Source organism: Pseudomonas sp. FW305-E2, from assembly GCF_058782925.1.
Window position 1 is genome coordinate 1 of the sequence record NZ_JBYSYE010000036.1, and the last position, 57,671, is coordinate 57,671.

The 57,671-nt window shown below is 63.7% G+C and carries 44 protein-coding genes and 1 pseudogene (1 of these 45 running past the window's edge); 21 read left to right on the forward strand and 24 right to left on the reverse strand.

The features are described 5' to 3' along the window. Window positions 1-271 precede the first annotated feature (271 nt). The 5 genes from AC3WLP_RS21475 to AC3WLP_RS21495 form a co-directional block, all read right to left on the reverse strand. Complete coding sequence (locus AC3WLP_RS21475; RefSeq protein ID WP_088512711.1) at window positions 272-1,807, reverse strand: DHA2 family efflux MFS transporter permease subunit; 1,536 nt, start codon at window positions 1,805-1,807, stop codon at window positions 272-274. Then, window positions 1,804-2,997, reverse strand: a complete 1,194-nt coding sequence (locus AC3WLP_RS21480) for an HlyD family secretion protein (RefSeq protein WP_003247813.1) — start codon at window positions 2,995-2,997, stop codon at window positions 1,804-1,806. The genes AC3WLP_RS21475 and AC3WLP_RS21480 overlap by 4 nt, the downstream gene beginning before the upstream one ends. A gap of 30 nt (window positions 2,998-3,027) precedes the next feature. Next, window positions 3,028-3,501 (reverse strand): MarR family winged helix-turn-helix transcriptional regulator, encoded by a 474-nt coding sequence (locus AC3WLP_RS21485; RefSeq protein WP_003247811.1) that lies wholly within the window; start codon window positions 3,499-3,501, stop codon window positions 3,028-3,030. Between the two features lie 180 nt (window positions 3,502-3,681). Next, the gene (locus tag AC3WLP_RS21490) at window positions 3,682-4,314 is read right to left on the reverse strand and encodes a response regulator transcription factor (RefSeq protein ID WP_014860281.1); all 633 of its coding nucleotides are present in this window, start codon (window positions 4,312-4,314) and stop codon (window positions 3,682-3,684) included. Between the two features lie 9 nt (window positions 4,315-4,323). Further along, window positions 4,324-5,730, reverse strand: a complete 1,407-nt coding sequence (locus AC3WLP_RS21495; RefSeq protein WP_088512712.1) for a sensor histidine kinase — start codon at window positions 5,728-5,730, stop codon at window positions 4,324-4,326. Between the two features lie 193 nt (window positions 5,731-5,923). Here AC3WLP_RS21495 and AC3WLP_RS21500 point away from each other — a divergent pair, with 193 nt between their 5' ends. The 3 genes from AC3WLP_RS21500 (at window position 5,924) to AC3WLP_RS21510 (ending at window position 10,689) form a co-directional block, all read left to right on the forward strand. Next, on the forward strand, window positions 5,924-7,546 hold the full coding sequence (locus tag AC3WLP_RS21500) for an acyl-CoA synthetase (protein ID WP_003247805.1): 1,623 nt from the start codon (window positions 5,924-5,926) through the stop codon (window positions 7,544-7,546). A gap of 92 nt (window positions 7,547-7,638) precedes the next feature. Beyond that, window positions 7,639-9,408 carry an acyl-CoA dehydrogenase C-terminal domain-containing protein gene (locus AC3WLP_RS21505; protein WP_003247803.1) on the forward strand — a complete coding sequence of 590 codons (1,770 nt, stop codon included), beginning with the start codon at window positions 7,639-7,641 and terminating at the stop codon, window positions 9,406-9,408. Between the two features lie 273 nt (window positions 9,409-9,681). Next, window positions 9,682-10,689 (forward strand): FecR family protein, encoded by a 1,008-nt coding sequence (locus tag AC3WLP_RS21510; RefSeq protein ID WP_014753407.1) that lies wholly within the window; start codon window positions 9,682-9,684, stop codon window positions 10,687-10,689. A 14-nt stretch (window positions 10,690-10,703) separates the two neighbouring features. Here AC3WLP_RS21510 and AC3WLP_RS21515 read toward each other — a convergent pair whose 3' ends face one another. Continuing rightward, entirely contained in the window at window positions 10,704-12,023 is a 1,320-nt protein-coding gene (locus AC3WLP_RS21515; RefSeq protein ID WP_004575306.1) for a Na+/H+ antiporter family protein, read from the reverse strand. A gap of 568 nt (window positions 12,024-12,591) precedes the next feature. On the opposite strand from AC3WLP_RS21515, the pseudogene AC3WLP_RS21520 reads away from it, so the two are divergent. The 8 genes and pseudogenes from AC3WLP_RS21520 to AC3WLP_RS21555 all read left to right on the forward strand — a co-directional run. Next, window positions 12,592-13,557: pseudogene (locus tag AC3WLP_RS21520) on the forward strand (methyl-accepting chemotaxis protein); the annotation flags it as partial. Between the two features lie 102 nt (window positions 13,558-13,659). After that, window positions 13,660-14,415 carry a methyl-accepting chemotaxis protein gene (locus tag AC3WLP_RS21525; RefSeq protein WP_241792063.1) on the forward strand — a complete coding sequence of 252 codons (756 nt, stop codon included), beginning with the start codon at window positions 13,660-13,662 and terminating at the stop codon, window positions 14,413-14,415. 95 nt (window positions 14,416-14,510) lie between these two features. Further along, window positions 14,511-15,527 carry an ABC transporter substrate-binding protein gene (locus AC3WLP_RS21530; protein WP_012052104.1) on the forward strand — a complete coding sequence of 339 codons (1,017 nt, stop codon included), beginning with the start codon at window positions 14,511-14,513 and terminating at the stop codon, window positions 15,525-15,527. After that, complete coding sequence (locus AC3WLP_RS21535) at window positions 15,524-16,372, forward strand: ABC transporter permease (protein WP_012052103.1); 849 nt, start codon at window positions 15,524-15,526, stop codon at window positions 16,370-16,372. Before AC3WLP_RS21530 ends, AC3WLP_RS21535 begins: the two co-directional genes overlap by 4 nt. A gap of 93 nt (window positions 16,373-16,465) precedes the next feature. Further along, window positions 16,466-17,329 carry a LysR family transcriptional regulator gene (locus AC3WLP_RS21540; protein ID WP_003247790.1) on the forward strand — a complete coding sequence of 288 codons (864 nt, stop codon included), beginning with the start codon at window positions 16,466-16,468 and terminating at the stop codon, window positions 17,327-17,329. Window positions 17,330-17,464: 135 nt separating this feature from the next. After that, window positions 17,465-18,382: an AEC family transporter gene (locus AC3WLP_RS21545; RefSeq protein WP_003247787.1), complete on the forward strand. Its 918-nt coding sequence runs from the start codon at window positions 17,465-17,467 to the stop codon at window positions 18,380-18,382. Window positions 18,383-18,416: 34 nt separating this feature from the next. After that, entirely contained in the window at window positions 18,417-19,028 is a 612-nt protein-coding gene (locus AC3WLP_RS21550) for a cell wall hydrolase (protein ID WP_012052101.1), read from the forward strand. A gap of 206 nt (window positions 19,029-19,234) precedes the next feature. Then, window positions 19,235-20,086 (forward strand): CAP domain-containing protein, encoded by an 852-nt coding sequence (locus tag AC3WLP_RS21555; protein ID WP_012052100.1) that lies wholly within the window; start codon window positions 19,235-19,237, stop codon window positions 20,084-20,086. Between the two features lies 1 nt (window position 20,087). Here AC3WLP_RS21555 and AC3WLP_RS21560 read toward each other — a convergent pair whose 3' ends face one another. Continuing rightward, on the reverse strand, window positions 20,088-21,065 hold the full coding sequence (locus AC3WLP_RS21560; protein ID WP_012052099.1) for a GlxA family transcriptional regulator: 978 nt from the start codon (window positions 21,063-21,065) through the stop codon (window positions 20,088-20,090). Window positions 21,066-21,169: 104 nt separating this feature from the next. Here AC3WLP_RS21560 and AC3WLP_RS21565 point away from each other — a divergent pair, with 104 nt between their 5' ends. After that, complete coding sequence (locus AC3WLP_RS21565) at window positions 21,170-21,781, forward strand: LysE family translocator (RefSeq protein ID WP_012052098.1); 612 nt, start codon at window positions 21,170-21,172, stop codon at window positions 21,779-21,781. Window positions 21,782-21,828: 47 nt separating this feature from the next. Here the strand turns inward: AC3WLP_RS21565 and AC3WLP_RS21570 are convergent, their stop codons facing one another. Together AC3WLP_RS21570 and AC3WLP_RS21575 are read right to left on the reverse strand one after the other, a co-directional pair. After that, window positions 21,829-23,028, reverse strand: a complete 1,200-nt coding sequence (locus AC3WLP_RS21570) for an MFS transporter (protein ID WP_012052097.1) — start codon at window positions 23,026-23,028, stop codon at window positions 21,829-21,831. Between the two features lie 106 nt (window positions 23,029-23,134). Beyond that, the gene (locus AC3WLP_RS21575; RefSeq protein WP_012052096.1) at window positions 23,135-24,040 is read right to left on the reverse strand and encodes a LysR family transcriptional regulator; all 906 of its coding nucleotides are present in this window, start codon (window positions 24,038-24,040) and stop codon (window positions 23,135-23,137) included. A gap of 117 nt (window positions 24,041-24,157) precedes the next feature. Here AC3WLP_RS21575 and AC3WLP_RS21580 point away from each other — a divergent pair, with 117 nt between their 5' ends. From AC3WLP_RS21580 to AC3WLP_RS21590, 3 genes are all read left to right on the forward strand, one after another. Beyond that, entirely contained in the window at window positions 24,158-24,508 is a 351-nt protein-coding gene (locus tag AC3WLP_RS21580; protein WP_003247774.1) for a cupin domain-containing protein, read from the forward strand. Window positions 24,509-24,770: 262 nt separating this feature from the next. Further along, window positions 24,771-27,188 (forward strand): glucose/quinate/shikimate family membrane-bound PQQ-dependent dehydrogenase, encoded by a 2,418-nt coding sequence (locus AC3WLP_RS21585; protein ID WP_014753417.1) that lies wholly within the window; start codon window positions 24,771-24,773, stop codon window positions 27,186-27,188. A 100-nt stretch (window positions 27,189-27,288) separates the two neighbouring features. Next, complete coding sequence (locus AC3WLP_RS21590; RefSeq protein WP_012052094.1) at window positions 27,289-28,557, forward strand: carbohydrate porin; 1,269 nt, start codon at window positions 27,289-27,291, stop codon at window positions 28,555-28,557. Between the two features lie 41 nt (window positions 28,558-28,598). On the opposite strand, the gene argE is transcribed toward AC3WLP_RS21590, so the two are convergent. Further along, window positions 28,599-29,759, reverse strand: coding sequence for an acetylornithine deacetylase (gene argE / locus AC3WLP_RS21595; RefSeq protein ID WP_088512713.1), 1,161 nt, complete (start codon window positions 29,757-29,759; stop codon window positions 28,599-28,601). Beyond that, on the reverse strand, window positions 29,752-30,429 hold the full coding sequence (locus AC3WLP_RS21600) for a DUF1028 domain-containing protein (RefSeq protein ID WP_010954425.1): 678 nt from the start codon (window positions 30,427-30,429) through the stop codon (window positions 29,752-29,754). Before AC3WLP_RS21600 ends, argE begins: the two co-directional genes overlap by 8 nt. A gap of 317 nt (window positions 30,430-30,746) precedes the next feature. Between AC3WLP_RS21600 and AC3WLP_RS21605 the strand changes: the two genes are divergently transcribed. Together AC3WLP_RS21605 and AC3WLP_RS21610 are read left to right on the forward strand one after the other, a co-directional pair. Continuing rightward, window positions 30,747-32,066, forward strand: coding sequence for a flavin-containing monooxygenase (locus AC3WLP_RS21605; protein ID WP_003247765.1), 1,320 nt, complete (start codon window positions 30,747-30,749; stop codon window positions 32,064-32,066). Next, entirely contained in the window at window positions 32,066-32,482 is a 417-nt protein-coding gene (locus AC3WLP_RS21610; protein ID WP_003247763.1) for a RidA family protein, read from the forward strand. The genes AC3WLP_RS21605 and AC3WLP_RS21610 overlap by 1 nt, the downstream gene beginning before the upstream one ends. A 202-nt stretch (window positions 32,483-32,684) precedes the next feature. Here the strand turns inward: AC3WLP_RS21610 and AC3WLP_RS21615 are convergent, their stop codons facing one another. Beyond that, the gene (locus AC3WLP_RS21615; protein WP_003247762.1) at window positions 32,685-33,425 is read right to left on the reverse strand and encodes an SDR family NAD(P)-dependent oxidoreductase; all 741 of its coding nucleotides are present in this window, start codon (window positions 33,423-33,425) and stop codon (window positions 32,685-32,687) included. Window positions 33,426-33,602: 177 nt separating this feature from the next. After that, window positions 33,603-34,430, reverse strand: coding sequence for an amidohydrolase family protein (locus tag AC3WLP_RS21620; protein WP_014753423.1), 828 nt, complete (start codon window positions 34,428-34,430; stop codon window positions 33,603-33,605). A 148-nt stretch (window positions 34,431-34,578) separates the two neighbouring features. On the opposite strand from AC3WLP_RS21620, the gene AC3WLP_RS21625 reads away from it, so the two are divergent. Next, the gene (locus AC3WLP_RS21625; protein WP_003247757.1) at window positions 34,579-35,517 is read left to right on the forward strand and encodes a LysR family transcriptional regulator; all 939 of its coding nucleotides are present in this window, start codon (window positions 34,579-34,581) and stop codon (window positions 35,515-35,517) included. A 125-nt stretch (window positions 35,518-35,642) separates the two neighbouring features. Here AC3WLP_RS21625 and AC3WLP_RS21630 read toward each other — a convergent pair whose 3' ends face one another. The 4 genes from AC3WLP_RS21630 to pgm all read right to left on the reverse strand — a co-directional run bounded on the left by AC3WLP_RS21630 (window position 35,643) and on the right by pgm (window position 41,285). Beyond that, window positions 35,643-38,048 carry a TonB-dependent receptor gene (locus AC3WLP_RS21630; RefSeq protein ID WP_088512714.1) on the reverse strand — a complete coding sequence of 802 codons (2,406 nt, stop codon included), beginning with the start codon at window positions 38,046-38,048 and terminating at the stop codon, window positions 35,643-35,645. A gap of 67 nt (window positions 38,049-38,115) precedes the next feature. Beyond that, on the reverse strand, window positions 38,116-39,060 hold the full coding sequence (locus AC3WLP_RS21635; RefSeq protein WP_088512715.1) for a FecR domain-containing protein: 945 nt from the start codon (window positions 39,058-39,060) through the stop codon (window positions 38,116-38,118). Continuing rightward, complete coding sequence (locus tag AC3WLP_RS21640) at window positions 39,057-39,569, reverse strand: sigma-70 family RNA polymerase sigma factor (protein WP_012052087.1); 513 nt, start codon at window positions 39,567-39,569, stop codon at window positions 39,057-39,059. The genes AC3WLP_RS21635 and AC3WLP_RS21640 overlap by 4 nt, the downstream gene beginning before the upstream one ends. Before the next feature lie 78 nt (window positions 39,570-39,647). Beyond that, the gene (pgm, locus tag AC3WLP_RS21645; protein ID WP_003247749.1) at window positions 39,648-41,285 is read right to left on the reverse strand and encodes a phosphoglucomutase (alpha-D-glucose-1,6-bisphosphate-dependent); all 1,638 of its coding nucleotides are present in this window, start codon (window positions 41,283-41,285) and stop codon (window positions 39,648-39,650) included. 173 nt (window positions 41,286-41,458) lie between these two features. Here pgm and AC3WLP_RS21650 point away from each other — a divergent pair, with 173 nt between their 5' ends. Beyond that, the gene (locus AC3WLP_RS21650) at window positions 41,459-42,106 is read left to right on the forward strand and encodes a DUF1345 domain-containing protein (protein WP_003247748.1); all 648 of its coding nucleotides are present in this window, start codon (window positions 41,459-41,461) and stop codon (window positions 42,104-42,106) included. A gap of 274 nt (window positions 42,107-42,380) precedes the next feature. Beyond that, the gene (locus tag AC3WLP_RS21655) at window positions 42,381-42,641 is read left to right on the forward strand and encodes a DUF1652 domain-containing protein (protein WP_088512716.1); all 261 of its coding nucleotides are present in this window, start codon (window positions 42,381-42,383) and stop codon (window positions 42,639-42,641) included. A 51-nt stretch (window positions 42,642-42,692) separates the two neighbouring features. Here the strand turns inward: AC3WLP_RS21655 and AC3WLP_RS21660 are convergent, their stop codons facing one another. The 6 genes from AC3WLP_RS21660 to tpx form a co-directional block, all read right to left on the reverse strand. Then, window positions 42,693-44,780 (reverse strand): putative bifunctional diguanylate cyclase/phosphodiesterase, encoded by a 2,088-nt coding sequence (locus AC3WLP_RS21660; protein ID WP_010954433.1) that lies wholly within the window; start codon window positions 44,778-44,780, stop codon window positions 42,693-42,695. Window positions 44,781-44,910: 130 nt separating this feature from the next. After that, window positions 44,911-46,401 carry an efflux transporter outer membrane subunit gene (locus AC3WLP_RS21665; protein WP_012052084.1) on the reverse strand — a complete coding sequence of 497 codons (1,491 nt, stop codon included), beginning with the start codon at window positions 46,399-46,401 and terminating at the stop codon, window positions 44,911-44,913. Further along, a complete protein-coding gene (locus tag AC3WLP_RS21670; protein WP_003247741.1) occupies window positions 46,398-49,505 on the reverse strand; it encodes an efflux RND transporter permease subunit in 3,108 nt (1,035 codons plus the stop codon). The genes AC3WLP_RS21665 and AC3WLP_RS21670 overlap by 4 nt, the downstream gene beginning before the upstream one ends. Beyond that, window positions 49,502-52,600 (reverse strand): MdtB/MuxB family multidrug efflux RND transporter permease subunit, encoded by a 3,099-nt coding sequence (locus tag AC3WLP_RS21675; protein ID WP_088512717.1) that lies wholly within the window; start codon window positions 52,598-52,600, stop codon window positions 49,502-49,504. The genes AC3WLP_RS21670 and AC3WLP_RS21675 overlap by 4 nt, the downstream gene beginning before the upstream one ends. Next, window positions 52,597-53,904, reverse strand: a complete 1,308-nt coding sequence (locus AC3WLP_RS21680) for an MdtA/MuxA family multidrug efflux RND transporter periplasmic adaptor subunit (protein ID WP_088512718.1) — start codon at window positions 53,902-53,904, stop codon at window positions 52,597-52,599. The genes AC3WLP_RS21675 and AC3WLP_RS21680 overlap by 4 nt, the downstream gene beginning before the upstream one ends. A 347-nt stretch (window positions 53,905-54,251) precedes the next feature. Continuing rightward, window positions 54,252-54,752, reverse strand: coding sequence for a thiol peroxidase (tpx, locus tag AC3WLP_RS21685; protein ID WP_012052082.1), 501 nt, complete (start codon window positions 54,750-54,752; stop codon window positions 54,252-54,254). A 425-nt stretch (window positions 54,753-55,177) separates the two neighbouring features. Between tpx and AC3WLP_RS21690 the strand changes: the two genes are divergently transcribed. Further along, a complete protein-coding gene (locus AC3WLP_RS21690) occupies window positions 55,178-56,365 on the forward strand; it encodes a Bcr/CflA family efflux MFS transporter (protein ID WP_017148288.1) in 1,188 nt (395 codons plus the stop codon). 71 nt (window positions 56,366-56,436) lie between these two features. Here AC3WLP_RS21690 and AC3WLP_RS21695 read toward each other — a convergent pair whose 3' ends face one another. Continuing rightward, window positions 56,437-57,671, reverse strand: partial view of a serine/threonine transporter gene (locus AC3WLP_RS21695; protein ID WP_003247731.1) — the 3' portion only. The gene runs 46 nt beyond the window's last position; 1,235 of the gene's 1,281 nt are visible here — the last part of the coding sequence; the start codon falls outside the window, past its right edge; the stop codon is at window positions 56,437-56,439.

Consider the following 57,671-nt stretch of genomic DNA (forward strand, 5'->3'; position numbering starts at 1 on the left):
TGCTCCCGGGAGGACCGCGCTGCAGGCCCCATCCTGGGGCCCAGCGCTTGACGGGCATCCATGCCCGTCACCTCCCTTCGCAAGCCCTGCGCTCGGCCTCCTGAAGTCGCAATCCGCGGCGCCTGGGCTATCGCGCGCTTAGAAGCAAAATCAAAATCAAAAGCCGAAGCGAGAGCGAGAGCGAGAGCGAGAGCGAGAGCGAGAGCGAGAGCGAGAGCGAGAGCGAGAGCGAGAGCGAGAGCGAGAGCATCGGGATCTTGCCTTGTTTAGCTCAATGCCCCGCCGATGCCGGGCCCGCCTTGGCGGTAAAGGGTGGCTTGGCGAACAACACCAGCAGAATCAACCCGGCAAACACCCAGCTCATCAAGGTGAAGTAATCCACCGTCGACATCATGTAAGCCTGCCCATTGAGTATCTGCTCCAACTGCGCATAACTCTGCGGACTGGCCCCGCCCAACTGCTCAAGGGTATGCCGCGTCGTCGGGTCGAACTGGCTGATGTGCTCGCTCAGGTAGGCATGGTGCTGATCCGCCCGACGAATCCAGATCCAGGTAGTCAACGAAGCCGCAAAACTCCCGCCCAAGGTTCGCAGAAAAGTCGCCAGCCCCGAACCGTCGGCAATCTGGTGCGGCGGCAAGTCAGACAGCAGAATGCTCAAGGTCGGCATGAAGAACAACGCCACGCCAATCCCCATGAACAACTGCACCAAGGCCACGTGCTGGAAGTCCACCTCGCTGGTGAAACCGGCCCGCATGTAGCAACTGGTGCCGATCGCCAGGAACGCCAACCCAGCCAGCACCCGCAGGTCGAAACGGTGCGCATATTTGCCCACGAACGGCGACATGATCACCGGCAGCAAACCGATCGGCGCCACTGCCAGGCCCGCCCAAGTCGCGGTATAGCCCATCTGCGTCTGCAACCACTGCGGCAGGATCAGGTTGATACCGAAGAACCCGGCATACCCCCCGACCAGCACAATGGTGCCAATGCGGAAGTTGCGGTGCACAAACAGGCGCAAGTTGACCACCGGGTGCCGGTCGGTCAGTTCCCAGATCACGAATACCGCCAGGAACACCACCGAAACCAGGCTGCCGACAATGATGAACGACGACTCGAACCAGTCCAGATCGTTGCCCTTGTCCAGCACTACCTGCAAGGCCCCAACGCCGATAATGAGGGTCAGCAGGCCAATGTAATCCATCGGCTGGCGGCTGGTGACCACCGGGCGCGTACGCATCTGCTGGCGCACCACGGCAGCAGCGAACAGGCCGATGGGCACGTTGATGAAGAAGATCCATGGCCAGCTGTAGCTATCGGTAATCCAGCCCCCAAGAATCGGCCCGGCAATCGGCGCCACCACCGTGACCATCGCCAGCAGCGCCAGTGCCATCCCCCGTTTTGCCGGGGGATAGACAGCAATCAGCAGGGTCTGCGTCATCGGGTAAAGCGGCCCGGCGACCACACCCTGCAAGACGCGAAACCCGACCAGCTCGGGCATCGACTGGGCAATACCGCACAGGAACGAAGCCAGCACGAACAGCAGCGTGGCCCAGATGAACAGTTTCACTTCACCAAAGCGCCGGCTCAGCCAGCCGGTCAGCGGCAAGGCGATAGCGTTGCTCACCGCGAACGAGGTGATGACCCAGGTGCCTTGCTCGTAGCTCACCCCCAGGTTGCCGGAAATGGTCGGCAGGGCCACATTGGCGATGGTGGTGTCCAGCACCTGCATGAACGTCGCGAGCGACAGGCCGATGGTGGTCAGCAGCAGACTTGGCGGCGTGAACTGGGCAGCGGCGTTGTTGCTCATCGTTGCGCCGTCTTGCCGGTTGCACTGTTCTCGTGAATCAGCCGGGCGATCAGGTTGTCGGCTTCGATCATCTGGTGGTCATACACCTGGGTGGTGTAGCTGGCCTTCTGCGGTGGCTGCTGGGCCAGGGTCGGGCCGCTCTGGTCATGCAGGTCGACTTCAACCACGGTGGACAGGCCAATACGTAGCGGGTGGTCCTTGAGCTGGTCGGGGCTGAGGTGGATGCGCACGGGTACTCGCTGGACAATCTTGATCCAGTTACCGGTGGCGTTCTGCGCCGGCAGCAAGGCAAAGGCGCTGCCGGTGCCCGCGCCAAGGCTGTCGACCGTGCCGCTGTACTTGACCTCGCTGCCGTACACATCAGCGGTGATTTCCACCGGCTGGCCGATGCGCATCTCTCGCAGCTGGGTTTCCTTGAAGTTGGCATCGATCCACACCTGATCCAGCGGGATGACCGCCATGGTCGCGGTGCCCGGCTGCAGGCGCTGGCCCAACTGGACGGTACGCTTGGCGACGTAGCCGGTGACCGGCGCGACCAATGTGGTGCGGGCGTGGTCGAGGTAGGCCTGGCGCAGGTCGGCAGCTGCAGCCATGACATCGGGGTGCGAGGACACCACGGTGTCGTCGACCAGCGCGCTGCTGGTGCTGAGCTGTTGCCGCGCGCTGTTGACGGCGGCCTGGGCAACGCTCAGGTCGTCGCGGGCATGGGACAGTTCTTCGGCGGCAATCGCACCGCTGTCAGCCAGCACCTTGCGCCGGTTGAAGTCCTGCTGCGCCTTGCGCAGTTCGGCTTGGCGCGTTTCCAGTTGAGCCTTCAGCGAGTCGACGTTGCTGTACAGCCCGCGCACCTGCCGCACGCTGCGTGCCAGCTTGGCTTCGGCGGACTGCAAGGCCACTTCGCTGTCGGCCGGGTCGAATTGCAGCAACACCTGGCCGGCGTGGACCAGGTCGCCGTCATCGGCCCCGATGCTGATAACGGTGCCAGCGACCAGCGGGGTGATCTCCACCACGTTGCCGTTGACATACGCATCGTCGGTGCTTTCGTGCCAACGCCCGACAATGCTGTACCAGGCCCAGGTGCCGACCCCTGCCAGGATCAGCAGCAACAGCAGGCCAAGCAACCAAGCCTTGCGCTTGCGCGACGGCTCGGGCGAGACGGAGGGAGTCGGGGTGTCTGCGGGAGTGGCCATGACAATACCTTGGATAATTCGTTACAGGGTTCAACGGTCGCCGAAGCGGCGGATCGTCAACGGGTCGCCAGCACCGAGCAGCACCTTGGCCAGCAGGCCTTCCAGGGTCTTGAGCTCCTCTGGTGCCAGCACGCCGCACAACTCGTTCATGGCGGCGGCGCCAATTTCCGGCAGGCGGTTGGCCAGGCGCTGGCCGTCGGCGGTGAGTGCCAGGCGCACCTGGCGACGGTCGTCGGCGCAGCGGTTGCGCACGATCAGCTCCTTCTGCTCGAGGCGGTCGAGCATGCGGGTCATCGATCCGCTGTCCAGGCCCAGGTAACGGCACAGTTCGGCCGGGGTATCCACCTGGTACTGGGTGACGATGATCAGCACTTTGAACTGCGCGGCGGTGACGCCCTCTGACTCCAGGTGCCAGTCAAGAATGCGGTCTTTGAGAATCGCAGCACGGCCAAGCAACATGCCGATGGCGCAGGTTTGGAAGTTCTCGGGAGAAAAATGGGCCATCGTTGGCTGCTCAGTTAAGTGTGTAGAAATATTACTGCCTAGGCAGTGAATGTCAAAGCTTTCATTAGCTAGCTATGAAATAGTGGGTGTTTTCTGGCTGTCACACCGCCCCCAGCAGTTGCGCATTGCGGCCCATTGCGACACACAACGCCGCCCCTGCCAGGGGCTACGTAAAGGCGGCTACCGCGCTCGCAGGCCCAGCGCCTCCACCGCCCCGCAAGCAATCGCCATCCCCACCAGCTCTGCGAGGCTGCCTGCCTGCAACCGCTTCATCACCCGGCCTCGGTACAGGTCCACGGTCTTGACGCTGATGCCCAACTGCTCGGCAATCTCGCGGTTGTTCAACCCTTGGGCCAACGGTACGAAGACGTCTCGCTCACGCGGCGTCAGGCCGTCGATGCGCGCCTGCACCAAGGCCAGCGCCTGATCGCCCTCTCGCGCCAGCCCGGCGTGCTCCAGCGCAGCCTGAACGCTGTCGAGCAGCAACTGGTCGTTGTAGGGTTTTTCGATGAAGTCGCAGGCGCCGGCCTTGAACGCCCGCACCACGATCGGTACATCGGCATGACCGCTGACGAAGATCACCGGCACCATCAGGCCACGCTCGCGCATCGCCTGCTGCACAGCCAACCCGCCCAGCCCCGGCATGCGCACATCCAACAGCACACACGCGGGCCCATCATCGACGCAGGCGTCGAGAAACGCCTGCCCGCTGGCGAATGGCAAGGCTTGCAGGCCCACCGACTGCAGCAGCCAGACCGTAGAGTCGCGCATACCCTGGTCGTCATCGACCACATACACTTTTGCTTGCAACACTGCCTCCCCTTATTCCCTGCTGACCGCCAGCCGGCAGCACAGTACCAGACCGCCGTTGTCACCCGCCCGCGCCCACAGGCTGCCACCGAAGCCTTCGATCAGGCTGCGGCTCATGCTCAAGCCCAAGCCCAGGCCGTCGGCCTTGCTGGTGGTAAACGGCGTAAAGATTTCATCCAGCCGCTCGGGTGCCACGCCCGGGCCCTGGTCGGCGACCTCGACCAGCACCCCATCGCCATCGCGCGCCGCGCAGAGCAGGATACGTGACGGCCGCTCACCCTGCTGCTCGCGATTGGCATCGATGGCATTGCGCAGCAGGTTGAGCAGCACCTGCTCCAGCAGCACCCGGTCGGCATACACCAAGGGCAGTTGAGCGCTCATGCGAAGTTCCACCTGCACCTGGTCCCGCGCGGCTTCCCAGGCGCACAGGCGCATGGCTTCGCCGGCCAGCTCGGCCACGTCCAGTGCCTGCAGGCGGCGCGGTTCCTTGCGCAGAAAGGCACGCAGACGGCGGATCACTTCGGCGGCATGGGTGGCCTGCTCGCTGATACGCTGCAGGCCCTGGCCAATCCGCTCGCGCGCCTGGGGATCACGTTCCAGGCCCTGCAGGTAACGCTGACTGGCGTTGGCATAGTTGACCACCGCGGCCAGTGGCTGATTGATCTCGTGGGCGATGCCCGAGGCCAGCTCGCCCAAGGTCGCGAGGCGGGCACTGTGCGCCAGGCTTTCCTGCGCTTCGATGCGCAAGGTGATGTCGCGGGACACGCTGACCACCTCCACCACCGCGCCGGTGTAGGTCTCGCGGATCGCCCGGCTGGCAATTTCGAACCAGCGGTAGTCACCTGTCGCCTGGCGTACCCGGCAGGTCATCGTGTGGTAGCCGTCCTGGTCCAGCGCGGCCGCGGCCTGGCGCAGTACCTGACGCCGCTCGCGCGGATGCAGCAGGGTATGTACAGGCATGCCACGCAGCTGCTCGGGCCACAGGCCGAGCAGGCGGTAGGCTGCCGGTGAGGCATCGAGAAAGCGGCCATCGGGGCTGTGCCGGGAAATCAGGTCGGTGGTGTTTTCGATGATCAGCCGATACAGGCGCCGGGCGCGGCTGGCTTCGCGTGCGCCATGGCGCTCTTCGCTGGCATCGCGGCAGCGGCCCAGCACCTGCTGGCCCTGGTTGTCCGGCATGAACGTCCACAGCACGATGCGTTCGCCGACCTGCACTTCGACATCGCTGATCGCCCGATGCTGGCGCAGACAGGCACGCACCAGGGCCGCGCAATTGGCCGGCAGCCAGCGAGCCAGCTCAGGCCCTTCGGCGACCCAGGCCTGCAGTGCCGGGTTGAGTGCCAGCGGGCTTGCATCACTGGCCAGTAACAGACTGGGTTGTGGGTCTTTGACGAGCAAGGGGTAAGCAGTGTCATCCACAGTAGGCGGCCTATTTTTATAGTAGTTTTACTATATTGCTATAGTCGATATTCCTAATACCATAGCGACTCGCGTAAAACTGCGACAGAGGGGGCGGCCCACCGTCCGCCCCCTGCACCCTGAACAGAGCTAACAATCAGCCATCGGGGGCCAGGTGCACAGGCTGCGTCTGCCTCCCTTACAGGATTACCGCATGTCGATCTATGCCCAGGGCCTGATGCCCGCTGCCGTCAACCATGTCGCCCTCACCCCGCTGAGCTTCATCGAACGCACCGCTGCCGTTTACGGCAACTACCCGGCCGTCATCCACGGCGCCATCCGCCGCAACTGGCAAGAAACCTACCAACGCTGTCGGCGCCTGGCCAGCGCCCTGGCCGGCCGTGGCATTGGCCGTGGCGACACCGTGGCAGTGATGCTGCCCAACACCCCGACCATGCTCGAGGCGCACTTCGGCGTACCCATGACCGGTGCCGTGCTCAATACCCTGAACGTGCGCCTGGATGCCGAGGCCATCGCCTTCATGCTGCAGCATGGCGAGGCCAAGGTGCTGATCACCGACCGCGAGTTCCATGCGGTCATCGAAGGCGCTCTGGCACTGCTTGAACACCCGCCGCTGGTGGTTGATGTGGATGACCCAGAGTACGGCGAAGGCCGCGCGGTCAGCCAGCTGGACTATGAGGCCCTGCTCAACGAAGGCGACCCGGAATTTGCCTGGGAATGGCCCGATGACGAGTGGCAAGCCATTTCGCTGAACTACACCTCCGGCACCACCGGCAACCCCAAGGGCGTGGTCTACCACCACCGCGGTGCCTACCTGAACGCACTGGGCAACCAGATGACCTGGGCCATGGGCCACCGCCCCGTGTACTTGTGGACGTTGCCAATGTTCCACTGCAACGGCTGGTGCTACCCCTGGACCATCACCGCCCTGGCCGGCACCCATGTGTTCCTGCGCCGGGTCGACCCGCAGAAGATCCTGACCCTGATCCGCGAGCACAAAGTCAGCCACCTGTGCGGTGCGCCGATCGTGCTCAACGCGCTGGTCAACATGCCCGAGGCGGCCAAGGCAGCCATCGAGCACCCGGTGCAGGCCATGGTCGCCGGCGCCGCTCCACCGGCCAAGGTCATCGGCGCCGTGGAAGAAATGGGCATCAAGGTCACCCACACCTACGGCCTGACCGAGGTTTATGGCCCGGTGACCGTGTGTGCCTGGCATGACGAATGGGACGCGCTTTCGCTGGAGGAGCGTGCACGCATCAAGTCTCGCCAAGGCGTGCGCTACCCGACCCTCGATGGCCTGATGGTCGCCGACCCGCAAACCCTTCAGCCAGTACCCCGCGACGGCAATACCCTGGGCGAAATCTTCATGCGCGGCAACACGGTGATGAAGGGTTACCTGAAAAACCCTGAAGCCACCGCCGAAGCCTTCCGTGGCGGCTGGTTCCACACCGGCGACCTGGCCGTGTGGCATGCCGACGGCTATATCGAGATCAAGGACCGGCTCAAGGACATCATCATTTCCGGTGGCGAAAACATCTCCACCATCGAGGTCGAAGACGCCCTGTACAAGCACCCGGCAGTGCTGGAAGCCGCCGTGGTGGCACGCCCGGATGAAAAATGGGGGGAAACCCCGTGCGCCTTCGTTGCCCTGAAGCCGGGCCGAGAGGACACCCGTGAAGCCGACATCACCAGTTGGTGCCGCGAGCACCTGGCCGGGTTCAAGGTGCCGAAGACCGTGGTGTTCGGCGAGCTGCCCAAGACCTCGACCGGCAAGATCCAGAAGTACGTGCTGCGCGACCGGGCCAAGGCCCTCTGATGCCGTAGCCGCCCCCCTTCAGGCGCAGCACACGGCTGCGCCTGAAGGTTCAGCGCACGCCCAACCCTCCCTCACTATTGCAAGAGCTGCCGATGACCACCTATTCCGCCCCCCTGCGCGACATGCGCTTCGTCCTGCATGACGTGTTCAACGCTTCAGGCCTGTGGGCCCGACTGCCCGCCCTGGCCGAACGCATCGATGCCGACACTGCCGACGCCATTCTCGAGGAAGCATCCAAAGTCACCGGCCAGCTGATCGCCCCGCTCAGCCGCAACGGTGACGAGCAAGGTGTGTGCTTCGACGCAGGCCAAGTCACCACCCCCGAAGGCTTTCGCGAGGCCTGGAACACCTACCGCGAAGGTGGCTGGGTCGGCTTGGGCGGCAACCCGGAACACGGCGGCATGGGCATGCCAAAGATGCTCGGCGTGCTGTTCGAAGAGATGCTCTACGCGGCTGACTGCAGCTTCAGCCTGTATTCGGCATTGAGCGCAGGCAGTTGCCTGGCGATCGATGCCCACGCCAGCGAAGCGCTCAAGGCCACTTACCTGCCACCGCTGTACGAAGGCCGCTGGGCCGGCACCATGTGCCTGACCGAACCCCATGCCGGCACTGACCTGGGGCTGATCCGCACCCGCGCCGAGCCTCAGGCCGATGGCAGCGTGCGCATCAGTGGCAGCAAGATCTTCATTACCGGCGGCGAGCAGGACCTGACCGAGAACATCGTCCACCTGGTGCTGGCCAAGCTGCCGGATGCGCCCGCCGGTGCCAAAGGCATATCGCTGTTTCTGGTCCCCAAATTCCTGGTCGAGGCCGATGGCCGCCTGGGCGCGCGCAATGCTGTCCATTGTGGCTCGATCGAACACAAGATGGGCATCAAGGCCTCGGCGACCTGCGTCATGAACTTTGACGGTGCCATCGGTTACCTGGTGGGCGAACCGAACAAGGGCCTGGCAGCGATGTTCACCATGATGAACTACGAGCGCCTGTCCATCGGCATACAGGGCATCGGTTGTGCCGAAGCCTCCTACCAGAGCGCCGCCCGCTATGCCAACGAGCGCCTGCAGAGCCGCGCAGCGACTGGCCCGCAGGCACACGACAAGGTGGCCGACCCGATCATCCACCATGGTGATGTTCGGCGCATGCTGCTGACCATGCGCACCCTCACCGAAGCAGGTCGGGCGTTCGCCGTCTACGTTGGCCAGCAACTGGACGTGGCGCGCTATGCCGAGGACGCTGGCGAACGCGAGCATGCCCAGCGCCTGGTGGCACTGCTGACACCGGTGGCCAAGGCATTCTTCACCGACAACGGTCTGGAAAGCTGCGTGCTTGGCCAGCAGGTGTACGGCGGTCATGGCTACATCCGCGAATGGGGCCAGGAGCAACGGGTGCGAGACGTGCGCATTGCGCAAATCTATGAAGGCACCAACGGCATTCAGGCCCTTGATCTGCTGGGGCGCAAGGTGCTGGCCGACGGTGGTCAGGCGTTGGCCAGCTTTGCCAGCGAAGTGCGGGCCTTCAGTGTGGATGCGCCCTTGCACCGCGAGGCCCTGCAGGCGAGCCTGGCGCGGCTCGAGGCCACCAGCAGCTGGCTGCGGGCGCAGGCTGGCGAGGATGCCAACCTGGTCAGCGCGGTAGCCGTTGAGTACCTGCAGCTGTTCGGGCTGACCGCCTATGCGTACATGTGGGCGCGGATGGCGGCGGTGGCGCTGGCCAAACGTGATGAGGACGAGGCGTTTCATGGTGCGAAGCTTGCCTGTGCGACGTTCTATTTCCAGCGGGTCTTGCCGCGGGGGTTGGGGCTGGAGGCGAGCATTCGGGCCGGTAGTGGCAGCCTTTATGGGCTAGAGGCCGCACAGTTCTGACCGGTGTTTCACTGACGCGCTTGTTGCAAGGGCAGCCGTGTGCTGCGAAGAGGGCCGGTTACCGAATCGGTACTGCAAACACTGACCTCTTCGCCGCACCAGGCCGCCCCCGAAGCGATTGCAGACATCGTCTTTTGCCCGCGAAGGGTTCTCAAACGCTGAAAAACCGTGGTCAATCCGACGAAAAACCGGCACAACTGATAGTCATTCGCCAGTACATTGGTTCTCGGGAGCCCTCTCGCAAGGGTAGAATGCGCAAAACCCGGAGCCGCAATGAACCACGACCGCCTCAATCCCAGCCCAGACGATGCCATCACCGACGCCGCAGCGCATTGGTGCATGCGCCTGCACGCCGACGACTGCACGCAGGCCGAGCGTGAAGCATTCGCTGGCTGGTTGGCGGCCGACCCTCGGCATGCCGAAGAATATCAGGCGATGCTGGAAATCTGGCAAACAGCCGACCTGCTGCCGCGCAGCGCCACCGTCATCGACTTCAACTCACCCGCCAAACACGCCACCCGCCCCCGCAGCTGGCGGCCGCTGGCGTCTGCTGCGGCCATCGCCCTGGCAGTGCTGCCGCTGGCCGGCTGGATGGGGTGGGAACAGGGCTGGTTGCCCAACCACTACCAGCACGTCGAAGCCGGTGACCGCATGCAGACCGTGGAGCTCAGCGACGGCAGCACGGTACAGCTCAACCTGCACACCGAGCTCACCTTCCTCAACTACAAGGACCAGCGCCAGGTCACGCTCAAGCGCGGCGAGGCGTTCTTCAAGGTGCGACACGACAGCAGCCACCCGTTCATCGTGCGTGCCGGCAGTGGCCAGACCCGGGTCACCGGCACCCAGTTCAACGTGTGGAAGTACCAGGACCAGGTGAAGGTCACCCTGGTGGAAGGTTCAGTGCTGGTGTCCAGTGAGGGCAGTGCCGGTGGCTATCGCCTTGGCCCTGGCATGCAGGCCAGCTACCACAAAGGCGACTTCGAGCCGCAGCTGGAGCAAAGCGACGACTATGGCAACAGCCTGGCATGGCGCAGCGGCAAGCTGGTGCTCGACAACCTGAGCCTGGAACAGGCGCTGCCGGTGATAAACCGCTACCTCGACGCCCCGCTGCTACTGGCCGATGCCAGCACCGGCCGCATTCGCATCAGCGGCATCTACAACACCCGTGAAGTGGGGCGCCTGGTCAACAACCTGCCCAAAGTCCTGCCGGTCTACCTGACCCGCAGCAAGGACGGCAGCACCGTGCTCAATCGCATCTCGCCGCCGCCCGACAAGGGCTGACGCCCTCCCCCGCCTTACAAGGTCATCGCCGCCAACCAACCGAACGCCAGCAGCGGCAGGTTGTAATGGATGAAGGTCGGCACCACGGTGTCCCAGATGTGGTGGTGCTGGCCATCCACGTTCAGGCCCGAGGTCGGGCCCAGGGTCGAGTCCGAGGCCGGCGAACCTGCATCACCCAGCGCACCGGCAGTACCAATGATGCACACCGTGGCCAACGGGTCGAAGCCCAGTTGTACGCACAGTGGCACGAAAATCGCCGCCAGGATCGGCACGGTGGAGAACGACGAGCCGATCCCCATCGTCACCAAAAGGCCTACCAACAGCATCAGCAGGGCACCGACGCCCTTGCTGTGGTCGATCCACTGCGCCGAGGTTTCCACCAGGCTCTTCACCTCACCGGTGGCCTTCATCACCTCGGCAAAACCGGACGCGGTAATCATGATGAAACCGATCATGGCCATCATCTTCATGCCTTCGGTGAACAGGTCGTCGGTCTCTTTCCACTTGACGATGCCCGACAGCGAGAAGATCAGGAAACCGACCATGGCACCGATGATCATCGAGTCCAGCAACAGCTGGACAATGAAGGCTGCAGCGATCGCCAGCCCGGCCACCAGCAAGGTCAGCGGGTTGTACTGCACGCTCACCTGCTCCACCTGCTGGATCCGCGCCAGGTCGTAGTCACGCTTCTTGCGGTAGCTGATGAACACCGCCACCAGCAGGCCGACGAGCATGCCGGCAGCCGGGACGGCCATGGCGTGGGTGACGTTGACGCCGCTCACATCGACACCCGCGCGGGCCACATTGGCCAACAGGATCTCGTTGAGGAAGATGTTGCCGAAGCCCACCGGCAGGAACATGTACGGGGTGATCAGGCCAAAGGTGATCACACAGGCGATCAGCCGGCGGTCGATACGCAGGCGAGTCAGCACGTACAACAGAGGTGGCACCAGCAGCGGGATGAAGGCAATGTGGATAGGCAGGATGTTCTGGGACGACACGGCCACCACCAGCATCAGGCCGATCATCAGCCATTTGACCTTGCCGCCCTTGGCGTCGTCCTGCCGGTCGATCATGACCAGGGCGCGGTCGGCCAGCGCATGGGCCAGGCCAGACTTGGCGATTGCCACGGCAAAGGCACCCAGCAGTGCATAGGACAAAGCCACCGTGGCACCACCGCCGAGGCCACCGTTGAAGGCCTTGAGCGTGCCTTCGATGCCCAGGCCGCCCACCAGCCCACCGGCCAGGGCGCCGATGATCAGGGCGATGACCACGTGCACGCGGGACAGGCTGAGTATCAGCATGATGCCGACCGCGGCGATCACTGCATTCATGGTTGGCTTACCTCATTACGACAGAAAAAAGCGCGAACTCTGAAGCAGTAGGCGGCAGATGTCAAAAGCGCCTTGATGCGGGGCATTAGTGGCGGTCAAATTTAAATTGAATGTTTGAATAAAGAAAAAACGGCAGGGGCCGATATTGAGGGAGGCAGCGAGGTACCTGGCCGCAGCGCTTTGGCACCTCCCGGCCCCACCGCAGATAAAGCCATAACCCTTAATGCCAAAAAAGGGATCCGCCCCCATGCCTTTGCGACAACTTTCCATCCAGTGGAAGATCACCCTGCTCGCCGGTCTCTGTCTGGCCGCTATCGTCACCTTGCTCGTCGGCCTGTCGCTGTACCGCATGGATCACAGTTCGGACCTGGTCAAGGCCAGCAGCATGCAGATGCTGACCGAGGCGGCGCAGTCGCGTATCGAGTCACAAGGTGAAGTGCAAGCGCTGAACATTCGCCGCCAGTTCATGGATGCCTACCAGTACGGCGCCGGCTTCGCCCGTCAGGTGCTGTTCCTGCGCGAGCAGGCCGAAAAGCGCTTTCTCGATGCCTTCGACCTGCGCGAGGACATGACCCGCCAGGTACGCGCCGCACTGCAAGCCAACCCCGACCTGCTCGGCCTGTCACTGGTATTCGAGCCCAATGCCCTGGACAACAAGGACAGCCTGTTTGCCGGCAAGGCAGCATTGGGCAGCAACGAAACCGGGCGCTTTGCCCTGTACTGGTCGCAGCCACGCGCCGGCCAGTTGACCGCGATGGCCCTGCCCGAACATGACATGGCCAACACCGAGATCGGCCCCAGCGGCCAGCCGGCCAACACCTGGTGGGTATGCCCACGCACCTCCGGCAAGGTGTGCGTGGTAGAGCCGTACTTCTACGACATCGATGGCCAGCAGGTGCTGATGACCAGCATCGTGTTCCCGCTGGCGGTCAACGGCAAGATCATTGCCACCCTGTCCATCGACATCAACCTCAATAGCCTGCAGGCGCTGAGCCAAGAGGCCAGCCGCAGCCTCTACGAAGGCCGCACCACGGTCGGCATTCTGACCCCGGTCGGCCTGCTGGCCGGCTACAGCGCCGATGCCAGCAAGCTGGCCCAGCGCTTCGACCAGGTAGACACGACCAAAGGCGCCGAGCTGGTGCGCAAGCTGGCCGATGGCAAGCTGACCATCCTCCACGACCGGCAGCGCCTGAAGGTACTGGCGGCATTCCGGCCAATCCCGGACGCCCAGCCCTGGGGCGTGTTGCTGGATGTGCCGGAAAACGCCCTGACCGGGCCGGCCGAAACCCTGAAGCAGGAACTTGACGCGCTCAATACCAGCGGCACCTTGCTGGAACTGAGCCTGGGCCTGGCCGCCGCCATTGTCGGCCTGCTGCTGGTATGGCTGATGGCCCGCGGCGTTACCCGGCCGATCCTCGGCGTGGCCGCCATGCTCAAGGACATTGCCAGCGGCGAAGGCGACCTGACCCGTCGCCTGACCTACCAGAAACAGGACGAACTGGGCGAACTGGCCGGCTGGTTCAATCGCTTCCTCGACAAGTTGCAGCCAACCATTGCCGAGGTCAAACGCTCGGTGCAGGCCGCCCGAGGCACAGCCGACCAGTCCTCGGCGATTGCCACTGAAACCAGCGCCGGCATGGAGCAGCAGTACCGCCAGGTGGACCAGGTGGCCACCGCCTCGCATGAAATGAGCGCCACCGCCCAGGACGTTGCCCGCAGCGCCGCCCAGGCGGCACAGGCGGCGCGCGATGCCGACCAGGCCACCCGCGAAGGCTTGGCGGTAATCGACCGCACCACCAGCAGCATCGGTGCCCTGGCCGCCAACATGAGCGACACCATGGCCGAAATAGAAGGCCTGGCGCAGAACAGCGAGAAGATCGGCTCGGTACTGGAAGTGATCCGCTCGATCGCCGAACAGACCAACCTGCTGGCACTCAACGCTGCCATCGAAGCTGCCCGCGCCGGAGAGGCCGGCCGTGGCTTTGCCGTGGTCGCCGATGAGGTGCGCAACTTGGCCCAGCGCACTCAGGAGTCGGTGGAAGAAACCCGGCAGGTCATCGAAGCCCTGCAGAACGGCACCCGCGAAGTGGTCGGCGCCATGGACCACAGCCACCGCCAGGCCCAAGGTGGCGTGGAGCAGGTCGGCCAAGCCGTCACGGCATTGCAGCGCATTGGCCAGGCGGTGACGGTGATCACCGACATGAACCTGCAGATCGCCTCTGCCGCCGAGGAGCAAAGCGCGGTAGCCGAGGAAATCAACAGCAACGTGGCGACCATTCGTGATGTCACTGAATCCCTGTCAGGCCAGGCCAACGAGTCGGCGCGGGTCAGCCAGTCGCTGAACAGCCTGGCCAACCAGCAGCAAGCGCTGATGGACCAGTTCCGCGTCTGAAGCGAACGGGGCCACGCCAGTGGCCCTGAAACTGACAGAACCTCGTCGTCTACACTTGCCCCCACCGCCAAGGCGTGGCGAACGACGAGGTTTACATGAAGAGATTTCCAGCGCTGCTGGCCGGGCTGCTGTTGACGGTGGGCCTGGCCAGCACGGACAGCGCCGCATCGGCAGAACAGCCTGCGCCTATCCATTTTGGTGCCATCGGCTGGGAAAGCGGCGCCCTCACCACCGAGATCCTGCGCCTGATCGTGGAGCGCGGCTACGGCTACAGCACCGACACCCTGCCTGGCAGCACGGTCAGCATGGAGGTGGCCCTGGCGCGCAATGACCTGCAAGTGATCGCCGAGGAATGGGCCGGGCGCAGCCCTGCCTGGGTCAAGGCCGAACAGGCCGGCCAAGTGTTCGCACTGGGCGATACGGTCAAAAATGCAGAGGAAGGTTGGTGGGTACCGGCCTATGTGATCGAGGGCGATGCCGCACGCAACCTGAAGCCCGTGGCGCCTGAGCTGCACAGTGTCGAGGACCTCAAGCGTTACCCGCAGGTATTTTCTGACCCCGAATCGCCCGGTAAAGGGCGTTTTCTCAACAGCCCAAGCGGCTGGACGTCTGAAACCGTCAACAGCCAAAAGCTCAAGGCCTATGGCCTGGATGGCCTCTACAACAACTTCCGCAGTGGCTCCGGCGCCGCGATGGACGCCGAGATCGGTTCGGCTATCCGGCGCGGCAAACCTGTGCTGTTCTACTACTGGAACCCGACCCCGCTGATGGGGCGCTACAAGCTCATCCGGCTGGAAGAACCCCCGTTCGATGCCCAGGCCTGGGCCACCCTCACCGACCCCGCCAACCCCAACCCGAAAGGCAGCCGCTCGCTGCCGGCAAAGTTGTCGATTGGCGTGTCCAAAGCCTTTCGCGAAAACTACCCAGACCTGGTCAGCGTGTTCGAACAGGTCAACCTGCCCATCGATCGCCTGAACAAGGCCCTGGCCGTCATGAGCGAAAAACGCACGCCCCCGCGCGAAGCCGCCCTCACCTTCCTGCGCGATCACCGCGAGGTGTGGAAAACCTGGCTGCCGGCGGACATCGCCGCCAAGGTCGAGGCCAGCCTGTGAGCAGCGGTTTCCCGCAGACCCTGCAGTTTTCCTTTGCCGACAGCATCAACCGCCTGGTCGACGGGTTGGTATTGAACTACGGCGACCACCTGCGCAGTTTTTCTGACCAGTTGCTGCAACTGCTGGTCGGCCTGGAGAACCTGTTGCGACTGTTGCCTTGGTGGCTGTTGTTGTTGCTGGTGGGTCTGCTGGCCTGGCACGCCAGCCGCAGCCTGCTGCGCAGCGCCGTGCTGGTCGCGCTGCTGGCCTTGATCGGTATGCTCGGGCTCTGGGACAAGCTGCTGCAGACCCTGGCCCTGGTGCTGGTCAGTACCGGCCTGTGCGTACTGGTGGGTGTACCGCTGGGCATCCTGCTGGCTGCCCGGCCACTGGCCAGGCGGCTGCTGTTGCCGGTACTCGATGTGATGCAGACGCTACCTGCGTTCGTTTACCTGATCCCGGTGCTGATGCTGTTTGGCCTGGGCAAGGTGCCTGCCGTGTTCGCCACGCTGATCTACGCCCTGCCGCCGCTGGTGCGGTTGACCGAGCTGGGCTTGAGCCAGATCGACCCCTCGTTGTTGCAGGCCGCACACGGCCTTGGCGCCAGCCGCTGGCAGCGGTTGCGGCGCATCGCCCTGCCCCTGGCGCTGCCGAGCATCATGGCCGGGCTCAACCAGTCGGTCATGATGGCCTTGTCGATGGTGGTCGTGGCGTCGATGATCGGCGCCCGTGGGTTGGGTGAGGATGTGCTGGCGGGGATCCAGACCTTGAATGTTGGCCAAGGGATGGAGGCCGGGCTGGCAATTGTCGCCCTGGCCATGGTGATCGACCGGATCAGCCAGGCCTATGGGCGCAGTCGTCGCTGAGCCGTATCGCCAAGGCCTGGGAGCAGCCTTGTGCTGCGAGAGAGCCGGGCCTGACAATACGCCTCTGTCAGCTGAGAACCGGACCTCAACCGCATGTCCCTGAAAGCCCTGCGCACCTTGGTGACCATCGCCCGCCACGGCACCTTTGCCCGCGCCGCCGACCTGCTCAGCCTCACCCCCTCGGCGGTCAGCCTGCACATCAAAACCCTGGAAGACGAACTGAAGGTGACCTTGTTCGACCGTAGCCGCAGGCAGGTGGTGCTGACCGAAGCCGGCCAGTTGGCGGTGGCCCGCGCCGAAAGCCTTCTGGCTGCCTATGACGAACTGGCCGATGCCCTGGCCAGCGGCCCAAGCCTGCGCGGCCGCTTGCGCCTGGGGGCGATACACACGGTGCTGGCGCGGCGTTTGCCCAAGGCGCTGGTGTGGATCAAGGCCCATCACCCGCAGCTACACATCAGCGTGGCCTCGGGCATGTCGGCGGAGCTGGCGCGGCGCGTGGAAGACGGTGAGCTCGATGCCGCGATCACCACCGAACCGGTCAGCCCTTACCCGCAAAACCTGGACTTTACACCGCTGTTCGAGGACCGCTTCTGGGCCATTGCCAGCCCTGAGCTGGCCGGGTATAGCGTGCCGCAGTTGCTGGCCAGCCAGCCTTTCCTGCGCTTCGACAAGCGAGCCTGGGCCGGCCGGCAGATCGAGCAGGAACTACGCCGCCAGCAGGTGCAGGTAAGCGAACTGATGGAACTGGACAGCCAGGAAGCCCTGGCGCGCATGGCGGTGATGGGCCTGGGCGTGGCGGTCATCCCCATGGCAGATGACGACCTGCAACGCTTGCCACCCGCCACCTGCCTGCCGTTTGGCGAGCCGCAGCTGACCCGGCGGGTGGTGTTGCTGGAGCATGAAAAAAGCCAGCGGCGGCATTTGAGTGCGGTGTTGAAGACCGCCCTGGAAGCCTGACCCCAGGCTGCTCCAAAGCGCGATCTGCACCCACCAACATGCATTTTTCCTCAACGGTCACTGAAGAAAACAACGTTTTTACAGATTGATCCGCCCCCGTAGTCTGTGCACGTACCCGACCACGGAATGCTGACCATGCTGCACTTGCTGCTGACCACCCTGCTCCCCATCATCCTGCTGATAGCGCTGGGTACCTTCCTGCGCCTTCGCGGTTTTCTTGCCGAGAGCTTCTGGCCTGGCGCCGAGCGCCTGAGCTACTACGTCCTGCTACCGTCGCTGTTCCTCCATGGCCTGGCCACTGCCAACCTCGATGGCATACCGGTGCTGGGCATGGCCGGCGCACTGATGCTCTCGACCCTGGCCGGTGCCGTATTGCTGATGCTGTATCAGGGCGCGGCGAACCATGAGGGTGCCGACTTCACTTCGGTGTTTCAGGGCGGTATCCGCTTCAACAACTACATCGGTGCCACCCTGGCTGCGGGCATCTACGGCAGCGCCGGGATTGCCCTGGCGGCGGTGGCCAACGCCGCCATCGTGCCCTTGGTCAACCTGCTCTGCGTACTGGTGTTTGCCCGCTTCAGCGCCCGTCACAGTTCGCCCGCCACGGTGCTTCGGGCGATCTTCGCCAACCCGTTGATCGTCGGCTGCGCAGGGGGGCTGGTGCTACGGGCCACGGGGCTGGGCTTGCCGGCCGGTATCGACGCCACGGTCAAGGCCTTGGGCCAGGCCGCACTGCCTTTGGGCCTGCTGTGTGTCGGCGCTGCCCTGGGCGGCGCCAGCCTCGGCCAGCAGGTACGGCCGCTGATGGCAGCATCGACGTTCAAGTTCCTGGTCATGCCACTGACCACCTGGGGCGTTTGCCGGCTGCTCGGCCTGAGTGGCCAGGCAGCGGTGGTGGCAGTGTTGTTCCAGGCGCTGCCAACCGCTTCGTCATCTTACGTCATGGCCCGGCAAATGGGCGGCAACGCGCCACTGATGGCCACCCTCATTGCCCTGCAGACCGTGGCTGCCGCCGCCACCCTGCCTTTGGTATTAATGCTTACGCTTGGCTAGACTGAAATTCTGCCCACTGCCTGGTAATGTGCCCATGCGCCTTCACTTGATGCTGATCGGCTTGACCTCGGCCCTGCTCGCAGGCCCCCTGTATGCCGCTGATCCAGCCAAGGCCGCCGTTGCCGAGGACAAGGCCGCAGTGCTTGAAGAAAAGGTCGTCGAAGATGCGCCGCCCCCCAGGAAAGCAGAGAAACTGACCCCAGGCGAAACGCAAGCAGTGGACCCGGCTGGCCAGGCGCCGCTGGATGACAGCATCACCTGCCTGGCACGTACCATCTACTGGGAAGCCAAGGGCGCCGACGCCAAAGACATGACCGCGGTGGCCAGTGTGGTGCTCAACCGCCTGGGCCACGATGGCTTTCCCGATACCATCTGCGCGGTAGTCAAACAGGGGGTGGAGACCAAGGCCTGTCAGTTCTCATGGTGGTGTGACGGGCGCCCGGACCAGGTCGAGGAACCGCAACGCTACAACGTTGCCAAAGAGATCGCACGCAAGGCGCTGAACCAGCAGTTGAAAGACCCCACCGGCGGTGCATTGTACTTTCACGACCGCACGGTGCGCCCCGACTGGGCGAAGGCTTATCGCAAGACCGCGCAGACCACCCACTTCTTGTTCTACAAGCCGAACCAGGCGTTGGCCCATTGACGCGTAAACGGCTGACAACGCGGGCTCGATACGAATGACTGGTACCTGACCGCACTTTTCCACGGGCCTGGAGTCTACCCCCTCTTTTGCCGCCAGTAACGATTGCCGGTGTTTTCATTGCCTTGCACGACCTCGGGCCAAAAGCCCCGGGCTTGTGTAGGATGAGCAGCGCACACCACGACGCTGCCAGTCATAGGGAGATCCACATGCGCGTCCTGACATCCGTTGTCGCCTTGTCACTGGGCCTGGTCGTTTCGACCGGGGCGCTGGCAGCCACCGGCGAAGAGGCGCAGTTGATCGATTCGATCAATGTCTACCGCAGCAAGGCCCAGCCCTGCGGTGGCGAGGCGTCGTTGGAACTGCCGCCGCTCAACAGCGACACACGCCTTGCGCTGTCGCCAGAGGGCACCCGCGACCTGCAACAGGCCATGACCCGCGCCGCCTACCCCATGGTCAGCGTCCAGGCCATCAGCCTGTCGGGGCCACGCGACGCACGCGCCGCCATGCATGCCATCGAGGAAAGCTTCTGCCAAGTGGTGCTCGACCCGCAATTCGTCGATATCGGCGTCAGCCAGGAGGGCCGCGACTGGCGCATCGTGCTGGCACGGCCGCTGCTCAGCGGCCGCCTGGGCGACTGGCAGGCCGAGGGACAGAAGGTGCTGCAGGAGGTCAACGCCGCGCGCAAGGTGCCACGGCAATGCGGTGGCCAGCCGTTTGCCGCCGCCCCGGCACTGAGCTGGAGCACAGTGCTGGCCGGGGTCGCCGCCAACCACACTCGGGCCATGGCCAACCAGAACTTCTTCGACCACATCGACAAAGATGGCCGCACACCCGGTGACCGGGCGGAACTGGCCGGGTACCTGTACCAGCAGATCGGCGAAAATATCACCGCCGGGCGTGACACCGCGCAAAAGGTCGTCAACGGCTGGCTGGACAGCCCGGGGCACTGCGCCACGCTGATGAATCCGGACTTCCATGAACTGGGCGCTGCGTATGCGATGGACCCCAAGAGCGATGCAGGGATCTACTGGACAGGGTTGTTCGGGACGCCGCAGTAGATCACGTGAGCGGGTAATGACCCGCACGCAACTGCAGGGCCGTACACCCAAACCGACGCCGCACGCACTTGCCAAGGTAGCTGGCATCACCCAGGCCCACCTCATCGGCAATCTGCGCCAGGCTGTGGCTGGAGTTGAGCAAACGCCAGCGCGCCTGCTGCAAGCGCATCTCCAGCCACCAGGCCTTGGTGCTCATACCGTGGCTGGCCTGGAATTGCCGGTCCAGTTGACGCCGGCTGATGCCCAGTTCTGCGGCCAGTTGCTCCACGGCCAACGGTGTACCCAGGTGATGACGCATCAGTGCTTGCGCCCGTTGCACCTGGCGCCCCTGACCAGCACCCAGCTCCAGCGAGCGCAAGGCGTGACGGCTGTCGCGGGTCTCGTCCACCAGCATGTCAGCCAGCCCTTTGAGCGCACGGGCTCGCCCACAAGCGCGTGACAGTAGTGCAACGGCCAGGTCTATGGCGGCAGTGCCACCGGCGCACGTGATGCGGTTGCCATCGATGCAGTACAACTGCTCGCGCAGCAGCTGCAACTGCGGAAAAGCAGCACGAAACTCGGCTTCGTGACGCCAGTGCACCACCACCTTGTGCCCCTGCAGCAGGCCGCAGGCAGCCAGCAGGAAGGCGCCATTGTCGACCCCCACCAGCTTGACTCCCGCCTTGGCGGCCTGCCTGAGCAACGCCTGGTAACGTGGCGCCAGCGCCGCGGTGGCCATGGCACTGCGACCGCCGAACACCACCAGGTAGTCGAAAAGGGCGAGGTCGAGCTGATCGGCAATGGCCTCGACCTGCAGCACCGCGCCACTGCTTGACGGTACCGGCTCGAGGCTGAGCCCCGCCACTGTCCAGCTGCAATAGCGTTGCTGGCTATAGTCCTCGTCGTCGGCGCTGAAGCGCAATTTGTCGAGGAAGGCGCCAAACGGCAGCAGGGCAAAATCCGGTAACGGCATGATCAGCAAGCGGATGTCGGGCGGCATGAAACCACGTCCAGAAAAGACCCTTGTATGACCAGATAATACTCTTCCAGCTTGAGCGTTGCGCCATAGACTGACGCCCTCTCTCGAACACGGCAATTTTCAACATGGCACTGGACACCTGGCTCATCTACCTGCTGGCCAGCATCGGCCTGTCGCTGACCCCGGGGCCCAACAGCCTGTTGGCATTGACCCATGGCGCGCTTTATGGCGCACGGCGAACGCTGTTCACCATCGTGGGCGGGGTATTGGGTTTCAGCGCCCTCATCGCCTTGACCATGTTCGGCCTCAGCGCACTGCTACAGACCTCGGCGGCAGTGCTGAGCGTCCTGAAGTGGGTGGGTGGGGCTTATCTGATCTGGCTGGGCATTCAGCTGTGGCGCAGTCCAGGCCTGCAGCTGGAACTGACCGCGCACAACGCGCGGCTGGGCAATGCCGGGCTGTTTCGCCAGGGCCTGCTTTCGGCCATGGCGAACCCCAAGGTGCTGCTGTTCTATGGTGCCTTCCTGCCGCAGTTCATCGACCCCCAGCGAGGGCTGGTGCTGCAATTTGCGGTGATGGCCGCGACCTTTGCCAGCGTCGAGTGCCTGGTCGAATACCTGCTGGCGCGCCTGGCGTTTCGCATTCGGCCATGGCTGGCCAAGGGTGGCAAAGGTTTCAATCGCTGCTGCGGGAGCCTGTTTGCCTTGATTGGCCTGGCGCTGCCGCTTGGCCGATAGCGGGCCCGCGAACACGGGTGAAACCCGTGCCACCACCGCGTAACGGTTCAACCCTGGCGTGCTTTGAGTAGAAACACAACCAGCGCCACACCCGGCAACCCCGCCCCCACCAGTGCCACGCCATGCCAGCCAAACTGGCTGAACAGCGCACTGGCCACCGCCGACCCCAGCGCCCCGCCGAGGAAGATGCTGGTCATGTACACCGCATTCAGCCGCCCGCGGCTGGCAGGGTCCAGTGCGTACACTTCACGCTGGCCGATGACCATGTTCATCTGCACCGCAAAGTCCAGCAACACGCCGGTAAGGCCCAGGCCAATCACGCTGTATCCCGGCACTGTCAGCCCCAGCAACAAGGTCGCCGGCGCCAGCAACAGCGCCAGCAGCGAGCCGGCCCGGGCATGCCCGGCATCGGCCAGGCGGCCGGCCATGGGCGCAGCAACGGCACCCACCGCGCCGACAAGGGCGAACACAGCGATCTGGCTTTGTGACAGGCCATGCTCACCGGCAAGCGCCATCGGCACTGCCGTCCAGTAAAGGCTGAACGCTGCAAACATCAATGCCTGGTACAACGAACGCTGGCGCAACAGCGGATAACGACGCAGCAGTGTGAGCAGCGACAGCATCAGCCCGGCATAACTGGCTTTGTGCTCGGGCCGCCGCTGCGGCAAGGTCAATGACAGCAACAGGATGATCGCCAGCATTACCCCGGCGGCGCCAATGAACACCGCACGCCAGCCGAAGTGGTCGGCCACCACGCTCGACAGCGGTCGCGCCAGCAGGATGCCCAGCAGCAAGCCGCCCATGATGTTACCGACCACACGACCACGCTGCTGTTCCGGCGCCAGATGCGCCGCCAGCGGGATGAGCATCTGCACCGACACCGAACTGAAGCCGATCAGCAATGCATAACCCAGGAACAGCTGACCCTGGCCACTGCTGCTGGTGCCCGCCAGCAGCAGGCTGACGCAGGCCAGGACCGCGGTGGCCACCATCAGGCGGCGGTTTTCCAGCAGGTCGGCCAGCGGCACCAGCAATAACAGGCCCAGGGCATAGCCCAACTGCGTGAGCGAAACGATCAGGCTGGCATGCTCGGTGGACAGCCCCAGGTCGGGGGCGATCAGCCCGACGATGGGCTGGGCGTAGTAGATGTTGGCGACAATCGCGCCGCAGCAGAACGCCAGCAGCACTACCAGAGCCCGGCTCAGGCTGGCGGCGGCCGGTTGCGCTGTCGCAAGGGAGGGGTTCATGCGAAGTTCCTCGAAAAGGAGTGGGTATATGCCGGCCACCTTACCCATGGACGTCAGCGCCGAGAATCCGGCGGCGGCGCAATGCGGCTTTGCGCGCTGCGCAACACTAGTTACCGTGTATGAGCAAATTTTCGCAAAAGTCGATGAAGGCGTTTACCCGCCGTGAGCCCCGGTGGTTGGGCATATACAAGGCGTTAATGCTGTTATTGGCCATGCCAGGGCTGGCCTGCCAGTCGGGGAAGACCCGCTGCAAGCGCCCTGCCAACACATCCTCGCGTACCAGCCAGTCGGCCAGCAGTGCGATACCACTGCCTGCCAGTGCCGTTTCACGCAACATGTCGGCATTGGCGCTGCGCAGTGGCCCACTTACGTCCAGTTCCAGGCTGTCCTGGCCACAGGTCAGGCGCCAGGGGCGCGCTTTCTGCCCATAGCGAAAACGCAGGCAGGCATGGTCAAGCAACTCCCGGGGATGCTGCAGTGGCTCACGCCCGGCCAGGTAAGCCGGGCTGGCCACCAGCCAACGCTGAAAACGGCCGAGCTGGCGGCACACCAACTCGTCATTGGGCGAGGGGTCGCCCAGGCGAATCGACAGGTCATAGCGCCCGTCAAGCAAGTCGTCCAGCCGGTCACTGAGGTCGATGTCCAGTTCCAGCGCCGGGTGCTGCGCCAGGAATGGCCCCAGGTGCGGGGCAATGACCCGCCTGCCGAACTCCACTGGCAGGCACAGGCGCAGCACACCGACAGGCTCCTCGCCGCGATCGGCGATGCTGGCATCAGCCTCGTCCAGTGCTTCAAAAATGCCCCGTGCGCGCTGGTAGTAACGGGCGCCAGCCTCGGTCAGGCTGACCTGGCGTGTCGAGCGGTTGAGCAAGGTGGCACCCAGCGACGCTTCCAGGGCATCGACCAGACGTGTCACCGACGATGTCGCCAGCCCTAGCCTGCGCGCGGCAGCAGAAAAGCCTTGGGCATCGACAGTGGCCACGAACATTTTCATCGCCAGCAGCTTGTCCATGTTCAGCCCGTCTTCCAAAACTCGGAAAGTTCTTACAAACAGCCGGGCGGGTCAAGCCGCGCGCGCCAAGGCAATTGCGTCCATAGTGGAATCCACCCATTTCCAAGGAGGCTTACCATGACCCTGAACAACCTGCTGACCGCCCTGCCGCCCTGCGATCCCGCCAGCGCCGAACGTGTCGACGAATTGCTCAGCCGCCCGGGCATCCGCGTGGAGCGTATCGTCTCCAGCGGGCAGGCCAGCCCGCCCGGCTTCTGGTACGACCAGGCCGAAGGCGAGTGGATCATGTTGCTCAGTGGTGCTGCCGCCCTGCGTTTCGAGCACGAGCACCACACCCGCCTGCTGGCGCCGGGCGATTGTCTGGACATCCCCCCGCACGACCGCCACCGCGTGGAATGGACCGCGCCCGGCACGGCCACCATCTGGCTCGCGGTGTTCTATAGCAGCAGCACCCCATGGCCTGCCTGAAGGGGCCATGCCTGCCCGTGCACAAGGCGCAGTTGTCCCGTCGCCGTGCAAGGTTGGGCTTACGACCAAAGCATGAATACAAATCGAAGAGGCGTCATAAACGCCCCGTTGAATGCGTTTTTCAGCACCTTATCTATACTTTTAGCCACATCTTCGTAAGTTCAGCCCTGCGACAATCAGCCTCGCTCAATTATGTACCAACTTGTTAATTAGCAAGCTAAGGGCTTAAACTGCGCGCATTCCACCTGCTGAGATCCCTGGCATGAAAGAAACACCGCGCGCCTCTGGCGCCACACACTTCATCCTGGTCGGCCTGGGCGTGATCATCGCCCTGCTCGGCCTCCTCCTCGCTGCTGGCGGCGTCAAGCTCGCCGGTCTGGGCGGTTCCTGGTACTTCCTGATCGGCGGCTTGGCCATGGCCATCGCCGGTGTCCTCATTGCTCGCCGCAAGAAGGCGGGCGCCTGGCTGTATGCCGTATTCCTGGTCGGTACTGCCATCTGGGCACTGATCGATGCGGGCCTGGTGTTCTGGCCGCTGTTCTCGCGCCTGTTCATGTTCGGTGCAATCGGCATGGTCGTGGCGCTGGTCTACCCGCTGCTGGCGCGTGCCAACGGCGCCAGCGCCGGGCGCGGTGCGTACGGCGTCGCCGGGGTAATGGCCGTGGTACTGGTGATCGCGGTCGGCAACATGTTCGTTGCCCACCCAAGCGTCGCCCCCACCGGCAAGGGCCCGGGCATGACCCCGGTCGAAGCCGGCAAGGAACAGAAAGACTGGGCCCACTACGGCAACACCGAAGGTGGCAGCCGCTTCGCCGCGCTGGACCAGATCAACCGTGACAACGTCAACAAGCTGAAAGTGGCCTGGACCTACCACACCGGCGACGTCGCGAACAGTGACGGCAACGGTGCCGAAGACCAACTCACCCCGCTGCAGATCGGCAGCAAGGTGTTCATCTGCACCCCGCACAACAACCTGATCGCACTCGATGCCGACACCGGCAAAGAACTGTGGAAGAACGAAATCAACGCCCAGTCCAAGGTCTGGCAGCGTTGCCGTGGCATGGCCTACTTCGACGCCACTGCCGCCATCGCCCAGCCAACCCAGCCGAACAGCTCGCCGATCACCGGCGTTAGCGTAGCGGCCGGTGCCAACTGCCAGCGTCGCCTGCTGACCAACACCATCGATGGCCGCCTGATTGCCGTCGACGCTGACAACGGCGAGTTCTGCCAGGGCTTCGGCAACAATGGCCAGGTCGACCTCAAGGCCGGCCTGGGTGATGTACCGGACTCTTACTACCAGCTGTCCTCGGCACCGCTGATGGCCGGCACTACCGTAGTGGTCGGCGGCCGTGTTGCCGACAACGTCCAGACTGACATGCCTGGCGGCGTGATCCGTGGTTTTGACGTGATCACCGGTGAAATGCGCTGGGCCTTCGACCCGGGCAACCCGGAAGATCGCCAGGCACCACAGGCCGACAGCACCTACGTGCGCAGCACCCCGAACAGCTGGGCGCCGATGTCCTACGACCCGGCGATGAACACCGTGTTCCTGCCCATGGGTTCGTCGTCCACCGACATCTACGGCGTAGAGCGCAGCAAACTGGACCACACTTACGGCGCTTCGGTGCTGGCTCTGGACGCCACCACCGGCAACCAGAAATGGGTGTTCCAGACCGTGCACAATGACCTCTGGGACTTCGACCTGCCCATGCAGCCAAGCCTGATCGACTTCACCAAGGACGACGGCCAGTCGGTACCTGCGGTGGTGATCGGCACCAAGGCTGGGCAGATCTACGTGCTCGACCGCGCCACCGGCAAGCCGCTGACCCAGGTCGACGAAGTACCGGTCAAGCCAAGCAACATCCCGAACGAGCCGTACGCCTCTACCCAGCCCAAGTCGGTGGGCATGCCGCAGATCGGCGCGCAGACCCTGACCGAATCGGACATGTGGGGTGCCACCCCGTATGACCAGCTGCTGTGCCGCATCGACTTCAAGAAGATGCGCTACGACGGCCTGTACACCGCGCCGGGTACCGACCTGTCGCTGAGCTTCCCGGGTTCGCTGGGTGGCATGAACTGGGGCAGCATTTCTACCGATCCGGTGCATGGCTTCATCTTCGTCAACGACATGCGTCTGGGCCTGTGGATCCAGATGATCCCGTCGCAGAACAAAGGTGGCGCGGCTTCCGGTGGCGAAGCACTGAACACTGGCATGGGCGCGGTACCGCTCAAGGGCACCCCGTATGCCGTGAACAAGAACCGCTTCCTGTCGGTCGCCGGCATTCCATGCCAGGCACCGCCGTTCGGCACCTTGACCGCCATCGACATGAAAACCCGCCAGGTGGCCTGGCAGGTCCCGGTGGGTACCGTTGAAGACACCGGCCCGCTCGGCATCCGCATGCACCTGCCGATCAAGATCGGCCTGCCAACGCTGGGCGGCACCTTGTCTACCCAGGGCGGCCTGGTGTTCATCGCCGGCACCCAGGACTTCTACCTGCGTGCCTACGACAGCAGCAACGGTAACGAAATCTGGAAGGCTCGCCTGCCAGTAGGCAGCCAGGGCGGCCCGATGACCTACGTCTCGCCGAAGACCGGCAAGCAGTACGTGGTGATCACCGCTGGCGGCGCCCGCCAGTCGACTGACCGCGGCGACTATGTGATTTCTTACGCTCTGCCGTAAGACCGCGTCGCCTGCTTCGCGGGCAAGCCCGCTCCTACAAGGCCCCTGTAGGAGCGGGCTTGCCCGCGAATGCCCCTCAAAGACAACCCGAGATTCTGTAATGCCATCCGCAACTCGCATCACCCCCACCCTGCTGCTGGCCTTGGCCAGCACCACTGCCCTTGCCAGCGACGACCTCATGACCCGCAGCACCCTGACCGGTGACTGGGGCGGCCTGCGCCATCAACTCGAAGAAGATGGCGTCAAGATCACCGGCGACTACAGCGGTGAAACCGCCTACAACGCCCACGGTGGCCTGCACCGTTCGGCGCGCTATTCGCAGAACGTCAAGCTGGGTGTGCAGTTCGACCTGTCGAAACTGTACGGTCTGGACAACGGCGGCAAGGTCCAGCTGACCATCAACGACCGTCGCGGTAACAGCGCCTCGGAAGACCTGGTAGGCAACCGCCTGCCAATCCAGGAAAACTTCGGCGGCCTGTACACCCGCCTGACCGAGCTGAGCTACGAGCGCACGCTGTTCACCCCGGCGCTCAACGTCAAGCTCGGCTACATGGCCATGGGCAACGACCTCGGCGGCCTGGACAGCGGCATCCTGTGCAACTTCATGAACGCCGGCTTCTGCGGCCACCCGCTGAACATGTCCGGCGGCAGTGGCTGGACCAACTACCCCAACGCCCACCTCGGCGTGCGGGTGAAGTACGACCTGTCACCTGCCTGGCAACTGCGCGTGGCGGCGTTCAACGTCGACCCCGAGAGCAACGGCAACTCCAGCCGCGCCTGGCACCTGGGGCCCAAGCACACCACCGGTACCGTTGTACCCGTGGAACTGGTGTACAAGCTGCAAGGTGAGCTGCCGGGCGAGTACAAGCTGGGCTACTACTACGACAGCTCCGACGTGAAACGCATCGGCAGCGACGACGAAGTGTCTGGCCGCGGTGGCCACTACCTGCTGGTCGACCAGGCGGTGTGGAACGATCAAGCCTCGCCTGGCCGTAGCCTGCACGCGTTCGGCCAGTACTCGGCGTCGAGCAAGGCCGCTTCGCCGTTCACCAAGTGGTATGGCGCCGGCGTGGTGTTGTACAAGCCATTCGAAGGCCGCCCGAAGGATACCGTGGCACTGGGTTACGGCCGGGCCGTGCCCAACCCGCGTAGCCGCGATGTGCTGGAGGATGCCGCGTTCAACGCGGGCCAGCAGTTCCCGGATATCGACAGCGCCGAGCAGTTGATCGAACTGAGCTACGGCTACCAGGCCACGCCATGGCTGAACCTGCGCCCGGATGTGCAATACATCATCGAGCCAGGTGCGTTTTCGGGCAAAGACATCGACAATGCACTGGTGGTTGGCCTGCAGGTCAAGGCGACCTTCTGAGTCATCGGGGCCGCACTGCGGCCCATCCACCGTCGCAACCCTCAAGCCTGCTTGAGGTAGTCCACCAGCCTCAGCAGCATGGCATCACAGCCGCGCAACTGCTCGACACTGACAAACTCATCCGGCTTGTGGCCCTGGTCCATGCTGCCAGGCCCGCACACCACGGTGGGGATGCCCGCCTGGTCGAACAAGCCACCTTCGGTACCAAACGCTACCGTGCCGAACGTATCCGAGCCGCTGAGTAGCGCCACCAACCGCGCAGCCTCGCTGTCTTCCGGTGTCGCCAGCCCCGGATAGGCACTCAGCGGCGCCAGGCGAATGGCGCTGGCGGTATTGACCTTGCGCATACGCGGCAGCAACTCGGCTTCAGCATAGGTTTGTAACTGGTCGGCCACCGCCTGCGCCTCGAACCCTGGGAGCGCGCGCACTTCGAAATCGAACTCGCACTCGTCCGGCACGATGTTCAGCGCCCTGCCCCCTTTGATCACCCCGGCCTGCACCGTGGAGAACGGCGGATCGAAGCGCTCGTCGTGATGGGCCGGCTGTGCCAGGGCCTCGCCGATGTCACCCAACTTGCCAATCAGTTTCGCCGCATACTCGATGGCGTTCACCCCATACGGCGCGTACGCCGAATGGCACGCTGCGCCCTGTACCTGGCAACGCATTGCCAGCTTGCCCTTGTGCCCCAGCACCGGTTTGAGTTCGGTGGGTTCACCGATCAGACACAGCCGTGGTTTACACGGGCGCTGTTCGAGGGCAGCCAGCATCGAGCGCACGCCCAGGCAACCGACTTCTTCGTCATAGGAAAATGCCAGGTGTACCGGCATGCGCAGCGGCTGCGCGAGAAACGCGGGCACAGCAGCCAGCACCGAGGCGATAAAGCCTTTCATGTCGGCCGTGCCGCGGCCATACAGGCGGCCATCACGCTCACTCAGGGCAAACGGCTCGACCGTCCAGGCCTGGCCATCCACCGGCACCACATCGGTATGCCCAGACAGCACCACACCACCCACATCCCTGGGGCCGACAGTGGCGAACAGGTTGGCCTTGGTGCCCTCCGGGTTATGGAACAGCTCGCACGCCACCCCCAGCTCGGCCAGGTAATCACGGATAAAACCGATCAGCGCCAGGTTGGAGTCGCGGCTCACCGTGGCAAAGCCGATCAGCCGGGCCAGCAGCGCGCGACTGGCAAATTCACTCATCGCCCGGCACCCCATAGCTTGGCGCGGCGGTCGGGTTGAGGGCGCGGGTGACGTAATCCTGCATCTGCGGGCGATAAGCTTGCCACAAGCCATCGAGCACGCCGATCGGGTCGCTGTCGGCCCAATCGACGCGCAGGTCCACCAGCGGCCAGGTCAGCTCGCCAGCAATCTTCAGCGCCGCTGAGTGCACGGGCCCGGCTTCGCCACCCGCTGCCATCGCCGCGTGCATGGCTGCCAGCAGGCGGTCGGCCAGGTGGCCGCCGGCCTGCTCGAAGGCCAGCACCATGGCTTCGATCACCTGGGTCGAGGACAGCAGGTTGCCAGCCGCCGCGCATTGTTCGCCGGCCATTGCATGGTGTGTGCCCAAGGCTTCCCGCCCGGTGAACAGGGCCACCTGGCCGTGGCTGTCGATCACCGTGACCTGGCGGTACTCACTCCAGCCATTGGCACTGAGCACCCTGTCCAGCGCTGCGGCGGGCGGCAACTGGCCATGCTCCAGGGCATCGAGAATCTGAGGGCCCAGCGCCGGCAGGGTGATGTTCTGGGTCGAGACCGCGCCCACACCGGCACGCACCCAGGGGCAACGTGCACCCACGGCGATGCTCGACGAGCTGATGGCAATACCGACCTGGCCGGTTTCCTGGCAACGACCAATGATGGAGAACGTCATGTCATGGTTCCTGTTGTGCTGTGCGATACACGGCATTCTGAGTGGAACCTTCGAGCGGGCGAAACGACCTTTTTCCGAGGGGGTAGGCAGGAAAAAACTATGCTCTAGGGCCCGCTCTCTGCACCCGCTCGAAAAACCACGTCACCCACCCGGCCAACCTGCCCCACAGGCCAGATAACTCAAGGCCTTCGCCGTTTTATCGGCAAGCAACAGCTAAATACTATTTTCGCCATTTCCACGGCATCCCTAGTCTGGCTCCAGGCAACGGCGGTCCTCCAAACCGACCTGACAAAAACCGCCTGAACAAGGGCTCGGACATGACACTGAACAACCTCGAAATCGACACCCTCGTCGTCGGCGCCGGCCAGGCCGGCGTGGCCATGAGCGAACACCTGAGCAAGCTTGGCGTGCCGCACCTGGTACTGGAGCGCAACCGCATCGCGCAGGCCTGGCGTACCGGCCGCTGGGACTCGCTGGTCGCCAACGGCCCGGCCTGGCACGACCGCTTCCCGGGGCTGGAATTCAACCTCGACGCCGATGCATTCGCCGGCAAGGACCAGGTGGCCGACTACTTCGAGCAGTACGTACGCAAGTACAACCTGCCCGTGCGCACCGGCATTGAAGTGAAGCGCGTGGTGCGGAACAGCGACCGCCCAGGCTTTACCATCGACACCAATGAAGGCGTGATTCGCGCCAACCGCGTAGTCGCTGCCACCGGCCCATTCCAGAAGCCGGTGATCCCAGCCATCGCGCCGAAAGACAGCAACCTGCACCAGATTCATTCCGCCGCTTATTTCAACCCAGAGCAGTTGCCTGAAGGCGCGGTACTGGTGGTCGGTGCCGGTTCTTCCGGTGTGCAGATTGCCGAGGAATTGATGCGCGCCGGGCGCCAGGTGTACCTGTCGGTCGGCGCCCACGACCGCCCGCCGCGTGCCTACCGCAACCGTGACTTCTGCTGGTGGCTGGGCGTGCTGGGCGAGTGGGACGCGGAAATTGCCAAACCCGGTCGCGAGCATGTGACCATCGCGGTCAGCGGCGCCCGTGGTGGCCACACCGTGGACTTCCGCGCCCTCGCCCACCAGGGCATGACCCTGGTCGGCCTGACCCAGTCGTTCGAAAACGGCGTCGCGCGCTTCCAGGACAACCTGGTCGAGAACATCAACCGCGGCGACGACAACTACCTGGCCCTGCTGGATGCAGCCGATGCCTACATCGAACGCAACGGCCTGGACCTGCCGGAAGAGCCCGAAGCCCGCCAGCGACTGGCCGACCCGGAGTGCATGCGCAACCCGCTGCAGCAGCTGGACCTGGCCAAGGCCGGCGTCAGCAGCATCATCTGGGCCACCGGTTACGGCGTGGACTTCAGCTGGCTGCAGGTAGACACCTTCGATGCCAACGGCAAGCCCCAGCACCAGCGTGGTGTGGCCCGTGAACCGGGCGTGTACTTCCTCGGCCTGCCGTGGTTGTCGCGCCGTGGTTCATCGTTCATCTGGGGGGTGTGGCACGACGCCAAGCACGTCGCCGGCCACATCGCCACGCAACGTACCTACACCGCCTACCGCGACCGCGAGCAACGCGCAGCGGATGAGCAGCAAACCGCCAAGATCAGCAATGTCAGCACCCTCGGAGCCCACTGATGCCTACCCATACTCGCATCCGCATGTTCAACACCAAGGAAACCTACCCCAACCAGACCCTGGACAACGACTTGTGCCAGGCCGTGCGGGCAGGCAATACCATCTACGTGCGTGGCCAGGTCGGTACCGACTTCGAAGGCAAGCTGGTAGGCCTGGGTGACCCGCGCGCACAAACCGAACAGGCGATGAAGAACGTCAAGCAACTGCTTGAAGAAGCCGGCTCGGACCTGTCGCACATCGTCAAGACCACCACCTACATCACCGACCCGCGCTTCCGCGAGCCGGTGTACAAAGAGGTGGGCAAGTGGCTCAAGGGCGTGTTCCCGATTTCCACCGGGTTGGTGGTGGCCGGGTTGGCCCAGGCCGAGTGGCTGATGGAGATCGACGTGATCGCCGTGGTACCCGATCAGGAATAACCACAGGCCTGAATGACGGCGGGTGACTGCCACCTGCCCGTCCAGTCACGCCTGGATTGCCCGTGCCGCTGCTTGCAAGCGTTGAGGTGCAGGCACGCCAACGGACGACGGCACTTGCACACCGAGACGTCGCCCGCAGTTCGCGCGTGGCTGGCTACCCGGCGCAGCTCCAACGCCATCGGACGTACCACACCCAGCCCATTCAGTAGGTCGCCCTCCCGCCGCTGAGGTCAAACACAAAGCCAGTGGTAAAGCTGCACTCAGGCCCGGCGATCCAGCTGACCATGTTGGCGATCTCCTCGGCCTTGAGGAAGCGCCCCATGGGGATCTTGGCCTTGCTCGCGGCAATATGCTCGGCCGTCATCTCGGCCATCAGCGGCGTCTCGACCATCGCCGGTGCCACGCAGTTGAGCAGCACGCCATCCTGCGCCAGCTCCTTGGCTGCCGCCTTGGTGAAAGCGATGACCCCGGCCTTGGCTGCCGAATAGCCCGAGATGTACTGCACACCCTCCTTGCCAGCCATGGAGGCGATATTGACGATGCGCCCGTAGCCGCGCTCACGCATGTGCGCGATGGCGGTGCGGCAGCAATAGAACACACCGTTCAGGTCGATGGCGATGACCTTGTCCCAGGCGTCTGGCGGGTACTCCCAAGACGCCACCACCGGGCCGTTGATGCCGGCATTGTTGACCAAGATCTGCACCTGCCCCAAACGCGCCAGCGTCTGGGCAAAAGCCGCCTCCACAGAGGCCAGCGACGACACATCCACTGCCTGGCGCAGCACCGGCTCGAAGCCGTTTTCCGTACTGTTCCAGCCATCGACGGCAAGGTCCCAGATCACCACCTGGGCGCCGGCGACATGCAAGCGGCGGGCAATCGCCAGGCCGATGCCACGCATGCCACCGGTGACGATAGCGGTTTGGCCTTGCAGGTACTGGCTCATTGTTCAGCTCCATTTTCGACAGAAGGAATATCCGGCAAGCAACGCAGGTCACATGCCCTTTGGGGCGCTAGCCGAGACGATCCTCCAGGCCATGGAGGATGCCGCCCGGGACGGGTGTTCTGTTCAGTGTTCATCACGATTGCGCGCTTGTTGTTGGAAGGGCAAACAACGGAGGGGCTAGGCGAACCCGAACAATCGCCGAGGGGTGTCCCACATCACTGTGCGGCGCAGCCGGGCATCCGGCATCAGGCGCTCGGCCAGCTTCAGTAGCGGGCCGTAGTCCACCCGCGCGGGTTGGCGAATGAACGGCCAGTCCGACCCCCACACACAGGCTTGGGCGCCAAAGGCTTCGAGCAGGGCCTGCACGTATGCACTGCTCTGTTCGAACAAGGCATCCGCTGCGGCAAACTTCTGCATGCCTGACAGCTTCACGCAGGCGCGGCCGCTGTCGGCCAGCCGCAGCAACGCCTGGAAGCCGGCTTGCTGCACACCGGCAGCGACATCCGGGCGGCCGCAATGGTCAATCAACAGACGAGCCTGCGAGCCTTGCAGCAGGCTGTGCAGGTCCAGCAACTGGTCGTCACACACCTGCAGCTGGGCGAACATGCCAAGCTCGGCGAGCTTGCCGAACAGCCCGTCAACGCCCTTGAGGCTGGCTACCCCGTACAGCGCGGGGTTAAAGGCGATACCCACCACGCCTTGCGCCTGTAACGCCGCCAGCGCGTCGAGGTTGATGTCCGCCTTGACCACCGCCACCCCCTTGAACCGCCCCTGCCCGCTGGCCAAGGCATGCAGCAGGCAGCGGTTGTCGGTGTGGTAGCCGCTGTTGGGGCCCACCAGCAAGGCATGTTGCACGCCGTAAGCCTCCATCACCCGGGTGAACTGCGCCTGGGTGGCGACCTCCTGGCCGGAGGGCGCGTAGGGTGCATCGGGGTGATAGGGGAAACGGGCGGGGTCAAACAGATGGTTATGGCAATCGATCTTCGCTTCGTCAAATATGTTCACGCAGCACTCCCGTCAAGCGCCACTGCGCTTGTCTGCAGATCTTGTTATTGTGCGCCGCAAGGGCAGTTAGGCTGGGATTAACGATACTGTGTGGCCGGCTTTGACGCTCATACCCAGATGGCGAAAACCATAACCGAAGGTAATACACATGCTGCTTGGCAACGAAGGCGCAGACGCAAGCCCCATGGTGTTCAAGCTGCGGCACATGGAAGTGTTCAGGGCGGTGATGCTGACGGGCTCGATCAGTGCGGCGGCCAAATTGCTGTATGTGTCGCAGCCGGCGGTGAGCAAGCTGATTCAGTACATCGAAGCGCGCCTGGCCTACCCGCTGTTCGAGCGCGTCAACAACCGCCTGGTGCCGACGGCCGAAGCGCAGGTGCTGTTTCGCGAGGTCGAGCGGGTGTACCAGGCAGCGTTGCAGGTCAACGAATGTGCCCTGGCGCTGGGCGCTGGCGGCCAGCGCAAGTTGCGTATCTCGTGCAGTGCATCGTTGTCCACGGTGGTGATCCCGATGGCCCTGGCCCAGCTCAAGCGTGAATCACCGTCACTGAATATCGAGTGGCAAACCTCGTTGATGGGCGAAATGCCCAACCAGATCTTGTCGAAGAAGGTCGACCTGTCGATCGCCGCCCTGCCGGTGGTGCACGACCACCTGCATTCGCAAGCGTTCATGCGTGGACGCATGGTAGTGGTGATGCCGCCGGGTCACCCTTTGGCCGGTCAGCCCGCGCTGACCCTGCAGCAGCTGGAGGGCCATGCGTTGCTGCTGTTCCGGCCCGACATGCCGTTTGGCAAGCTGTTGGCCGAACACATCGGGCGCCGCGGGCTACAGCTGAAATCACTGTTGTCGTTCACCAATGCCAACGAGGCTGTGGCGTTGGTCAAGCAAGGCATGGGCATCAGCGTGATCGACGAGTTCGTTGCACAGGACAGCGGGCTGGCGGTGGTGCCGTTGGCCGATGAGATTCACTTCGATATCAGCTTCGTCTATTCGCGCTTCGAGCCGCCCTCGCATGCAGCGCTGCAGTTGATGCGGGTGTTGCAGGGGCAGGCGCAGAAGCTGGGGCGGGCGCTTGCGCCGGGCTGATCATCTACGCAACTGCTCCCCTGTGGGAAAGGCTTCAGCCGCGAACACTGCCGAAGCCGGTGCCATGCACCGAGTCGCCAGATTCGCGGGCACGTCCGCTCCCGCTGGGTATACAAGGGTACGGTTTAAAAGCCGACCGTGGCCGAGAGCAGATAGGTCCGCGGGGTGGACAGGGTCAACCCCGGCTCACTGTCATCCGACGCCCCTGCCGAGCTCCAGTAGCGATCATCGAGCACATTCTCGACACTGGCCCGTAAGGTAACCTCGGTGGCGTTTACCTTGAAGGCGTAACGTGCGCCCAGGTCATAACGCTCCCAGCCGTCGATGCGTTTGCTGTTGTTCTGGTCCAGGTACTGCGAGCTGGAGTGAATGCCGCGCGCTGTGAAGGTCAGCCCGCTCACCCCTGGCACGTCCCATTCAGCCCCCAGATTGACGTTGTATTCGGGCGTGGCCGGCGCACGGTTGCCATCGTAGGCACCGCCGACGGTGTCGGTCAGCTCGCTGTCGATATACATCACCCCACCCAACACTCGCACGCCCTGCACCGGCTCACCGAACACACTCAGCTCGATGCCGCGGTTGTCACGCTTGCCATTGGGGCCGAACACCCGCGAGGCGGGGTTGGTCTCGTAGGCCGGCTGGCGAATGCGGAAGGCGCTGGCAGTAAAGGCCACCTGGCCGAGGTCGTACTTGGCACCCACCTCGATCTGGCGGCTGGTGAACGGCGGGAAGATCTGGTCTTCGTTGATCGAGGTCGAGGGGGCGATCTTGCCTTGGCTCAGGCCCTCCATGTAGTTGGCATACAACGAGAGCTGGTCGGTGACCTTGAGCAATACGCCCCCAGAAGGCGAGACTTTTTCTTCGTCATAGCCCGTATCGCCTTTGACGCCGTCGCTCCAGTCATCCACCTGCACCCGTTGCCAGCGCGCACCCAGGGTCAACAGCAGGCGGTCGTCAAAAAAGCCAAGGGTATCGGCCAGGGCCACGCCGGAGAAGCGGTTTTCCGTGTAGACCTCGGGGTCGAGGCGGGTTGGCGTACCGGGTGTCGGTGCGGCCACCGGGTTGTAGAGGTTGCTCGGCGCCGAGGCATAGCGCGCCCCGCCGTTGGTGAAGTCCATGTAGTAATAGGTGGCGGCCAGGTTCAGCTCGTGGCTCACCGGCCCGGTATGGAGCCAGTGACGCAAACCGGCCATGGCGGTGCGCACCGACTCGTCCCGGGTAAAGTCACGCGGCTGCACGGTGAAGTCGCCGGCATCGTTGGTGATCGACACGTTATGGCGCAGGAAGTCGTGGTTGCTCTTGCGCGCACCGACCGCACCATAGGCCAGCAGCGATTCGCTGATATCGTACTCGGCGTTCAGCGCACCGAAGGTGTCGTTGGTACGCGCCTTGCTCCAGGCCTGGGCGTAGTTGTGGCGTACGTCATTGGCATTGGGCACCTTGGCATTGGCACCAACCAGCACACGCTCCTGCGGGGCGTCGGTATCGCGCTCGGTGTGGCCAAGGTCTGCCGAGAGACGCAGGCGCTCGCCTCGAAAATCCAGGCCCAGCACCGCCATTTCGCGGTCGACGCGCTGGTGGTCCCATTCGGTATCACCGGCCTGCTTCACGCCATTGAAGCGCACGCCGAACTGCTGGCCTTCACCAAAGCGACGGCCGATGTCCACTGCGCCGCCAGCCTGGCCGGCCGAGGCGTAGCTGCCGGTGAATTCGGTGATCGGCTTGTCAGCGGCTCGCTTGGGCTGCACGTTGATACCGCCGCCCACGCTGCCACGCGGCGAAATGCCGTTGATCAACTGGCTGGGGCCTTTGATGATGTCGACCCGGTCGGCCATTTCCATGTCGATCGAATAGGTCGGCAAGATGCCATAGAGACCGTTGTAGGCCACATCACTGTTGAACAGGCTGAAGCCGCGAATGGTGAACTGCTCGAAACGCCCGCCCGCCGGGTTGGTAGCACGCACTGAAGGGTCACTGGCAATCAGCTCGCCCAAGGTGCGCGCCTGTTGGTTCTTGACCAGGTCGCTGGTGTAGCTGGTGATGCTGAACGGGGTTTCCATGAAGTCGCGCGAACCGAGCAAGCCTTGTGCCCCTTGGCGTGCCACTTGGCCACCGGCATACGGCTGCGCTTCGTTGCCTGCGGCCAGGCCGCCGACGATGCGGGTGGGGGCGATTTCCAGCGCGCCACTGGCCTGGGGGGCTGGCATCAGGGTGAAGGCCCCCTCACCCACTGGTAGCGCCTGCAGGCCGCTACTGCGCAGCAACTGGTTGAAGCCTTCATCGACACTGTAACGACCGGACAAGCCGTTACTTTGCCGGCCCTCTACCAATGCCGGGTCCAGCGAAAGGCTGACACCGGCCTGGTCGGCGAAATGGGTCAAAGCGGCACCCAGGCTGGCTGGCGCCACCTGGAACGTACGCCGGGCCGGCTCATCGGCCCAGGCGGGTGCACACAACAGCAGGCTTATCGCGAACAATGGATGTGCTGCGCGCGCCAGTGGGCGCAGGCGGCAAGATTTTACTGCAGGCATTGAACAAGGCTCCCCTTTTATTTTCTCCTACCGGTAATGACCGGCGAGTGAAAAAAAGGGGACAGCCTCATGCTCGATTTTCTCGTGCGGCCAGGCTCACCCAATAACGCGTGCGGGTCTGCACCTGCAACGGCAGGCTGGCGGCGAGCAGGGCCAACACCCGGTCGGTGTCGTCAAGGCGGAACGTGCCGGTAACACGCAAGCGCTCCAGTTCTGGTGCCCAGCGCAGTACGCCGGGGCGATACCTGCGCAGTTCGTGCAGCAACTCGCCCAGCGGGCGGTCGTCCAGCCGTAGCGCACCTTCGCGCCAGCCCAGTTGCCATGCGTCGAACGCTTTGACAGGGCCAACGCCGACCGCCTGCAAACTGGCCTGTTGGCCGGCCTGTAGCATCACGGCTGGACCCCGCAACGGCTGCAGGCTGACTGAACCCTCGATCGCCGACACCCGGCAAGCCTCATCAAGCAGGCGCAGGCACGCCTCGCCCTCACTGAGCACCACCCGGCCATAAGGCACCTGCAAGGTGAGGCTCAGGTTAGCGGGCACGCTGACGGCCACTTCACCGCGCAGCAGTGCCACGCGGCCTGCACCCAGCTCGATATCGACCGCACTGTCGGTGTTCAACTGCAACAAGGTGCCGTCGCTCAGCAGTGCCTGCCTGCGCTCTCCTACCGCGGTGCGCATGTCGGCGGTCCAGGCATCCAGCGGCAGCTCACGGCTCACCAGCCAGGCCACCGGCAACAACGCCGTCACACCCAGGGCTTGTTTGAGCAGTGCCCGACGACCGGCATCCGGGCGATCCAGGGCGGCCATCGCCAATGCGCCGGGCAACCCGGCAAACCGCGCTCGCAGCAGCGATGCCTTTTGCCAGGCGTCTTCGTGCAGGTGACTGCTGGCGCGCCATTGCGCCAGACGCTGCAGGTCAGATTCGCTTGCGTCGCCAGAATCCAGTAATGCCAGCCAACGGGCTGCAGCACGCAGCGCCTCGCGGGTTTCTGGGGGGTGGGGGCTCATTGCAACTCGGCCAACAGGCAATGTTCGTAAGCCTGCGCCATGTAGCGTTTCACCGAGCGCTGGCAGACGCCCAGGCGCTGGCCAATCTCGGCGTAGCCCAAGCCTTCCAGCTGGCTCCAGAGAAAGGCCTTGCGTATCGGCGGCTTGAGGCCGTCGAGCAATTCATCCAGTGCTTGCAGGGTTTCGAGCAGTACCCAGCGCTGTTCTGGCGACGGCACGTGTTGCTCGGGCAACTGCGCCAAGGCATCAAGGTAGGCCTGCTCCAGGCTACGTCGCTGGTGGAAATTGCTGAGCAAACGCTTGCCCACGGTCAGCAGGTAGGCACGCGGTTCGCGTATGTCTGCCAGCGGCTGGGCGCTGGCCAGGATGCGCAGAAAAGTATCCTGACTGAGGTCGGCGGCATCCCAGGCATTGCCCATACGCCGGCGCAGCCAGGTTTCAAGCCAGCCGCGATGCTCCCGGTACAGGGCAGGCAGGCCAGGCTCCGGTGGCGGCGCGGCGTCGATCATGAGGAGGGTCCTGCGGCGGAGTAAATAAGATTAATTCTAATTTACATCACACCACAGAACCAAGCGGTTTGTTACCGGTCAGGCAATGGCTTCATCGACCAGCACTTGTGCTTCCTGCACCAGACGCTGCAAATGCGCCTCGTCGATGAAGCTTTCGGCGTAGATCTTGTAGATGTCTTCAGTACCCGACGGGCGCGCGGCGAACCAGCCATTGGCCGTCATCACCTTAAGCCCGCCAATCGCCTGGCCATTGCCTGGGGCGTGGCTGAGGATCTGCACGATCGGCTCACCGGCCAGTTCGGTCGACTTCACCTGCTCCGGCGCCAGCTTGCTCAGCAACGCCTTCTGCCGCGCATCGGCCTTGGCCTCGACACGGGTGGCGAACGGCTTGCCCAGCGCGTCGGTCAGGTCGGCATAAGCCTGGCTCGGGTTACGCCCGGTACGGGCGGTCATTTCGGCGGCCAGCAAGGCCGGGATCAACCCGTCCTTGTCGGTGGCCCACACCGAGCCATCGCGACGCAGGAACGAAGCCCCTGCACTTTCTTCGCCACCAAAACCGAGCGAACCGTCGAACAGGCCCTGGGCGAAGAACTTGAAGCCCACCGGCACCTCATACAGATCGCGGCCCAGGCGTTGGGTAACGCGGTCGATCAGGCCGCTGGAGACCACGGTCTTGCCCACGGCGGCGTCGGTGCGCCACTGCGGACGGTGGCGGAACAGGTAGTCGATGGCCACGGCGAGGTAGTTGTTGGGTTGCAGCAGGCCGTCAGGGGTGACGATGCCGTGGCGGTCGTGGTCCGGGTCGCAGGCGAAGGCCACGTCAAAGCGCTCGCGCAGGCCTATCAGGCCCTGCATGGCATACGGCGAGGAAGGGTCCATGCGGATCTGGCCGTCCCAGTCGACGGTCATGAAGCGGAAGGTCGGGTCGACCTCGGTGTTCACCACTTCCAGGTCCAGCTGGTAGTGCTTGGCAATGGCCGACCAGTAGCGGACCCCTGCCCCGCCCAGCGGGTCGACGCCCAGGCGCAACCCGGCGCCACGGATGACATCGAAATCGATGACGTTTTCCAGGTCGGCCACATAGTTGCTGACGTAATCGTGGCGGTGGGTGGTCGGCGCCTGCAGCGCCTGGGCATGGTCCATGCGCTTGACGCCCGCCAGGTTAGCCGCCAGCAGCTCGTTGGCCTTGCCCTCGATCCACTTGGTCACGTCGCTGTCGGCCGGGCCGCCGTTGGGCGGGTTGTACTTGAAGCCACCGCTTTGCGGCGGGTTGTGCGACGGGGTGATGACAATACCGTCAGCCAGGCCCTGCGTGCGGCCACGGTTGTGGCAGAGGATGGCGTGGGAAACCGCCGGCGTCGGCGTGTATTCGTCATCCTTGGACAGCATCACCTGCACGCCGTTGGCGGCCAGCACTTCCAGGGCGCTGGCGGTCGCCGGCGCTGACAGGGCGTGGGTATCGGCGCCGATGAACAGCGGGCCATCGATGCCTTTTTCCTGGCGGTACAGGCAGATCGCCTGGCTAATGGCCAGGACGTGATACTCGTTGAAACTCAATTCAAGCGAACTGCCCCGGTGCCCCGAGGTGCCGAAGGCCACGCGCTGGGCCGCCACGGCAGCGTCTGGGCGGCCCGTGTAATAGGCGGTAAGCAGCCGGGGAATATCGACCAGCACGCTGGCTGGAGCCGGCTTGCCTGCCAAAGGACTGAGCGTCATGCAAAAACCTCGAGTTCAACGGATGTTGGTGTTGGAACGTGCAGTGTACTGAGAGTTGCAATGCCGTGCGATGGGGGACTCAAAGAAACCCCAGCCCCTGCAGGGTATTGCGCATCCCGCCCAACCCTATGACGGTCTAGAGTACAAGCCATACCCCTTGTGAATGAGGCCCCATGGCTTTCCATCGCCTGACCCGCACACACCCCCGCCTGAGCCTCGCCGCTGCAGTCGGCCTCGCTGGTGCCTGGCTGATCCCCGCCGGTGATACCGTGCAGCACATCCTCGCTGGCTGGAACCTGGGGGTGTGGCTGTACCTGCTGCTGGTGCTCTACCTGAGCTGGACAGCCAGCCCGGAAAAGGTCCGCAAGGTCGCCGGCGTCGAAGACGAGAACGCCGGCCTGGTCCTGCTGACCGTGTGCATCGCCGCCATCGCCAGCCTTGCCGCGGTCACCCTGCAACTGGTCTCCAGCCGCGGCCTGCAAGGCACGGCCCTGGCCGTGCACTATCTCTACACCGGCCTGACCGTCGCCGGTTCCTGGCTGCTGATCGGCTGCATATTCACCCTGCACTACGCCCGCCTGTTCTACACCGGGCAAAACCACGAACCCCCACTGCGCTTCGCTGATGGCGAGCGCAACCCGGATTACTGGGACTTCCACTACTTCTCGTTCACCATCAGCGTGGCGGTGCAAACCTCGGACGTGGGTGTCGCCGGGCGTGGGTTGCGGCGGGTGGTGCTGGCGCATTCGTTGGTGGGCTTCGTGTTCAATACGGCGATTCTGGGGTTCACTATCAACATCGCCGCCGGGTTGCTGGGTTAACCAAGCCGCTCGTCTGAAAAACCTGCGCGTCGAACGTCCGCGAACGTCACCAAACCCGATGGTTACCTGGCACCTTGCGGCCGGGAAAACGTTTGCCATGCAGCCAGTCGTCACACTGCGCCCATGACAAGGGTGTGACCAGTGTCAAGCATTCGCACATTTGTCGTACTTGCAAGCGAAAATCGCGCGTAGCAGGTGCTATCTTTAATTTCCCGGCGGCCGCATCGATGTGGCCACCCGCTCATCACGTCCAGGTACGGACAAGGAGGCTGGCATGAACAAGATGACGTTCCCCAACGCCTGCCAGGTGATGCGCTGGCATTTCCATCCGTTGGGTTTCGAGGCCAGCATGGATGCGCCACGCAGCATGGTCGCGCGGCTGTTCGACCGCGCCAGCGGTGAAACCCTGCTGGCGATTGCGGGCATCCCCTGTGCAGCGATCATGGCCGCCGCCGATGTAGAGCTCATCATCGAGGCCGTCGAGGCGGAAATGGACGCCTTCATACCCGCCTTTACCTTGCGCGATGCAGTCTAGGCTCTGTTTTCAACCCAGCCTCACCAAGTATCAAGGCTCTTCATACAGCGCCTAGCCCGCAGCAGTGAGTTCCGGGCCCATGGCCTGCAACTTGCTCATAAACTGCTCGGCCGGCACGGGCTGGCCCAGCAGGTAGCCCTGCAACGAATCACACCCCAGACGGGTCAGGAAGTCCTGCTGTTTGTCGGTTTCAACCCCCTCGGCAACGATACGCAGGCCTAACGCCTGGCCCAGTGCGACAATTGCCGAAACAATCGCTGCATCGTCACTGTCCTGCTCCAGGTCGCGTACGAAACCGCGGTCGATTTTCAGCTCGTTGGCTGGCAGGCGTTTGAGGTACATCAGGCTGGAATAGCCCGTACCAAAGTCATCAATGGACAAGTCCACGCCCATGTCGGACAGGCGCTGCAGCACGGTCAGGCTGGCGTCGGCATCGTGCATGGCGGTGGTTTCGGTAATTTCCAGTGTCAGGCAGTTGGCTGGCAAGCCGTTCTGCTGCAGGGCGCGGGCCACGCTGTCGACCAGACCGGCATGGCAGAACTGGATGGCCGACAGGTTCACCGCCATGCGCCAGCCATGGTGCCCCTGATCCAGCCACTGACGCATCTGACGGCAGGCCTCAGTGAGTACCCACTCACCAATGGGGATGATCAGGCCAGTCTTTTCCGCCAGGCCGATGAAGCGGTCAGGCAGCAGCAGGCCCTGCTGCGGGTGCTCCCAGCGCAGCAACGCTTCGGCACCGATCGGCTGGCAGGCCTGGGCGTCGAACTTGGGCTGATAATGCAAGCGGAACTGGCGCTGCTCAAGCGCCAGGCGCAAGTCCTGCAGCAGCTGCAACTGCTGGCGCGCGTTGCTGTTCATCGACACATCGAAGAAGCTGTAACCGTTCTTGCCGGCGCTCTTGGCATGGTACATGGCAGCGTCGGCGTTACGCAGCAGCTCATGCTGGTCCTGGCCGTTGCCCGGGTACAGAACGATGCCCAGGCTCGCCGACAGTTGCAGGTCGTGCTCGGCCACGCGGAAAGGCCGGGACACCAGGTTGACCTGCTTGACCGCCACGTCCATGGCATCGTTCGGCTCCTGCAGTTCCACCAGCAGCACGAATTCGTCGCCGCCAATCCGTGCCAGCGTGTCCTGGCTGTGCAGGTGGCCGCGCAAGCGGGCCGCTACCGCTTTGAGCAGAAGGTCACCGATATGATGGCCAAAGGCATCGTTGACGGGTTTGAAGCCGTCCAGATCAATGAACATCAGGGCAAAACAACCACCCTGCTCCGCCACTTTGGCGATGGCCTGTTCGATGCGATCGGCCAGCAGGGTACGGTTGGGCAGATCGGTGAGGGTGTCGTGCAAGGCCAGTTGGGTCAGTTCCTGGTTGGCCAAGGTCAGCGAACGGGCCAACTCGGCTGTACGTGCCTCGAGACGCGCGTCCAGCACCGAAGTCAGCAATGCCACTGCCAGTACTGCCAGCGTGGTGATCAGCACCAGATAAACCAGGCTGTCCCCCTGCAACCCGCCCCCCAGCGCGCCGCAGAAGCTGCCCTCGGGGAAGTTCGCCGCTGCCATGCCGGTGTAATGCATGCCCACGATGGCAACGCCCATGACCACCGCCGCCAGGCCGCGGATCTGCCGTACATAGGGGGTGTGTCTGCGCAGGCGGAAGGCAATCCACAATGCCGCCGCCGAGGCGCCTACGGCAATCAGCAGCGAAGCGCCGAACAACGTCGGGTCGTAATCGATGCCCGGCAGCATGCGCAGGGCAGCCATGCCGGTGTAGTGCATGCAAGCGATACCGGCGCCCATGATCAGCGCGCCAAACCCCAACTGCAGCGCTGGCAGGCTCGGCTGGCTGACCAGCCACAAGGCAAAGCCCGAGGACAGCACAGCGATCAGCAACGAGAACGCGGTCAGGGCCAGGTCGTACCCCAAGTCAATGGGCAAGCTGAAGGCAAGCATGCCAATGAAGTGCATCGACCACACGCCGATGCCCATGGCCAACGCACCACCGCCCATCCACAGGCAGGCAGCGCGGCCCTTGGCCGTGGCAATGCGGCCGGTCAGGTCAAGGGCGGTATAGGATGCCAGGATCGCCACGCACAGCGAAATCAACACCAGCGAAGAGGAGTAGCTACCGGTCAGCATTGAGAGTTCCAGCGCCGGGACAGGGGGCCCGACAAAAGCTGACGATTGTACTCAAGCTTAAGCGAAACGCACGGGGTTTTTGCGAATGGGAATGGATCCAATAACCGCAGCCTACCCCCTCTGCGTTCGGTCAATTCTGCTCGGCAAACGCCTGTTCTGCATCCCAGCCGCCGCCCAACGCAGCCACCAGTTGCACGCTGGCCACCAGGCGCCCTTGCAGCAGGTTCAGCACACTGCGCTCGTTGCTCAGCGCCGTGGTTTGCACGTTGACCACATCCAGATAGCCGATCAGCCCGGCACGGTACTGGTTTTCGGTCAGGCGCAACGACTCCCGGGCGGCGTCAAGCGCCTCTTGGCGCACCACGGCTTCATCGCCATACACCTTCAGTTGAACCAGCAGGTTTTCCACTTCCTTGAAGCCGTCCAGCACGGTCTGGCGGTACTGCGCCACCGTCTGGTCATACACGGCCACCGTGCGGTCGACCTCGGCGCTGCGTTTGCCGGCGTCGAACAGGGTCAGCGCCAACTGCGGGCCTACCGACCAGTAGCGGTTGGGCAACTCGATCCAGTTGCTGAAGCTGCTGCTGGAATAACCACCACTCATGCTCAGGCTGAGGTCCGGGAAGTAGGCTGCCCGCGACACCCCGATGTTGGCGTTGGCCGCCATCACGTTGCGTTCGGCCGCAGCGATGTCCGGACGCCGCTCCAGCAGCTGCGAAGGCAGCGAAACCGGTATTTGCGGCAACGCTGGAATCGCCTTGCTGTCGGCCAGGGCGAAGTCGGCAGGTGTCTTGCCCAGCAGCACGGCGATGGCGTTTTCGAACTGCGCACGCTGCCAGATCAGGTCAATCAGGTCAGCCTGGGTGCTTTTGAGCTGCGTACGGGCCTGGGCCACGGCATCCGGGCCGGCGACACCGGCGCGGTACTGGTTTTCGTTCATTCGCAGCGAGCGCTCATAAGCCGCCACGGTGGCTTCCAGCAAGCGCTTCTGCTCATCGATCACCCGCAATTGCAGGTAGTTCTGCACCAGCTCCGACTGTTGGCTCAAGCGGATCGACGCAAGGTCGGCGAAACTCGCTTCGGCACTGGCCTCGTTGGCATTCAGGGTTTCGCGCAGCTTGCCCCACAGGTCGATCTCCCAGCTCACGCCCAACTGCGCGTTGTAGGTGTTGCGAATGCCGCTGCTGTTATTGGACAGGCTGGAACTGGAGCTGCCGGTGCCCTGCGCCGAACGGTTCTTGCTGGCGCTCAGGTCCAGGCTGGGGAACAGCGCCGCACGGCTGCTGCGCACCAGCGCCTGGGCCTGGCGGTACTGGGCTTCTGATTGCGCCACGGTCTGGTTGCTGCGGTTAAGCTCTTCGACCAGCGCGTTGAGCCCGGCATCACCGTAGATTTCCCACCAGGCGCCACGGGCGATGGCGTCGGACGGCGAGGCCTGGGTCCAACCTTCGGCATGCTTGAACTGCGCCGCCGTGCTGTTCAGCTCGGGGCGATGGTAGTCCGGGCTCAGGGTACAGGCACTGAGCAAGGCCACGCACAACCCGGCACCAAGCAGGCGCGAGCCACGGCCACGGGTCAGTGCCTGCAGGGCACGGTGAAGTGGGGTCTGGGCAAAAGTCATAGCGGGGTTTCCAGGGCGGCGTCGGTGCGCACGCCGCGCCAACGGTTGAAACGGTGGCGCAGGCGGTCCAGGTACAGGTAAACCACCGGCGTCGTATAAAGGGTGAGGATCTGGCTGAACACCAGGCCACCGATGATGGTCAGGCCCAGCGGCTGACGCATTTCTGCGCCTTCAGCCTGGCTCAGCAGCAACGGCAATGCGCCAAGGATCGCTGCCAGGGTGGTCATCAGGATCGGCCGCAGGCGCAGCAGGCAGGCCCGGCGGATCGACTCTTCCGGCGAAAAGCCCTGATGGCGCTCCAGCTGCAAGGCCAGGTCGATCATCAGGATGGCATTCTTTTTCACCACCCCGATCAACAGGAACAGCCCCAGCAACGAGATCAGGCTGAACTCGCCACCGGTGACGTACAGCGCCAGCAAGGCCCCGACGCCCGCCGAAGGCAGTGTCGAGAGAATGGTCAGCGGGTGAATGTAGCTTTCATACAGAATACCCAGCACCAGGTACACCAGCAGCAGTGCGCCAAGGATCATGAATGGCTGGCCCTGCTGGGTCTGGGCAAAGGCATCGGCAGTGCCGCCGAGCTTGGCAATCACCTCCTCGGGCAGCCCCAGTTTGGCCACCGCGCGCTCCAGTGCCGCCATGGCCTGATCGGGGCTGTAGCCCTCGGCGACGTCGAAAGCGATGTCTTCCGAGGCGAACTGGCCTTCGTGGCTGACCCGGTCGTTGGCCAGGCTGTTCTCGTAGTGGGCGATGGTCGACAGCGGTACCCGGGCGCCGTCGGCGGTGATCACCTGCACTTGCTCCAGCGTGCTCGGGTCCCAGGCGTATTTCGGGTTGATCTCGAGCACCACCTGGTACTGGTTGAGGCTGTCGTAGATGGTGGAGATCTGCCGCTGGCTGTAGGCGTTGTTCAGTACTGCGGTGACCATGTCCATGTCGATGCCCAGGCGCTTGGCCTGGTCACGGTCGACCACCAGCGTCACCTGTTGGGTACCGGCACCATCGCGGGCGTCAATGGCGGTCAGCTCAGGCAGTGCACGCAGCGCCGCGACCACCTTGGGGAACCATTCGCGCAACGCCGCCAGGTCGCCACTTTGCAGGGTATACAGGTACTGAGAGGAGGTCTGGTCACGCCCACCGCCACCCAGTTGCAGGTCCTGGTCGGCCATCAGGAACAGGCGCCCGCCGGGCACTTTGGGCAGCTCCTTGCGCAGGCGTTCGATCACCTTCTGCGCATCGATCTTGCGCTCGCTGATCGGTTTCAGGCGCACCAGCACCATGGCGTTGTTGGTACCGCTGTTGCCACCGATGAAACCGGCAACGCTCTGTACTGCCGGGTCGGCCAGCAAGGCGCGGCGGTAGATTTCCATCTTCGGCTGCATCACCGTGAACGACAGGCCGTCGTCACCCCGGATGAAGCCCATCAACTGGCCGGTATCCTGCTGGGGTATCAGCGTCTTGGGCACCACCACGTACAGGGCGATGTTGATGCCGATGGTGGCCAACAGGCTGAGCAGGGTCAGGCGCTTGTGGCGCAGGGCCCAGCCCAGGCTGCGGTCATAGGCAGCAACCATGCGCTGATGCAGCTTGTCGCTCCAGCGCTGCAGGCGTGTCTGCTGGGCCTGGTGCGGCTTGAGCCAGCGGGCGCAGAGCATCGGTGTAAGGGTGAGCGACACCACCAGCGAGACGATGATCGCCGCCGCCAGGGTGATGGAAAACTCCTGGAACAGGTTGCGCACGATGCCGCCCATGAACAGGATGGAGACGAACACCGCCACCAGCGACACGTTCATCGACAGCAAGGTGAAGCCCACTTCCTTGGCGCCCAGGAAGGCCGCCTTCATCGGCGGCTGGCCGTTCTCGATGTGCCTGGAGATGTTTTCCAGCACCACGATGGCATCGTCCACCACCAGCCCGGTGGCAAGGATCAGCGCCATCAGCGACAGGTTGTTGAGCGAGAAACCGCACACGTACATGACTGCGAACGTACCCACCAGCGATACCGGCACCGCCAGGCTGGGGATCAGCGAGGCGCGCAGGCTGCCGAGGAACAGGTAGACCACCAGGATCACCAGCACCACGGCGATCAGCAGGGTGTGCTCGGCCTCTTTGAGGGTGGCCTTGATCACGGGCGAGCGGTCCATGGCCACGTTCAGTTGCACGCTGGCGGGCAGCAACGACTGCAGTGCCGGTAGCTGCGCCTTGATCTGGTCGACCGTTTCGATGATGTTGGCGCCGCTCTGGCGGTTGACCACCAGCAACACCGCTGCCTGGTCGTTGAAGAAGCCGCTGTTGTAACGGTTTTCAACGCCGTCGGTGACAGTCGCCACGTCAGACAGGCGCAGAATGGTGCCGTTCTGCTGGCGAATCACCACCGGCTCGTAATCCTTGGCGCTTTCCAGCTGGTCGTTGGCCCGCACCTGCCAGTTGCGCTCGGTGTCCTCGACAAAGCCCATGGGCCGGCGCTGGTTGGCGTTGGACACGGCGGTGCGCACTTCGTCCAGCGACAGGTTGTACTGGTTGAGCAGTTGCGGCTCGACGGCAATGCGCACGGCCGGCAGCGAACTGCCGCCGATCTGCACCTCCCCTACCCCCGATACCTGAGCCAGGCTCTGTGAAAGGATGGTGTCGGCCAGGTCATACAGCTGGCCCTTCTGCAACACATCCGAGGTCAGCGACAGCACCATGATCGGCGCCTGCGACGGGTTGATCTTCTTGTAGGTGGGCATGCTACGCATGCCACTGGGCAACAGGTTGCGGGTAGCGTTGATCGCCGCTTGCACCTCACGGGCTGCGCCATCGATGTCACGGCCCATCTCGAAGCCGATGATTACCCGTGTCGACCCCTGGTTGGAGCTGCTGGTGAGCGTGGTGACGCCGGCGATGCTGCCCAGCTTGCGTTCCAGCGGTGTGGCCACGGTGGACGCCATGACCTCGGGGCTGGCACCAGAGAGGTTCGCCGACACCACGATCACCGGGAAGTCCATTTGCGGCAGTGGCGCCACCGGTAGCAAGCCAAAGCTGACCCCACCCAGCAGCATGATTGCCAGGCTCAACAGCATGGTCGCCACCGGGCGACGGATGAAAGGCCCGGACAGGTTCATGCCTGGGCCTGCTTCACGTCAGTGGCCGGGCGCAGGCGGCGGGCCAGGCGATCGAAGTACAGGTAGATGACCGGGGTGGTGAACAGCGTCAGCACCTGGCTGACCAGCAACCCGCCGACCATCACCAGGCCCAGTGGCTGGCGCAGCTCGGCACCGGAACCGGTGGCAAGCATCAGCGGCACCGCACCAAACAGCGCGGCCAGGGTGGTCATCAGGATCGGCCGGAAGCGCAGCAGCGCCGCCTGGTAGATGGCATCGCGCGGGCTCATGCCCTGATGGCGCTCGGCCTCCAGGGCGAAGTCGATCATCATGATCGCGTTCTTCTTGACGATACCGATCAGCAGGATGATGCCGATGATGGCGATCATGCCCAGGTCGTTACCGCTGATGAGCAAGGCCAGCAAGGCGCCGACCGCCGCTGACGGCAGGGTCGAGAGGATGGTGATCGGGTGGATGTAGCTTTCGTACAGCACCCCCAGCACGATGTACATGGTCACCACCGCCGCCAGAATCAGCAGCAAGGTGCTCGACAACGATGCCTGGAAGGCCTCGGCCGCACCCTGGAAGCGGGTTTGCACACCCAGCGGCATGCCGATGTCCTGCTGCACCTGCTCGATCACCTGCACGGCTTCGCCCAGCGACGCGCCGTGAGCCAGGTTGAACGACAAGGTCACTGCCGGGAACTGGCCGATGTGGGAAATAGCCAGCTGGGCTTGACGCTGCTCGATCCGCGCCAGCGCCGAAAGGCGCACCTGGCCGCCATCGGTGGCCTTGACGTGGATCGACTCCAGCGCCTGCGGGCCGATCGTTGCGGCGTCCTTGGACTGCAACACCACGCGGTACTGGCTGGCCTGCGTGTAGATGGTCGAGATCTGCCGCTGGCCGAAGGCGTCGTACAGGGCATTGGTGATCTGCGACACGCTGATCCCCAGGCGGCTGGCCATGTCACGGTCGATGACCAGGTACACCTGCAAGCCCTTGTCCTGCAGGTCGCTGGCCACATCGGCCAGTTCCGGGCGCTGCTGCAGCGCCTGCACCAGCTTGCCACTCCACTGCGCCAGCAGGTCGGCGTCCGGCGACGACAGGCTGAACTGATACTGGGTCCGGCTGACCCGGTCCTCGATGCTCAGGTCTTGCACCGGCTGCATGAACAGGCGGATGCCCACCAGCCGGTCGACCTGCGGCTGCAGGCGGCTGATCACTTCGCTGGCGCTGACATCGCGCTCGCCGTGGGGCTTGAGGTTGATCAGCAGGCGACCACTGTTGAGCGTGGCGTTGTCGCCGTCTACGCCAATGTAGGACGACAGGCTTTGCACGGCCGGGTCTTGCAGGATGACCTTGCTCAGGGCCTGCTGACGTTCGCTCATGGCGGCGAACGAGGTGGACTGCGGCGCTTCGGAAATACCCTGGATCACCCCGGTGTCCTGCACCGGGAAGAAGCCCTTGGGCACGACCATGTACAGAAACACCGTGAGCACTAGGCTGGCCACCGCCACCAGCAAGGTCAGCGGCTGATGCTTGAGCACCCACTGCAGGGCGCTGCCGTAGTGCTTGATCAGCCAGTCGATCCAGACGCCACTGGCACGGTAGAAGCGGCCTTGTTCTTCTTCCTTGGGCTCGCGCTTGAGCAGACGCGCGCACATCATCGGTGTCAGGGTCAGGGACACCACCAGGGAAATCAGAATGGCCACTGCCAGCGTGATGGCGAACTCGCGGAACAGGCGACCGACCACGTCCGCCATGAACAGCAACGGGATCAGTACCGCAATCAGCGAGAAGGTCAGCGAAATCAGGGTGAAGCCAATCTGCCTGGCACCCTTGAGCGCCGCCTGCATAGGCGTCTCGCCCTCTTCGATATGCCGGGAGATGTTCTCCAGCATGACGATGGCATCATCGACCACAAAGCCGGTGGCGATGGTCAGGGCCATGAGTGTCAGGTTGTTGACCGAGAACCCGGCCAGGTACATGACCCCGAACGTCCCGATCAGCGACAGTGGCACGGCAATCGACGGGATGAGGGTGGCGCTGAAGCGGCGCAGGAAAACGAAGGTGACCATCACCACCAGAACGATGGCGATCAGCAGTTCGTGCTGCACGTCCTTGACCGCGGCACGAATGGTCTGGGTGCGGTCGGTCAGCACCGAGACATCGAGGCCGGCCGGCAGGTTGTCGGTGATCGACGGCAGCAGGCCCTTGATGCGGTCGACCACTTCGATCACGTTGGCGCCCGGCTGACGCTGGATGTTCAGCAGCACAGCATGGTTCTCGTTCGCCCAGGCGGCCAGCCGCTCGTTCTCGGCGCCGTCGACGATTTCGGCCACATCTTTCAGACGCAGCGGCGCACCGTTGTTGTAGGCCAGGATCAGGTTGGCGTATTCCTCGGGAGAACGCAGCTGGTCGTTGGCATCGAGCATCGACACCCGGGTCGGGCCGTCGAAGTTGCCTTTGGGCTGGTTGACGTTGGAGGCACCGATCAGCGTGCGCACGTCATCCAGATTCAAGCCATTGGCCGCCAGGGCGTCGACGTTGACCTTGATGCGTACCGCCTGGCGCTGGCCACCGGCAATGCTGACCATGCCCACGCCGCTGATTTGCGCAAGCTTTTGCGCCACGCGGGTATCGACCAGGTCGTTGAGCTTGGGCAGCGGCATGGTCTTGCTGGAGATGGCCAGGGTCAGCACAGGGGTGTCGGCCGGGTTGACCTTGTTGTACACCGGCGGTGCCGGCAGGTCACTGGGCAGCAGGTTGCTGGCGGCGTTGATCGCGGCCTGCACCTGTTGCTCGGCAACGTCCATGTTCATGTCGAGGTTGAAACGCAGGGTCAGCACCGACGCACCGCCAGAACTGGTCGAGGCCATCTGTTCCAGGCCCGGCATCTGGCCGAACTGGCGCTCCAGTGGCGCGGTGACGGCGCTGGTCATCACCTGCGGGCTGGCGCCGGGGTACAGGGTCATGACGCGAATGGTCGGGTAATCCACCTGCGGCAAGGCGGAAACCGGCAGCAACTTGTAGGCGATCAGGCCTGCCAGCACGATGGCCAGCATGCTCAGCGTGGTGGCGACCGGGCGCAGGATGAACAGGCGCGAGAGGTTCATGCGCCCGCCTTGCCTGCTGCGTTGCCAGGTTGTGCTTCATCTGTTTGCGCCGCGCCCTTGGCTTCCTGCCCTTGCAGGTGCTGGCCCGGGGTGGTCGGCACTTGCGAGCTGTCTTCGACCACTTCCACCTGGGTGCCTTCGCGCAGGCGGTCGGTGCCTTCCAGCACCAGGCGATCGCCGGCCTTCAAGCCGTCGAGAATGACGCTGTTCTCGCCATCGCTGGCGCCCACCTTGAGCTTGCGGACATTGACGGTGCTCTTCTCGTTGACCACATAGGCAAAGGTGCCATCGTTGCCAAACTGGATGGCCGCGGCCGGGGCCATGACCACCTGCTTGAGGGTGTCGGCCAGCAAGCGCACGTTGACGAACTGGTTGGGGAACAGGGCCAGGTCCTTGTTCTCGAAGCGGCCTTTGAACTTCAGCGTGCCGGTGGTGGTGTCGATCTGGTTGTCGATGCTGCCCAGCACACCGGTGGACTGCAGCTTGCTGTCACCGCGGTCCCAGGCCTCGACCGGCAGGGTGGCGCCACTGCGGTAGCGCTCCAGCACAGTGCTCAGTTCGGTTTCCGGCAGGGTGAAGGCGACGTTGATCGGCTCGGTTTGGGTGATGACCACCAGCGCGGTGGTGTCGTTGGCGGCCACCAGGTTGCCCAGATCGAGCTGGCGCAGGCCCACACGGCCACTGATCGGCGCACGGATCTGGGTGAAATCGAGGTTCAGGCGGGCGTCGTTGACCTGTGCCTGATTGGTCTTGACCAGCCCCTGGAACTGCGCAACCTGGGCTTCGGCAGTGTCCAGGGTTTGCTTGGCGATGCTGTCTTCGGCGTACAGGCCTTTATAGCGGGCCAGGTCGACCTGAGCATTCTTCAACTGCGCCTGGTTCTGCGCCAAGGTGCCTTCGGCCTGCTGCAGGGCGATGCGATAAGGGCGCGGGTCGATTTCGGCAAGCAGGTCGCCAGCCTTGACGCGCTGGCCTTCCTTGAAGTGGATGTTCACCAGTTCGCCAGCCACGCGGCTGCGCACATTGACCGTATTGGTCGCGGTGACCGTGCCCAAGGCTTTGTAGTAGAGGGGGAAGTCGCCTGTCCGCACCGGCACGACACGTACGGGTACCGGGTCACTGGAGCCGCCAAAACCTGGGCGGCCGCCGATCATGCCCATGCCCTTGCCACCGCGCATGCCACTGGCTTCTTTATGCGCAGGCGTCGCTGCGGGCCACAGCCACCAGGCCAGTGCGGCCACCAGCAGCAGGATCAGCAGGCCGACGAGCCAGCGACGAAGGGAACGGGAATTGGACGCTTGCATGGGTTGAACGAACCTTGTTCGGAATGACGACTTGGGGAGGATGAACGATAAGCACTGCCATCGTTTTAGCAAAGGGCCTTTACCAGAGGTTTACCTTTGCCTGACGTTGCCAAGCGGCGGAATTTTAAATGAAAACGGCCCGGAACGTGTTCCGGGCCGTTACAGGGTGTTGCTTGGAGCGGTGGCGAGCCTGAAGGTTCGGTTGCCTGGTCTGGCCCTTTCGCGGGTGAACCCGCTCCTACGGGGATGTCACAGCCTTTGAAACCTGTGCCGCACGTTGTAGGAGCGGGTTTACCCGCGAAGAGGCCATCACAGGCTACAGACGCCCGCCCTGCCCCACGCAATCCTTACTTCAGTACAGCCAGCGCCGCGTCGTAGTTCGGCTCGTCAGCAATTTCGCCAACCAGTTCGCTGTGCAGCACCTTGTCGTTCTCGTCCAGCACCACCACGGCGCGGGCGGCCAGGCCGGCCAGCGGGCCGTCGGCGATGGCTACGCCGTAGTTCTCGAGGAACTCGCGGCCACGCAGGGTCGACAGGTTCTTCACATTGTCCAGCCCTTCGGCGCCGCAGAAACGTGCCTGGGCGAACGGCAGGTCAGCCGAGATGCACAGCACCACGGTGTTGGCGACGTCGTTGGCCTGGGCGTTGAACTTGCGCACCGAGGTGGCGCAGGTCGGGGTATCGACGCTTGGGAAGATATTCAGCACCTTGCGCTTGCCGGCGTAGTCTTTCAGCGACTTGTCAGCCAGGCCTTCACCTACCAGGGAGAAAGCCGGAGCCTGGGCGCCGGCCTGTGGCAGGTTACCGTTGACCTGGACCGGGTTGCCTTTGAGAGTCACTTGAGCCATGACGAAATCCTTATGCGGGGTTTGAAAAGGACACTGAGTTAAGCATGAAGGCAGCCGGGTGCCTATGGGGGCAGGTGAAATTGTTCCATTGCCGGACGATTTTTGTGGACAAAAAATGCCGATAGCCGCGGTTACGGCCAGTTGCCTCACCGTTGCCGAACGCCCATCCCGGCCTCCCACCACAAACTCGCCACACAGTTGGCTAATTGATTGATCTGAGCGGCACAAAGCTGCTTCCAAATTGGCTGCGAAGTTTGTGCCAGAGGCTTTACGACCAAGTTTAATTGCCCCGTATTCATTGAGGTAGAAAATCCTACAACTCTATCGGAAGTTTCGCTACCAAGCTCACCTTGTACATCTTTAGCGTACTGGTTTACTGGATGACGAAAGCTAATTCTTGCAATTCCATTCGAGGAGTTAATGGCATGAACCGCCCCGCGGGTTCGCTTCGGCGCCACCTGTGCTCGACGCTGCTGATTTTGTTATGTCTGCTGGGTGTGTTTCCTCTGGACGTAATCCTCCCATCATTCCCTGCGCTCTCAGATGAGTTTCGGGTCGACACAAAACAGATTGCGTACTCAGTGAGCTTTTTTGCTGTGGGTGTGGCCATGGCGCAAATCGTGGTCGGCCCACTGTCGGATGGCATCGGGCGCAAGCGTTTGTTGCTCGCTGGGTTGAGCGTATCCATTGTGGGAGCGCTCGGTTGCGTATTTTCAACCCACTATGAAACGTTCATGGCCTTTCGCTTGGTGCAGGCCCTGGGTTGCGGCAGCCTCGTGCTAGGCCAGGCGCTTGTGCAGGACCTCTACAGCGGTACACAACGCAATGCCATGCGCATCCTGTTAACAAGCGCGAGCGGGTTGTTCATCTCCCTGTCACCGCTGGCAGGTGCTTTTCTTCAACAGGCTTTTGGCTGGAAGGCAAGCTTTACGGTATTCGTGATCATCGCTGCAATCGTTTCACTTTTATCGTGTGTGCTGCTCCATGACACACCTGCGTCGCGCGACCGGGCGCCAAGCATGTCCAGTTATCGGGCGATGCTGCGAGACACGGACTATCTCGCGCATTCCATGCTCTCCAGCCTCGCCTTTGCCTGCCATTTTTCCTTTATCGTCATAGCGCCCTTGCTGCTGATGGGCAGGCTGGAGCTGACGGCCTATCAATTCTCTCTGGTCTTTATCGGCTATGGGTTGGCATACATCGTCGGCGGCATGGCTGCGACCTACCTGAACAGTCGCGTAAGCCCGCAAGCTCAAATAAAAGCAGGCTTGCTGCTTATAAGTACTGCGGGCATCACCCTTTTGATTTGGGAATGGGTGGCAGGGTTATCTGTGCTGGGGGTTCTACTGCCGATGATTGTCTGTACCACCGGGACAACCCTGGTACGCCCCGCCGCAACGACCCAGGCTTTGGCGCGCTATCCGCGTCAGGCAGGTGCGGCAGCGTCGCTCAACACGACGTTGCTGTTCGCCGGTGCCGGTTTGACGAGCAGTGTGGTCGCAGGTTTGGAAAGCGAGCTACCGGCAGGCTTGGGCGTGCTGTTCGTGGTGGCCAGCCTGTGCGGAGGGTGGCTGCTTGCATGCACCAAGGACGATGGAATGCAACGCTGCTGAAACCTTGATCAGGCAAAAAAATGCCCGGGTGGCGACAAGCGACCCGGGCATTCTTGAATGAAACGGGTGAATCAGCTTACAAGGCCGTACACCACCGAAGTCAGCGCAACCAGGCCGACCACAACGACGAACACATTGGAGGCCGCACCGCTGTACTTGCGCATCGATGGCACACGGCGAATGGCGTACATCGGCATCAGGAACAACAGCACCGCGAGAATCGGGCCGCCGAGCGACTCGATCATGCCGAGAATGCTTGGGTTGAGGGTGGCAACGATCCAGCACACCACCAGCATCAGTGCGGCAACCACGCGGTCCAGGGCCTTGGCGCCTGGGCGCGCACCGGTCTTGGCGATGATGCCCTTCAGGCCTTCGCTGGCACCGATGTAGTGGCCGAGGAACGACTTGGCGATGGCCACGAAGGCGATCAACGGCGCAGCGAACGCGATGGTCGGGTTGCTGAAGTGGTTGGCCAGGTACGACAGGATCGACAGGTTCTGCGCCTTGGCTTCGGCCAACTGGGCGCTGCTCAGGGTGAGCACGCAGCTGAACACGAAGAACAGCACCATCACCACCATCAGCAGGTGGGCACGACGCAGGATCTGGCCGCTGCGCTCGTCGGCGTGCGCGCCGTAACGGCGCTTCTGGTCGACGGCAAAGGCCGAGATGATCGGCGAATGGTTGAACGAGAACACCATTACCGGAATGGCCAGCCACAGGGTGTGCAGGAAGGCCGAGGCCGGCGGCACCTCTGTGGCGCTGTCGAGAATGCCACCGGTCCAGTGCGGCACCAGGTACAGGCCCAGCAACGCCAGCGCAACGATGAACGGGTAGACCAGCAGGCTCATGACCTTGACCGTGGCCTGCTCCCCGCAGCGCACGATGGCCAGCAGGCCGAGGATCAGCACGAATGACAGGATTGCCCGAGGCGGCGGCTGCATGTGCAGCTGGTGTTCCATGAAGCTGGACACGGTGTTGGTCAGCGCCACGCTGTAGATAAGCAGGATCGGGAAGATGGCGAAGAAGTACAGCACGGTGATCGAGGCACCGGCGGTGATGCCGAAATGCTCCTTGACCACTTCGGTGATGTCGCTGCCATCGCGCCCGGAAAGGACGAAACGGGTCAGCCCGCGATGGGCGAAATAGGTCATCGGGAAGGCCAGCACGGCCAGGATCAACAGCGGCCAGAAGCCGCCAAGGCCGGCGTTGATCGGCAGGAACAGTGTCCCGGCGCCGATGGCTGTGCCGAACAGGCCCAGCATCCAGGTGGTGTCGTGACGCGCCCAAGTGCCGAGGGCGGCGGGGG

Excerpts from the sequence above, each read along its gene's own strand:
- AC3WLP_RS21475 (WP_088512711.1), bottom strand. The coding sequence starts at position 1,807 with ATGAGCAACAACGCCGCTGCCCAGTTCACGCCGCCAAGTCTGCTGCTG.
- AC3WLP_RS21480 (WP_003247813.1), bottom strand. The coding sequence starts at position 2,997 with ATGGCCACTCCCGCAGACACCCCGACTCCCTCCGTCTCGCCCGAGCCG.
- AC3WLP_RS21485 (WP_003247811.1), bottom strand. The coding sequence starts at position 3,501 with ATGGCCCATTTTTCTCCCGAGAACTTCCAAACCTGCGCCATCGGCATG.
- AC3WLP_RS21500 (WP_003247805.1), top strand. The coding sequence starts at position 5,924 with ATGTCGATCTATGCCCAGGGCCTGATGCCCGCTGCCGTCAACCATGTC.
- AC3WLP_RS21505 (WP_003247803.1), top strand. The coding sequence starts at position 7,639 with ATGACCACCTATTCCGCCCCCCTGCGCGACATGCGCTTCGTCCTGCAT.
- AC3WLP_RS21510 (WP_014753407.1), top strand. The coding sequence starts at position 9,682 with ATGAACCACGACCGCCTCAATCCCAGCCCAGACGATGCCATCACCGAC.
- AC3WLP_RS21515 (WP_004575306.1), bottom strand. The coding sequence starts at position 12,023 with ATGAATGCAGTGATCGCCGCGGTCGGCATCATGCTGATACTCAGCCTG.
- AC3WLP_RS21525 (WP_241792063.1), top strand. The coding sequence starts at position 13,660 with ATGGAGCAGCAGTACCGCCAGGTGGACCAGGTGGCCACCGCCTCGCAT.
- AC3WLP_RS21530 (WP_012052104.1), top strand. The coding sequence starts at position 14,511 with ATGAAGAGATTTCCAGCGCTGCTGGCCGGGCTGCTGTTGACGGTGGGC.
- AC3WLP_RS21540 (WP_003247790.1), top strand. The coding sequence starts at position 16,466 with ATGTCCCTGAAAGCCCTGCGCACCTTGGTGACCATCGCCCGCCACGGC.
- AC3WLP_RS21545 (WP_003247787.1), top strand. The coding sequence starts at position 17,465 with ATGCTGCACTTGCTGCTGACCACCCTGCTCCCCATCATCCTGCTGATA.
- AC3WLP_RS21550 (WP_012052101.1), top strand. The coding sequence starts at position 18,417 with ATGCGCCTTCACTTGATGCTGATCGGCTTGACCTCGGCCCTGCTCGCA.
- AC3WLP_RS21555 (WP_012052100.1), top strand. The coding sequence starts at position 19,235 with ATGCGCGTCCTGACATCCGTTGTCGCCTTGTCACTGGGCCTGGTCGTT.
- AC3WLP_RS21560 (WP_012052099.1), bottom strand. The coding sequence starts at position 21,065 with ATGCCGCCCGACATCCGCTTGCTGATCATGCCGTTACCGGATTTTGCC.
- AC3WLP_RS21565 (WP_012052098.1), top strand. The coding sequence starts at position 21,170 with ATGGCACTGGACACCTGGCTCATCTACCTGCTGGCCAGCATCGGCCTG.
- AC3WLP_RS21570 (WP_012052097.1), bottom strand. The coding sequence starts at position 23,028 with ATGAACCCCTCCCTTGCGACAGCGCAACCGGCCGCCGCCAGCCTGAGC.
- AC3WLP_RS21575 (WP_012052096.1), bottom strand. The coding sequence starts at position 24,040 with ATGGACAAGCTGCTGGCGATGAAAATGTTCGTGGCCACTGTCGATGCC.
- AC3WLP_RS21580 (WP_003247774.1), top strand. The coding sequence starts at position 24,158 with ATGACCCTGAACAACCTGCTGACCGCCCTGCCGCCCTGCGATCCCGCC.
- AC3WLP_RS21585 (WP_014753417.1), top strand. The coding sequence starts at position 24,771 with ATGAAAGAAACACCGCGCGCCTCTGGCGCCACACACTTCATCCTGGTC.
- AC3WLP_RS21590 (WP_012052094.1), top strand. The coding sequence starts at position 27,289 with ATGCCATCCGCAACTCGCATCACCCCCACCCTGCTGCTGGCCTTGGCC.
- argE (WP_088512713.1), bottom strand. The coding sequence starts at position 29,759 with ATGAGTGAATTTGCCAGTCGCGCGCTGCTGGCCCGGCTGATCGGCTTT.
- AC3WLP_RS21600 (WP_010954425.1), bottom strand. The coding sequence starts at position 30,429 with ATGACGTTCTCCATCATTGGTCGTTGCCAGGAAACCGGCCAGGTCGGT.
- AC3WLP_RS21605 (WP_003247765.1), top strand. The coding sequence starts at position 30,747 with ATGACACTGAACAACCTCGAAATCGACACCCTCGTCGTCGGCGCCGGC.
- AC3WLP_RS21610 (WP_003247763.1), top strand. The coding sequence starts at position 32,066 with ATGCCTACCCATACTCGCATCCGCATGTTCAACACCAAGGAAACCTAC.
- AC3WLP_RS21615 (WP_003247762.1), bottom strand. The coding sequence starts at position 33,425 with ATGAGCCAGTACCTGCAAGGCCAAACCGCTATCGTCACCGGTGGCATG.
- AC3WLP_RS21625 (WP_003247757.1), top strand. The coding sequence starts at position 34,579 with ATGCTGCTTGGCAACGAAGGCGCAGACGCAAGCCCCATGGTGTTCAAG.
- AC3WLP_RS21630 (WP_088512714.1), bottom strand. The coding sequence starts at position 38,048 with ATGCCTGCAGTAAAATCTTGCCGCCTGCGCCCACTGGCGCGCGCAGCA.
- AC3WLP_RS21635 (WP_088512715.1), bottom strand. The coding sequence starts at position 39,060 with ATGAGCCCCCACCCCCCAGAAACCCGCGAGGCGCTGCGTGCTGCAGCC.
- AC3WLP_RS21640 (WP_012052087.1), bottom strand. The coding sequence starts at position 39,569 with ATGATCGACGCCGCGCCGCCACCGGAGCCTGGCCTGCCTGCCCTGTAC.
- pgm (WP_003247749.1), bottom strand. The coding sequence starts at position 41,285 with ATGACGCTCAGTCCTTTGGCAGGCAAGCCGGCTCCAGCCAGCGTGCTG.
- AC3WLP_RS21650 (WP_003247748.1), top strand. The coding sequence starts at position 41,459 with ATGGCTTTCCATCGCCTGACCCGCACACACCCCCGCCTGAGCCTCGCC.
- AC3WLP_RS21655 (WP_088512716.1), top strand. The coding sequence starts at position 42,381 with ATGAACAAGATGACGTTCCCCAACGCCTGCCAGGTGATGCGCTGGCAT.
- AC3WLP_RS21660 (WP_010954433.1), bottom strand. The coding sequence starts at position 44,780 with ATGCTGACCGGTAGCTACTCCTCTTCGCTGGTGTTGATTTCGCTGTGC.
- AC3WLP_RS21665 (WP_012052084.1), bottom strand. The coding sequence starts at position 46,401 with ATGACTTTTGCCCAGACCCCACTTCACCGTGCCCTGCAGGCACTGACC.
- AC3WLP_RS21670 (WP_003247741.1), bottom strand. The coding sequence starts at position 49,505 with ATGAACCTGTCCGGGCCTTTCATCCGTCGCCCGGTGGCGACCATGCTG.
- AC3WLP_RS21675 (WP_088512717.1), bottom strand. The coding sequence starts at position 52,600 with ATGAACCTCTCGCGCCTGTTCATCCTGCGCCCGGTCGCCACCACGCTG.
- AC3WLP_RS21680 (WP_088512718.1), bottom strand. The coding sequence starts at position 53,904 with ATGCAAGCGTCCAATTCCCGTTCCCTTCGTCGCTGGCTCGTCGGCCTG.
- tpx (WP_012052082.1), bottom strand. The coding sequence starts at position 54,752 with ATGGCTCAAGTGACTCTCAAAGGCAACCCGGTCCAGGTCAACGGTAAC.
- AC3WLP_RS21690 (WP_017148288.1), top strand. The coding sequence starts at position 55,178 with ATGAACCGCCCCGCGGGTTCGCTTCGGCGCCACCTGTGCTCGACGCTG.